Here is a 57,671-nt window from a genome sequence, read left to right as displayed (position 1 = left end):
GAGCGACTATTCAGTGAGCCTGCCGATATCTTTCTCGTACAGCACTGGCGCGAGATAATGCCTAGCGTTCTCCGAATGATGAAGGTCTTCGCCGTCGACAAGGCAGCCAGCACCGCAAAGCCCGTCTATTACGGATTAATTGACGGTCACGACTCAAATCGCCTGAGACTCGCATATCCATCAAAATTCAAAGCTCGAAAACGACGGCGAAAGTAGGGCCACTTCGCTGTCCGTGGCCGCGAGGTTCGTCCGGCTCGCGGCGTGCGGGCGGCGCGACATAGACAATAGCGGGGTTTGCCACTTTGCGCCGTCCCAATTCACCTATTCCGACCGACCTCTTACCGCAAGTACGTCGCTGATTTCTTTTTTGGTTTGCGCGCCGTATGCGAAAGCCAATCACTTCATCTTTTCCAGCAGCGCCCGAGCCTCCCCCAACAACGCCTGAATCACCCTTCGCTCGGCGATTGCATCGCTGGTGAACAGGCCGTGCTTGCGCGCGTTCTGGTTTGCCGTTGGCGCGCCGGATCCCTGTGCACCGCCGTGCATGCGGCAGCGCTTTTTGCCGCGCACCGCCGGCGAGCGGCACGCGCCACTGGCGCGGGTTTTGGCACAACACCGCGGGCTCGCCAGCATCGGGCCGGTGTTTCTGATGTGATCGCTTGGCATCAGCCGGATTCGCGCCCTCGCCTGGAGCCCGAGGCCTTCGGCGCATTGCGCGCCACGGATGCCGGGCTTTTGTCCGATACGATCACGCGCGCATGCTGCGTGACGTTGCCGACAATGGCCTTGCCGCCATCTCCGACCGACACGTTCTGCACGGTGATGGCGGGCTCACCATGGCTGCGGTAGCGGTTGAGCGCCTCGATCTGGGCGGGGAACGTGCGGGCGAGCCGGCCCAACGCGCGCGCGGCGCTGTCGTGCTGAGCGAGATCGTCCGCATTCGCAAGGTGATGGGCGCACCGCATCGCCATCACATGAACCGAAACCATCTGCGCCACCAGCATGGCCTCGATGGAATCCCGTGGGCGAATGCTCTTCACCATCGAGATCATGAAAGAGAGGTTGACCTCGTCAGGGCTCTCGCCGCTCACGCTGGCCTTTACCAGTTGCCGGAGGATGCCATGCATCGCTTCGCGATCGGCAACCCCGAGCGCATTCACCATCAGCTGTTCGCCGATTTCAGGGTCTGGATGGTCAATGGAGAATCCGTGCGACAGAAGCTTTATTCGCGGGATTGCGGCAGCTTGGGTCTGGTCAGTTGCGGCGATCGCCGTTGTCATAGACAAGTCGGAAGCGGTGTTCATGTCGAGTTTCCCTGGCACGCGCGCGGCAAGCGCGCGCGGTTCGGCCACGCGCTGGCGATCGTTCGCCGCGGTGATCCCTGCAATTTCAATTGTGGGTGAGGATTTGAGCCGCAATCGCACCGACGGGCCCGCTATTGCGGGCGACGGGGATTTACAAGATTGCGGGATGATGAGGAAATGCTGCTGATTTGCCCGACGTGTCAAGTTGCTATTTCGGATGCCGACAGCCACCAGCTACTTTGCATGGGGTTGTTTTGATGAATCAGCATCCGCGCAGGTGGTTGTCGATCCAAAAATCTGTCTCTATTGGATTCGAGGCGGCCCTTCGGCCGGTTGACGTGGCTTGCGGAACTGCCGGCGGCCTTGCCTGCCTTGCGTTCTTGCGTGTGGAGTAACGACATGAGCGGCTTGGTGATCAGTGGCGGCCGGGTGGTGGATCCGGCGAGCGGGATGGACGCCATTGGCGATGTGGCGGTGCTTGATGGCCAGATCTCCGCTGTCGGCACCGGGCTCGGCAGCGCCGAACGGGTGATCGATGCGACCGGGCTGGTGGTGGCTCCCGGCTTCATCGATCTGCATGCTCACGGCCAGTCGATCCCGGCCGACCGCATGCAGGCGTTTGATGGGGTGACGACGACGCTCGACCTCGAGGCGGGAGTGTTGCCGGTCGCATCCTGGTATCGGCGCCAGGCCGCTCTGGGACGCGTGCTGAATTACGGCGCCGCCGTTAACTGGGCCTTCGCGCGCATCGGCGCGATGACCGGCTCCAACGCGGAGAGCTCGCTGGAGGCGTTCGGCAACGCCATGCGCGATCGTCGCTGGATCGATAACGTGGCGAGCGACGCGGAGGTGGCCGGAATCCTCGACCATCTTGCAAACGGACTGAACGAGGGCGGCATCGGCATCGGCATCCTCAACGCTTATGCTCCGGGAGCCGGCGTGCAGGAGCTGACCGCGGTGTGCCAACTGGCGGCGGCGCATGATGTGGCGACCTTCACCCACGTCGCCTACATGTCCCGCATCGACCCGGAAAGCGCCGCCGAGGCCTATATCCGCCTGATCGGCTACGCCGGCGCCACCGGCGCGCACATGCACATCTGCCACTTCAACTCTTCCAGCAAGACGGACGTGGAGCGTTGCGCCGTGCTGGTGGCCAAGGCGCAGGCGCAGGGCCTTCCGATCACGGTAGAGGCCTATCCGTACGGCACCGGTTCGACGGTGCTGGCGGCGGCCTTCTTCAGCGACCCCGAATTCGAGGCGCGCAATGGCACCGGCTACGACTCGGTGCAGCGGGTGACCGACGGACGGCGCTTCCGCGACCGCGGGGAATTGCTGGCGGCACAGGCAGAGGAGCCCTCCACGCTGGTGCTGTGGCATATCCTGGATACGGAGAACAATCCACACCATCGCGACCTCCTGGACATATCGGTGCTGTATCCCGGCGGCGCGATCGCGTCCGACGCGATGCCCTGGACGCTCTCGGACGGCAGCGTTTACGCCGGCGACGCCTGGCCGCTGCCTGATGACGCCACCTCGCATCCGCGTTCGGCGGGGTGCTTCACCCGATTCATCCGCGAGTGGGTGCGTGAGCGCAAGGCGGTGTCGCTCCTGGAAGGCATCCGCAAATGCGCCCTGATCCCTGCGGAGATCCTTTCCCGCAGCACCCCGGCCATGCGCGCCAAGGGAAAGCTGCAGCCGGGCGCGGATGCCGATATCGTCGTGTTCGATTTCGACACGCTGACCGACCGGGCGACTTTCTCGGCGATGAACCGCCCATCAGAGGGCGTACGGCATCTGGTGGTCAGCGGCCAGCCGCTGATCACAGACGGCGTGCTGGATGTGGCGGCGAGGCCCGGCCGGCCGGTGCGCCGGCCGGTTGCCGAAGCTTGACGTACGGAGGCAGATTGTGCCGGTCCCAATTCTGCTGGTCACCGGCTTCCTCGGGGCGGGCAAGACCACGGTCGTGAACCACCTGCTGGCGCATGCCGCGGGGCGGCGGATCGCCGCCGTGGTCAACGACTTCGGCGCGATCAACATCGATGCGGAGCTGATCGCAGGCGCCAGCGATGGGGTGGTCAGCCTGAGCAACGGCTGTATCTGTTGCTCGCTGGAAGGCGATCTGTTGCGCACGCTCGCGATCCTGCTGCGGCGTGATCCGCGGCCGGACTTCATCGTGATCGAAACCAGCGGAGTTGCCGATCCCTCGGATATCGTGCGCAACCTGATGGACCCGGTGATCTGGCGGGACGCGCCGCTGGAGACGGTGCTGTGCGTTGTGGACGCGACGACATCGCCGGAGACATTGAACGACGCGTTGCTGCGGTCCCAGCTACGGACGGCCGACGTGGTGGCGCTGAGCAAGGTGGACCTGGTGGACGCGGTAGGTCGCGCACAGTTGCTCGATGCCGTCCGGACGCTGCGTCCGGCAGCGGTGATAGTCGATGCTCTGCATGGCGAAGTCCCCGCAGCGCTGCTGTTTCCCGCGGACGTGCAGCGCGTGCCGGCGCCGCGCGAGCCGGGGCCGCGACGGCCGGCGTCTGACCGGTTCGAGACGCTGAGCTGGACATCGGAGCGGCCGGTATCGCTCCCCCGGCTGCAGCAAGCCATCGGTCGGCTGGCGCCGAAGCTCGCTCGGGCGAAGGGGTTGTTCGAGACGGTGCAGCAGCCCGGGCGGTTGATGGTGTTTCAATTCGCAGGCGGGCGCGCGACATTGGCTGCGGGCGGCGAGCCAGCCGCGGGAGTGCCGCGGGCTCGAATCGTATTCGTTGCCGAGATCGGGGTTCTGTCGATCGCCGAGATCGACAGAATCATGGAAGAGTGCATCGAAGCTGGATAAAGCGAGCGGAGCGGCGTCTTGCTCGATGGCTGATTGATCACGGCTGGTCGCATCATCTGAACTTGCTACGTTTCTCCGGACCGGCTCACTGTTGCAGCTTCTATTCCTGCAACGACGACACACTCGCCGCAATATTGTCTGCTAAGCCCTTCACCAACGGCACGTAGCGCCCGATCACATCGGCGCGGTCGAGCGCCGAGGTGAAATAGGTCATGCCGACGGTGGCGAGCACGCGCCCATTGACCATGATGGGCAGCGCGATGGTGTTCGATGAGCGCGGTTCGACCATCGGGTCACGCTCGGCGAAGCCTTGCTTGCGGATCGTGGCCAGCAAAGCCAATGCCCGCCTTCGTTCGGTGGCGAGTTTGTCTTCGGCCTGCTGCGACCGGGCCAGCATGTCGAGCAGCATCGATCGCTCGCTCATCGGACAGAACGCCAGATAGGCGCGCCCCAGCGCCCGGCCGAGCAGGCTCAAGTGCATGTTGAGGGTGCCGTGGAACGGCGAGACCGGGCTGTCAGGAATGGTGCTGAAGCGGACCACGACCGAACTCCGATCAAGGACGGCGATGGCGATCGGCCAATGATATTGTCTGGTGAAGGCGAGCGCCCAGGGGCGCGCGGCCTCCACCACCAGCGGATCGCCGTGAAAGCCGTTGCTCAGCGATTTGACCCGCGAGGCGACCGCGTAGCCGCCCTGCCGCCGGTCGTTGGCGGCATAGCCCATCGTGCATAGCGACTTCATCAATCGCACCACGGTCGATTTCGGCAGCCCCGTCGTCTTGTGCAAGCGATCGATCGAGGTGACGCGGTGGCGGTTGAGCTCCTCCAGCAAGAGGAGCGTGCGCGAAGCGGCTTCGACGGTGTCGGACTTGAGCGGCATCCAAAAATTCCACCTAGTGGAACACGGCGGAATAGCTATGGCCGACCGGCGCCCTGCCTGCAATGGTTTTCGCCAAGCCACGTCGGAGCCCGTCTTCTGAAGACAGCCCGTGCAGATGGCCGTGGAGGAACAGCCGTGTCCGGAGACGTCGTCAGGCCGCATTTTTCGTCGTTCCGCCGCCGCTTCTCCGCGCGGCAGGTGGTCGTCGGCTCGTTCGTCAAGACGCCGACGACGCACGCGACCGAGATATTCGGCGCGCTCGGCTACGATTTCGTCGTGATCGACGAGGAGCACGCGCCGATCGATCGCGCGATGACCGACGTCATGCTGCTGGCCGCGCGCGCCAGCAATGTCGCGGGCATCGTGCGGGTGTCGTCGGACGACCCGGCCAAGATGCTGTCCTGCCTCGACTGCGGCGCGTCCGGTGTGCTGGTGCCCCATGTCGCAACGGTTGAGAAGGCCCGCGCGATCGCGGCCGCCGCACGCTACCGCGGCGGACGGCGCGGCTATTCCGGTTCGGCCCGCGCCGGCGCCTATGGCGGCACGCCGATGTGGACTCTCGTCGATGAGCAGGATGCGTCGGTTTGCGCGATTGCGATGATCGAGGACCCGGAAGCGCTAGATCATATCGACGCCATCGCCGCGGTCGACGGAATCCACGGCTTCTTCATCGGCCGCGGCGATCTCACCGTCGCACTTGGCGCCAAATCATCGGCCGACGCGTCCGTGAAGAACGCAGTTATCAGGATCATTGCGGCGGCGAAGACAGTCGCCAAGCCGGTCTGCGTGATGGTCGCGAGTTCTGCTGAAGCCAAGGATTTCGCCGAGCTCGGCGCCAGCGCCTTCATCATCTCGTCGGATCAGGGCCAGATGCGCCGGGCTGCGGCGCTAACGCTCACCGAATTCAAGACCCTCGTTACCACGGATGGTTCGCATGTACCACAGCACTGATCCGCGCGCTGCGCTCGCCGCCACGCCCGTCGGCACAAAACCCGCCGCCACCCACTTTGCAGGCGCCGAGTATGCGAAATTCCACGAAACGCCGCCGGCTGAAAATCAGAACGGCGCGCGTACCTGGTATGCCCGCGGCCAGAACTTCATCATCGCCTATAGCGAGGCCGACAAGGGCGCGGTGCTGAGCCGGACCAACCAGCCCGACGAATATGTCGTGCTGCTTCCCGATCCCGGTGCCGGCGCCGAGATCGTCTGGGGCAATGATCGCAAGGTCGTCAATGGTCACTCCATCAGCTTCGTGCCGGCGGGCGCAAGCTCCATCATGCTGCTCGGCGCTGCCAAGGTGGTACGCATGGTGACGACACGATCGGAAGATCTCGCAAAACTGTGCTCCAACGCCGCGTCCTATGCGACGCCACATCCCAATCTGCCGCCGTTCGAGCCGTGGCCGGAGGCGACCGGTGGCCCAAAGGTCCGGACCTACAGTCTCGACGTCGCGGCCACGCCGGGGCGGTTCGGCCGCATCTTCCGCTGCTCGACCTTCATGGTGAATTTCCTCGAGCCTCGAAACGGCCCGCGCGATCCGAGCAAGATGTCGCCGCACCATCATGATGATTTTGAGCAATGCTCGCTGGCGCTGGCCGGCACCTTTGTTCACCACCTGCGCTGGCCATGGACGACCGATATGGCTCAGTGGCGCGAGGACGATCACGAGAGCTGCGGGTCGCCCTCGATCGCGGTGATTCCGCCGCCGGCCATCCACACCTCGCAGGCAGTCGATCCCAAGCTCAATGTTCTCGTCGATATTTTCTGCCCGCCGCGCCTGGATTTCTCGGCCAAGCCGGGCTGGGTGCTGAACGAGGACGATTATCCGATGCCCGCGCAAGCCCCCGCCGGAAAGTCCGCCGTCTGACGTAATCGAAAGGGCCCTGACCATGGCCGACAAGCAAGTGTCCTATCCCGCTACGGTGCCGCTACCGCCGCTATCGCGGGCAGCGGAAGTCGCCGAGCTCCTGGTCGGCGCGATCGATCTGCACTGCCATAGCGGCCCGGCGGCCATGCCGCGCATCCTCGATCATCACGAGGAACTGCTTGATGCGGCGGCCGCGAAATTCCGCGCCGTGCTCTACAAGGATCACTTCTATGCCGGCATGGCGCACGCGATCTTGCTGGAGAAGTTGTTCCCCGAAACCAATGTGAAGCTGTTCTCCGGCATCGTGCTGAACAATGCCTCGGGTGGCATCAACCCGCATGCCGTCGACCACGCCATCAAGCTCGGCGGCAAGATCGTCTGGATGCCGACGCTGTCGGCCGCGAACCACATCAAGGCGATGGCGGCCGGAAATTCGACGTTTCCGAAGACCTCGCAAAGAATGCTCGATCCGATTCCACTCTCCGCGCTCGACCCCAACGGTAAGCTCACGGACGACACCAAAAAGGTGATCGATCTCATTGCCGAGGCGGACATCATCCTGGCCGGCGGTCACCTGCCGGCCAGCGAATTGCACATCCTGTTCGACGAGGCGGCGCGGCGCGGTGTCAAGAAGATGATGGTCAACCATCCGACCTACATCGTCGGTTGCAACGACACCGATATCCGCCAACTCGTCGCGCGCGGGGTCAAGATGGAGCATTCGATCTGCATGTTCATCGAAGGCAAATCCTTGAAGTATAGCCCGGATGATCTGGCGCACCTGATCGAAGTGGCCGGCGTCGACAACACGATTCTGTCGTCCGACCTCGGCCTGCAGGGGTCGCAGCGCCCGGTCGACGGCTTCCGCAGCATCACCCAGATCCTGCTTGATCTGCAGATGTCGCGCACCGCGATCAGGAAGCTCATCAGCGACAACGCGGCGCGATTTCTGAATCTTCCGGCGATGCAGTCGACCGCGCAGGACGCGGCCTAGCAAGGCAAGCGCAAAGACCGCGAAAAGCGGCGCGCACGATTTTGGGGAGGAGGCAGACCATGAACTGCGGTAAAAGCCTTTTGAAGGGCTGCAAGCTGTTGCAGCCGTTTGCCGCGGCATTGTTGTTTACCGGACTTGGCAGCACCGCCTTCGCTGAAGAGGGGCGCAAGCCACCGAGGCCGCCGATCATCCTGGAATCGACGGGCGCGTATGAAGTGGGCGGCAAGGTCATTACCAAGCCCGGCGATCCCGGCCAGACGCTCTCCTGCGACCACGGTTACATCGAATACTTCATCCCCGCGAAAAGGCGCAGCGTCGGCCTGATCATGTGGCACAGTTCCAGCACCAAGGTGTGGGAGAATCGCTGGGACGGCGGTGAGGGTTACAAGAGCATTTTCCTACGCAAGGGTTATCCCGTTTACCTCTGGGACGGACCCCGCGTCGGTCGCGCGAACTGGAGCTGCGAGCCGATCACCTACACGCCCGATTATTTCGATCAGCGCAATTTTGCCGCCTGGCGCTTCGGCCTGACCTATCTCAACTGGCATCCGGGCCTGCAGTTTCCGACGGCGGACAAGGAAGCCTGGAATCAGGCAACGCGCGCCCGTTACGACGAGTTCGATACGCTCGAGAATGCATTGTTGCAGGCGGAGGCCGGCGGCCAGGCGATCGACAAGGTCGGTCCCGTCGTAGCCATCACCAATTCCGCGGGCGGCTGGCGCGCGTTGTTGTCGGCATTGAAGGCGAAAAGCGACAACATGAAGGGCATCGTCGCCTACGAAACCCCGGGCGTTGTCTTCCCGGAGGGCGAGGGACCCGAGCCCAAGCCGAGCGCGCCGTACGGTCCCAATTCCGTGCCGCTCGCCGAGTTCAAGAAGCTGACCAAATTTCCGATCCAGATGGTGTTCGGCGACTACACCGAGACGCGTCCCATCTGGGCCGCCTCGGTCAAGGTGGCACGGACCTTTTGCGATATCGTCAACCGTCACGGCGGAGATTGCGAGGTACTGCTGCTCCCCGATGCGGGTCTGCGCGGCAACACGCACATCGCCTTTGCCGATCTGAACAATGAAGCCGTTGCGGACGAGCTATCCAAATGGCTTGGCCGCAAGGGGCTGGACAAGTTTTCCGCAGAATAAGCGCTGGTGCCCACGCAGGATCTGCGCACAACTCGGAGGAAACATGCGCCTGCTCTCTCTCGGCCTCATAGGCCTTCTTGCCATTGCGCCATGTCACCGCGCCGCAGCCCAAGAGTGGCCGAGTCGACCGGTCACCATGGTCGTTCCGTTCCCGGCCGGCGCCGCCGTTGACACGCTGGCGCGCGCCGTGGCGCACGCGCTGAGCGAGGAGTTCGGCAAGCAGTTTATCGTCGAAAACCGTGCGGGGGCGGGCGGTAATCTCGGTGGCACGGCGGTCGCCAAAGCGGCTGCCGACGGCCATACATGGCTGTTCGGGACGCCGGCGCCGATCGCGCTCAACAAGCTCATGTACAACGGCCTGGCTTACGACTCCGATCGAGACTTCACGCCGGTCGTGCTCGTCGCCAAGTCTCCAATGATCATTACTGCGACCTTGGATTTTCCAGCGAAGACGCTTCCCGACCTGATCGCCTATGCCAAACAGAACCCAGGCAAGGTCAATGTCGGCCATCCCGGCAACGGCACGCTCGGACACATTACCTCGGCGCTGATCCAGCAGTTTGCCGGCGCAGAGATGACGAACGTGCCCTATCGCGGCTCGGCGCCGCTGATCACGGACCTCTTGGGCGGACAAGTCAACGTCGCCATGGATTTCATGCCGACCTATCTGCCGCTGGTAGCCGACCGCAAGATCCGCGCGCTGGCGGTGACCACGAGCCAGCGCGTGGCGCAACTGCCCGATGTGCCGACGGTGCAGGAAGCGGGATTCAAGGGCTTCGAGGCGACCGCGTGGTACGCGATCGTGGCTCCGACCGGTACGCCGTCCGACATCGTGATGAAGGTCAACAAGGCGGTGAATGCCTTCCTGAAGAGCGACAAGGGCAAGACCATCCTCGAGCAAAACTCGCTGCAAGGCGTCGGAGGCGCGCCGGAAGATCTCAAGGCGTTCATCGACGGCGAACGCGACAAATGGCGGCCCGTGATCGAGACGGCAAAGATCGCGATGCAGTAAAGCGAGATCGCCATAGATGACTGGCATTGAAATTCCTGCGCTGTTGATCCCGAAGGTTGCGCTCGTCACGGGCGGCAGCAGCGGCATCGAAGGCCGCGGCCACGCCTGACGATGTCGCAAGGGCGGTGGTTGCCTGAATCGTCAACCTGACAGGCTCGACGGGAATGGTGACGCCGGTGGATGAGGGCAGGCACCTGTAGGCGGATAAGGGTCATGGATGGGGAACGATGGAAAATCTGAAATTCTACATCGACGGCGCTTGGGTCGATCCAGCCGCGCCGTCAACGTTAGGAATCGTCAACCCAGCAACCGAGGAGATCTTCGCGCACATCAGCCTGGGCTCCCGGAACGATGTAGATCGGGCCGCCAAGGCTGCTCGTCGCGCGTTCGCGACTTATTCCGAAACCAGCGTCGAAGAACGTCTGTCTTGGCTACAGAAGATCATCGAGCGTTTTAGAGCGCGCCTGCCGGAACTGGCGCGAATGATGACGCTCGAAATGGGCGCGCCCATTACGTTCGCGACCGAGCGTCAGGCAACCGTCGCGCTGTTTCATTTCGAGGAAGCGGCGCGGGTGCTGGCGCAATACAAGTTTGAGGAGGGGATGGGGAACGGGATCATTCGCCGCGAGCCAATCGGCGTCTGCGGACTGATCACACCGTGGAACTGGCCGCTGAACCAGGTGGCCTCCAAGGTCGCCCCGGCGCTCGCAACCGGCTGCACGGTTGTCCTGAAACCGAGCGAGATCGCACCGCTCAGCGCGATGTTGCTTGCAGAGATCGTCCACGGGGCCGGTGTTCCGGCGGGTGTCTTCAATTTGGTCAACGGCGACGGTCCCACCGTGGGGGAGGCGATTGCCGCCCATCCCGAAATCGACATGGTGTCTTTCACCGGATCGACGGCGGCCGGCGTCAGAGTGGCCAGGCTTGCGGCGGATACGATCAAGCGCGTCGCGCAGGAACTGGGCGGCAAGTCCGCCAACATCATCCTTGCCGATGCCGATCTGAAAGCGGCTGTGATCCAGGGCGTTCACGCCTGTTACACAAACGCCGGCCAGAACTGCCAGTCTCCCACGCGCATGTTGATCCCGCGCGCGCAGCGTGACGCGGCATTCGAGGCGGCGCGCGAGGCGGTCGACAGCATCCGGCTGGGAGACCCGCTCGATCCCGCATCCACCATGGGGCCGCTGGTGAGCCAAGCGCAGTTTCAGAAAGTCCAGGAGCTTATTCGGTCGGGCATCGACGAGGGGGCGACGCTGGTGGCTGGCGGAACGGGTCGGCCCGCCGAAATCAACCGTGGATATTATGTCCGCCCGACTGTCTTCGGCGATGTGATGCCGCAGATGAAGATTGCGCGTGAGGAGATCTTCGGTCCGGTGCTGTCGATCATGAGCTATGATAGCGAGGATGAGGCGATCGAAATCGCAAACGACACGCCGTTCGGCTTGGCGGGTTTCGTGCAGTCCAGGGACCCTGGCCGCGCTCGCGCTGTCGCCAACCGCATCCGCGCAGGGCGCGTCTATCTCAACGGTGCTCCTTTTGACCGCAGCCTGCCCTTTGGCGGCTACAAGCAGTCCGGCAATGGGCGCGAGTTCGGAGTCTTCGGGTTTGAAGAATATCTCGAGGTGAAGGCTATATTGGGCTGAGACTGGCGACGTTGTCGGGAGACGCTCAAGCGACGGGACGGAAATGTCCGGGCGGATGTTTCGTATCGCGCCGGATCAGCCGGCGAAGCGTGGAGGGCTCCGCATATCCTACCTGGCGTGCGATCTGGTCGACCGGCAGGCGCGTGGTCTCAAGCAGAAAGCGCGCGGTTTCTAGCCTGATCCGCTGCACGAACTGAATCGGTGAAATGCCGCAGGTCGCCGCAATTCGTCGGGCAAATGTTCGCGGCGCCAGCGCGACGGCTGCGGCGAGCTCCTCGATCGCAAAGTCACGCGCGATGTTGTCGCGCACCCATTTTTCGGCCTTGGCAATCCTGGGGTCCTGGCCTGCCAGGTAGGTAATCGCCATGAATGGTGCCTGGGAGCGCCGCTCATCCAGCAGGAGATAGTTGGCGCAGGCTCTCGCCAAGCCTGGTCCGGCGAACCGGCCGACGACCGCAAGCATCAGGTCCATCTGCGCCATGGCCGCGCCAGCGGTTGCGATCGGCCAATCGGCGACGACCATCTGCTCCGTCATGAGTTCGACGTCGGGATAACGCTGCCGGAACAGCGGCGCGAGCCACCATGTCGTGGTCGCGCGCCGGCCGTCGAGCAAGCCCGCCTCCGCCAGCAGAAATGTGCTGGCGCAGGATGCGGCGAGCATGGCGCCGCGCCCGAACGCCCGGGTAAGCGCATCGCCCGCGCGCCGGCATGCCGGGCTCATTAACTTCTTGTCCAGTTCGTCCGCCGATGCAGTACCGAGACCGGGGACGACGATGAGTTCTATCCCGCGCAAATCGACGTCGCCGCGGCGGTATCCGCAACGCACCCTGGTCACCTTGAACGGCAGAACACGTTTCGCAGCGCTGATCCGGTTCGCGGTCGCCAATACGTCGTGGGTGATAGCCGCGCTCGAAGCCATGCACCCCTCGATCTCAACGACCGCGACTTTGGTCATGTCAAAAAATCCACTATAAATGTCATTTTTGACACTAGACCGACGAGCACAAAATCGCAACGATATGCACAGAATTGCGTTTGTAGGAATCCCCGGCCGCTGCGCCGCGGCTCCTGCCGAGTATCCATCAATCGACAAGGAATTGTGGCGATGCCGAAACGGTCCATGAAGCAGGACGATCCGCTCGAGGATTTCACGCGCCGCGAGATTGCACTCGATAACGTCACCAAGGTCGTCTACGTGGCCGGTACGGGGCCTGTTGTCATCGTGATGACGGAAATGCCGGGCATCAGCCCGCATGTCGCGCGGTTTGCGCGCTGGGTCCGCGATGCAGGCTTCACCGTCTACGTGCCATCGCTGTTCGGCCGTGACGGCGCCGTTCCAGGCGCGGAGGAGGGCGCTGCGATCTTTCAGCGCGCCTGTGTGAGCGCCGAGTTTCGCGCTTTGGCCTCACACCAATCAAGTCCCGTGACAAAGTGGCTGCGGTCGCTGGCGCGATTCGCACATGGCGAGTGCGGCGGCCCCGGCGTCGGCGCGATCGGAATGTGCTTCACGGGAAATTTTGCGCTGACCATGATGCTTGAACCATCGATGCTGGCGCCGGTGCTCTCGCAGCCGTCGCTGCCGCTGAACGATCCGGCCGGCATTGAAATCGCACCCGACGAAGTGAGGGCCGTCCGCGAACGGCTCGAGAGGGAAGATCTGATGGTGCTGGCCTATCGCTTCGCAGGCGACAAGTTCTGCACGGCACAACGCTTCGCGGCCTATGCGGAAGCGCTCGGTGACCGATTCATCGGGCGTGTGCTGCCGGACAGCGCGGCGAACGCCGATCTTGCGCCGTTCTTCGCGCGTCACGTGACGACCCCGCATAGCGTCGTCACCGCGCACCTAATCGACGAGGCCGGCCAGCCGACGATCGCGGCCCGCGACGAGATCCTGGCATTCTTCAAGCATCGGCTTGCGTCGCCGCGAAGCAGCTAGGGCTCATAGCGCTTCAAACTCGTCGCGCGACGGCGTGATCGGCAGCCAGTTCGGGATGCGACGCTTGGCGAACCAATAGGGCCGCCAAAGCGATAGCCAGCCGAGTGATCAGGTGGCGCCGTGCTGGACCATATCAATCTGCGACAGATAACGCATCTGCAGCCTTTGGCGCGCCACCCCATTGCCTCAGACAGGGCGCAAAGGGAAGTGGGCCAAGCGATGCCTCGTCAAAGGTGACCGATTTCCACCATCATGTCTGATCGGTCGGTGGAAAGCAGGTAATCAAGCCCCGCATTGTCCTGTCGGCCTGTCCCGAAGGAGTCCCCAATGCGCGTATTGGCTTGCACGATTCTAATGGGAACGATGTTGCCCGCCGCGCCGGCGCGCGCCCAGACCTATGATCCAAACTACCCGGTCTGCCTGCAAACATACGCCATTGGTGGCGGCTACATCGACTGCAGCTTTGCTTCGCTGGGGCAGTGCGCCGCGTCCGCATCGGGTCGCGCGGCCCAATGCTTAAACAATCCGTATTTCGCACAAGATGCCAGGAAACCGCCCCGGCAGCGCGGCGTTTACTAGAGGCGGCATCGGCTTGCGAAGACGTGGGCTCGATTTTGCCGAGACCGTCGCTTGCACCTATAATCCGGCGAAACCACCATTCCGTGAGGTCATGTGACTGCCACCAATCCCGCTGCCGGCAAACCGGTTGATCCCGCCACCCTCGTCAACGTACCGCAACTGGTAACGACCTACTTCGCGTCCAAACCGGATCCGTCCGATCCTACCCAGCGTGTTGCGTTCGGCACCTCGGGACATCGCGGGACATCGCTGAAGAACTCGTTCAATGAAAATCATATCCTGGCGACGACGCAAGCGATCTGCGATTACCGCCGCGAGACGGGACTGACCGGTCCGCTGTTTATCGGCATCGATACCCATGCGCTGGCCGAGCCGGCGCTGGCGAGCGCGGTAGAAGTGTTTGCCGCCAACGGGGTCGACATCATGATTGACGAGCGCGGCGGCTACACGCCGACGCCGGTCATCTCGCATGCGATCCTGAGTTACAATAAGGATCGAACGAGCGGACTTGCCGATGGGGTCGTCATCACGCCCTCGCACAATCCGCCCGAAGATGGCGGGTACAAATATAACCCGCCGCATGGCGGCCCGGCCGATACCGACGTGACGGCCAAGGTTGAGAAGGGTGCTAACACCTACATCGAAGCTGACATGAAGGGCGTTGCGCGGATACCGTATGAGCGCGCCCGCAAGGCGCCATCGACGCATCGGCACGATTACATCCGTCCCTATGTCGCCGATCTCGGCAATGCCGTGGACATGGCGCTGATCAAATCATCCGGCGTGAGAATCGGTATTGATCCGCTGGGCGGCGCCGCCGTTCACTACTGGCAGCCGCTGATCGAGCATTACGGGATCAACGCAACTGTCGTGAACGATGCCGTCGACCCGACGTTTCGTTTCATGACGGCGGACTGGGATGGAAAAATCCGGATGGATTGTTCCTCGCCATTCGCGATGGCAAGCCTGATCCAGATGCGCGACAGGTTCGATGTCGCCTTTGCCAATGATACCGACGCCGATCGCCACGGCATCGTGACGCGCACCGGCGGGTTGATGAATCCGAACCATTTTCTCGCGGCTGCGATCGCCTACCTGTTTGCGCATCGGCCGCAATGGGGCAGCGAGGCCGCGATCGGCAAAACCATCGTCTCCAGTTCGATCATCGATCGTGTCGCTAAAAAGCTGAACCGCAAGCTGGTCGAGACCCCGGTCGGTTTCAAATGGTTCGTCGAAGGCCTCGGCACCGGCGCATTCGGATTCGCGGGCGAGGAAAGCGCCGGTGCATCGTTCCTCAAGCGCGACGGCTCCGTCTGGACGACCGACAAGGATGGCATGGTGATGGGGCTGCTCGCCGCCGAAATCCTCGGTCGCACCGGCCGCGATCCGAGCCAGCTGTTTGCCGCTCTGACCGCCGAACTCGGCGTGCCGTTCTACGAGCGGATCGATGTGCCGGCGACGCCCAAACAGAAGAGCGCGCTCAAGGCACTCGGGCCGGAGCAGCTCAATATGCACCGGCTTGCTGGTGAACCGGTCAGCGCGATTCGGACCCGTGCGCCGGGTAATGATCAATCGTTCGGCGGCATCAAGGTCGAGTCCGAGGCGGGATGGTTCGCCGCGCGGCCATCGGGCACCGAAGACGTCTACAAGATCTACGCCGAAAGTTTCCGCGACCAGAATCACCTGAGGACGATTCAGCAGGATGCCCAGCGGGCCATCGCGAAGGCTTTCTAACTGCCGTACCGTGAGGTGGTTGGGAGGTTTGTAGCGGCAAAATCCCGAACCGCTACGGGAGGGTGGAATGAATATTGCGTCCGCCGCGCAGACTGAACCAGCTCGGCACTGCCTGGAACTTCGGAACGGAATCACGGTTGCGCTTGCGATCACGCTGAAATCACGAGAGCCCCCGCAGTGTTAGGCTCGGGAGTTAGCTGCCAGAAAGCCGTCCAGAGCGGGGGGCCTGTGAGCTATCGCGAGGTACCGGGGGATGAAATGAGTGCGGAATCGGTCGTCTACTACCTGAATCGCGTGCCGGAGAGCGATCCGGATGACCAAACCGAATGGCTTGTAACGGCCTTGGGGCAGTATACCGGCGCGGAACTGCGCGAACTGCTCTATGTAGCGGAAGAGCCTGGATTCTTTGAATTAATGCGCGGGCTGTTTGCACTCTCGGACGAGAGCCGCGCCGCTCTGCAGCATTTCCTCGAAACCGGTCACCCGCCGGCCATGAAGGCCGCGATCGATCCGAAGGGCCGGTTGACGATCGAACCCGCTAACGCCGGGCAGCGGGCCAATGTGATCCCTATCGCAAATTAGTTCCTGTAGCGCCCTTAGGTTGTGTTAAGATCTCTCCCAACTTGAAGAGTTGGGAGCCTGCCGATGGCGACGAGGAAGTCTGGCCCGCTTGATGCGATGGTGGGTGCCAGAATTCGTATGTTTCGGATCAACCGCGGCACCAGCCAAACCATCGCCGAACGCTTTGGCGTCACCATTCAACAGGTACAGAAATACGAGCGGGGCGCCAACCGGGTTGGTGCCATCCGGTTGTCGCAAATCGCTACCGTGCTGGATGTTTCGGCCGGCGAGTTGTTCGAATCTTCCCGACCCGGATCTTCCGGCTTGAATTCACCGGTTCATTTGCTGGCCGGGCGGGCGCCTTGCGCGTTCTCATGGCCTATGCGCGAATAACGAGCCCGCGCGTGCGGCTTTGCGTCGCCAAACTGGTTGAAAGCATCGCCGGTCGAACACGGGGATCGAAGGCTACTACGGTTGCACGGCTGAATATTGTCGATCGCGGTGAGCGGCGGAGATTTCCCTCGCGGTGATAGTCTTCCGTAAGAAGACGTACGGAATCACGTGCGGTCCCGTTTCTGTCGGTAGTCCGATCGCGGCTTCAGCCGGTCGCGCGAATCGCAAGCCGCTCCGGCGGCCTGCTGCCGGGAATAAACTCGCCGATCCAGTCACGGCGCGTCGCTTCGATATGCCATGACATTGCTTCGGCCGAATACGGTGCCGGATCGGGAATGTCTTTGCGGATCTCCTTGCCGTCGAGCCAGCCGCAGCTATGGGAGTAGCGCGTCTTGCAGACGAGATGGACATCGCCCTGGTTCTGCAGCAGCACGTATCCGTCGGCCGGAAAAAACGTGCCGGCAAGCTCGATCGCAGCAGGCAACTGGCGCACCAGCAGGAATGTGCTGGTGGCTTGCGTCTCCGATTCGGAGACCAGTACGCCGACGAGGCTGTGAATTGGCGCAATCGCCTGCGGTGCAACCAGTGCGAGAGGCTCCGTGATCGGGCCGGCTGTCGCAATCGAAAGATACTCGCCATCCGGTCCCCAACGGCAGGCGATCAGCCACTCGCGGCTGCGGCTACGAATCAAGGTCGGCTTGGCATAGTCCGATCGGGCAAAATCTGCTGCCATGGCTATGACGAAGGCTTTCGCGAGCATAAGTTCCTCCAGGGCGAGGGCGGACTGGCCTCACGTCCGGAATCTGCGCGTCAAGTCGTGAGGTCACCGTGAGCGGTACCGAAAATTCGATGCAAGAATTGTTTGCGCGCGCTGCATCGTTGCTTCTTGGCAACGATGTGGACGCGGCCGGCGATCACGATGCCAGACTCATCCTTCAGGCGCTGGAATATGCCGGCGAATCCAGCAATGGAATTGATTCGCAGCTCGCGAATCGCGCTCATTTGCTGATCGCTGCTTCCCGATTTGCGCGCGTGTTCGAACTGGCCTCGCCCGATGCGCCCGGCCTGATCAGCTTTGGTGCGCAATTCGATCCAGCGCTTGCCGATCCCTTGCATGACGGAAGCCCGATGGTCGGCGTTTCCGGCGTTGGTCTGACGTTGCGGGAAGCATTTCAGGGCTGTATCGGCGAGGGTATCGAGTACCTCTCCCAATTGCAGACTGGAACCGATCTGTTGCTCGAACCGGGCGTTGACGATTGGGCCGGAAAACTCGGTCCGAAGGCGCTGGAGCTGGTAGCGGCCCTTTCGGAACGTCGCATGCAACCAGAGCGAGCGCTCTCCTGGTGTCGCGTAACAAAGCTGACCGACGGAGGCGAGGTGTGGCTTCCGGCGGACATCTGCCTGCGGCGACCGCCAGCGCAACGCGAGTTTGCCCCGCCATTCCCGCTGAGCATCGGATCGGCCGCCGGTCCGTCACGGGACGCCGCAGCGCTGCATGGCCTGCTGGAATTGATCGAGCGCGATGCAGCCAGCCTGTGGTGGCGAGGCGGTCAGTTGCCGCGATCGCTTCCGCCGCAGCCTGAAGCCGGCATCGTGGCGGCAAACTTGTTGCAGAAGCTTCGGCACGGCGTCTCGACGCCGCGCCGGACTTGGCTGCTCGACATTACGACGGATATCGGCGTGCCCTGCATCGCGGCCGTCTCCTGCCGGGCGGACGGTTCCGGTTTTGCTTTCGGCCTCGCCGCACGGCCGACGCTCGAGGCTGCGGTCCGCTCGGCGATTGTGGAAATGTGCCAGCTCGAATTGGCCGACAACGTCGTTGCAACCAAACGCAGCGAACGCGGCGATGAAGCGCTCAACCGACAGGATCGCATCCACCTGCAGCGGGCAGCGATCGACGCCGACCAGTGCAGATTGCTGCAGCCGGTCGAAGAGTGCGCCGCCCATCTGCCCCTTCACGCAACTGATGCGAGCGCTATATTTGGATTGATCGTACAGCGTTTGGAAAAGCTAGGATACGATACATTCTGCATCGATCTCACGCGCCAGCGCTTCGCCGTTCCGGTGGTTCGCGTGATCGCCCCAGGCCTGCAACTCGAGCCATCCGAAATTGTCACGGGCAGGCTGCAGGACGCGATTGTACGAACTGGAGGCGGCGCAACCTATACCGGGGGCATCCCTTTGATATAGAGTGGCGGGAATTAACCAACCGGTTCCGGAAACCGTTGCATGCCGGCCAGCGCAAACGCCATGACAGCAGACGATGCCGCGGCGGCGCCTGAAAGCGCTCCGCGTCTGTCGCTATCGCTGGTGGGGCGGCTCGGCCTGCGGTTCAACGGCCGGCCGATCGAACTGCGAACCCGCAAGGCGGGGGCGGTCCTTAGCTATCTCGCGCTGTCGGAGACCAAGCAGGAGAGCCGGGAGCGGCTGGTCGGCCTGCTGTGGAGCCGTTCGGACGAGGAAAGGGCGCGTGCCTCGTTGCGTCAGGTCGTCCGCGAACTGCGATCCTTGCTCGAGGAGGCCGGGTATGACGGCTTCATCGCGGAGCGGCTCCTGATCGGGCTCAACATTGGACGAATCCAAGTCGATATCGAAAGCGTGATCCAACTCGCCGAGAGCGGACGCGTTCACCCGCTATTGCTCGATACCCCGCAGCTCGACGGGCGGCTGCTCGAAGGAATGGACGATCTCGACCCGTCGTTCCGGGTCTGGGTGTTGGCCAAGCGGCAGACCATCCATGAACGGCTGATGCGCAATCTCGACGCAGGCTTGACCTCCGCAAGCGTGCCCGCTGAATCCAAAAAAAAGGTCGCGGTCGCGATCGTCAATCTCGATCCCACGCATGAATACGCCTGCCGCTATCTGATGCGGGCGCATGCGGAAGAAGGCGATGTTGCCGGCGCGCTGCGGATCTACAAGGCGCTGTGGGATCTCTTGGATCGCGACTACGCGATGGAGCCGTCGTCGGCTACCGAAGAACTCGTCGCAAACATCAAGCTCGGTATTCTGGAGCGCGCGCCGGCCGATCGGGCTGCCTCGGCCGCGAATGACGAATTCGCCGTCAGAATGATCAGAGGGACCGCTCCTCAGCCGGTGATCCCGATCTCGGCTTCGGTCAATGCACCTGCCAAGACGCGCCTGGTGTTGCGGCCCTTTGCTATGCACGGCGTCGATGAGGATCACAGCCATCTGGTGCAGGGGTTCTCTCAGCACCTCGCCGCCTGTCTCGTACGATTCCGCGAATGGAGTGTCGTTGACCGTCCGCCGGCCGCGGTCGTGCTTCCCGCGCCGGACTCGGCGCCGCAATATTGCATCGAGACCACCGCTTATCAGGCCGGCGCCGAAATCAATATCGTGATGGTGCTCCGGGACGACACGACGGGAATCTATATCTGGAGCGAAAGCTTCCGCCTCGGCCTCGGCAACTGGTTCGAAACGCAGCAGCGCATCATCCGCCGGATCGCAACTTCGCTGAACGTGCAGCTGTCGACCGAACGGCTGATGCGGCTCGCCGGCGAGCCTGACGTGTCGCTCGACCTGCATGACCGCTGGCTCCGTGGACAGAACCTCATGTCGAAGTTCGATCCCGAAAGCTGGCGGCGAGCGGTCGCCATCTTTCGCGATGCGATCCGCGATAATCCGGGCTTCTCGCCCTGCTACAGCAGCCTCGTGCAGATGAACAACATCGAGCATCTGGTGCATCCCGGGATCTTTCGCGATCTCGAAAAGGCCAAGGCCACACTCGAATTGGCAAAGACCGCCGTTCAACTGGATCCGGTCGATTCCAGGGCGCATCTGTGCTGCGGCTGGTCCTATGTGATGGCGCTTCGAGAAACCGAAGCTGCGCCGCATATGGCGCTTGCCTGCGAGCTCAATGACAACGACCCGTGGACGTTGCTGTCGAGCGCTCACTATGAGGTCTTTTGCGGATCAATCGAGCAGGCCCGGCTCAGGGCCGATCAAGCGCTGACGCTCTCACCTGCGCCTTCCTATCTTGAATGGGCTTATCATTGCACCATTCGGTTTCTGTGCGGCGACTACGCAGGCGCCCTCGAGGCCTGCGACCGCGCCAATGGCGTCGGGCGGACATTGCCCGCATGGCGGACGGCCGCGCTGTTCTATCTTGGGGAGTTGGGGAAGGCGCGCGAAGAAGCGCAGCGCTTCGTGAACGGATTACGTTCGTTTTGGGTCGGTACATCGACCCCGACCGACGAGGCTGTCGTGCGGTGGGTTATGCAGGCTCACCCGATTAGCGTCGGCGAGCGACAGGAAACCCTTCGTCGAGGTTTGCTCGGCGCAGGGCTTCCTGTCGGGGATATCGTCCAGCTCTGACTAGGCGCAGAAGCTGATCGTGTAATCGCCGATACGCTCGGCATGCACCTTGAACTTGTCGGCTTCCGGAATCACCGGATCCATCCCGTTGAACAGCCGCTTGTAGAACGGCGGAAGCGGATAGGTTGCGCCTGGCTTGCTGAGTTTCTCTTCGGAATCGGCGATCGCCACGGCGGGCGGCAAGCGTACCACGATCGTGTCCATTTGCTGCTCGACGAACTTCACCTTCGTGTAGCGATCCGGCACCGTCATGAACACCTGCGCCTTGGCGAGTTGCTCCTTGAATTCCTCGACGGTGGTCGGGATCGGATATTCGTTGTCGTCGTCAAGATAGTTCTTGCCCGTCGACCAGGTCTTTACGAGGTTGCCCCAGCGCTCATGGTTGGTCACTTGCATTCTTTCGAGGGCCATAGTTTCTACTCCTCCGGGTTGCGCGAGACGGACAATTCCGCTCACAGAAATGCAGGCACGGCCTGCTGCAGCTCGGCAATTTCGGTGGTCAACTCCACCAACTGCGCCATGTTTGAGATCTCTGGAATGTCTTGAAGTACATTCGTCAGGTAAAATTCGCGGGAAATGAGATCCAGCTGATCGGCGACCGAGCCGCCGCCGGCCGATTGCGGGTCACTTGCGAGCGCCCCGAATATCACTTCCGATACGATGATCGAACCGAGCAGCCCGAGTTGCAGGCCTTCCGTCTGCTGCATCGCCTCGAACAGGACGAAGAACGGCAGCGGCGGATCGTTCGACAGGGTTTCGATGTCTTCGTCCGTCAGCGCGCCGTAGGCTCGCGTCGAGACGAGCCATTCGCGAAGCTGATCGACACGGTAGGCGCGGTCGGCAAGCAGGCGCGACATGGCGATGAAATGCGGCCGGCGGTCGCCGATCTCGGCAAGCAATGCATCGACCGACCACATGCCGGCGAGGCCGGCGCCGAGCAGGTCGCGATAGAGCAGGCCGACCCGTTCCGTCTCGTCGAATGCCGGAAAGATCTGGTCATTTCCCAGCCCATCGCTGAGATGTGGTCCGATGCGGCGGCTGAAATTCGGCGTCGACCCGTTGATCTCGAAAAAGCGCGACCATTGCACCATCCAGGTCTCGTCGAGCGGCATGTTTGCCGGGTCGTTTACCGAACTCTTTTCCAGCGTGTTGTTGAGGTCATGCAGCGATAGGTCGTTGATCTGATACTCCGGCCGGACCATGGCATGACCGAAGCGAAAGGCCCCGTGCGAAAACTCGAACGGTATCTCCCAATCTCCGATCGCAAGACCGTTGGCTGATGCGAGGCGGTCGATGAAGTGCGGGGCAGGCCCGCAGTAGCTCGCGTAGATCGCCGGATGAATTACCCGCCGCATCAGGTCGTTTCGGATGATGTTGTGATAGATGGCCGTCAATGCGCCGCGGGCGCACAGGAACCGCTTGTAGGCTGCGCCGAACCGGCCGTTCGGCCCGGCGTCATCTTCCCGGCCGCGAATGATATCGACGAGCCCGTTGTGCAGCAGCGCGAGCAGCGCGGTGAGTTGCGACATCACGGCGTGGTCGTCATTGCGTGGGTCGGCGACCAATGCCTCGGTGAGGGCAACGCGGACACCTGCAATGCTGCGGTCGATCCCCGTCACGTTCTCGGCCGGGGTCCGCGCGATGTCGCGGAACGGACAGCCGGTCGCGGGCTGCTTTTCCTTCCAGCGCATTCGGCCGAGCCGCAGCTTGGTCCGCCGGTCGTCGCTCGGCGCGTCGAGTGCATAGATGTGTGGGGATCCGACAGGGCCGCTGCCGTAAAGCGTCTCCATCTGAAGCGGTGTGCGGCGGGCATTGGTCGTCCCTCGGCCGAGCCCCCCCGCAACCGAAAGCGGAATCGCCGAGTGAACCAGATCATGCGCAATGAATTGCAGCAGATAGGTGTAGCCGGAGGGAATGAAGGGATTTTCCCAGTGTTCCGCCGATCGAGCCTGGTGTGGCGGCCATTTTATGACGGCATCCATTCGCCGTGACAGGCGATGCATCAATCCGCGAAGCTCTGCATAGTGTGATGGCGATTCTAGCGGATCGATGCCGAAGGCGCGGAAGCGTTGCGCAGGAGCAGGCGTGCCGAGGAAGTGGCGAAAGCCGGCAGTTATTGCTGTGGGAGCAGAGGCGCGCGCATAGAGCTCGGAAGTTCGGATAGAGGATGCGTCAGCGAAGTTCTGCACAGCCATCAAACCTGTTCCTGCGCTTGGTCAAGGCGAGCAGACTGCGGAGAAAGTCGTGAAATTATCGTGAGTTAAATCGTTAGAACCTGTGAACATCTGTGGACATCTTTTGGTCAGCGAAGCCGCTTCGGATGCGCGTGCGACGCGGCGTCTGCCGAAAGTTTCGCGGCAAGCGATGCAGCTGTATGATCCGGAACCTCGTAGTGCCGCCTGGGCATAGGAGCACCTGTGAAGCTTACCGACACAGCACCCTTGGCGCGATATCTTGTCGCAATGCTCGCGGTGATGATTGTTGTTTCGGGCGCTGCGCGAGCCGGGTCGGTTTTCTCGTTCGACGCCACGCCGGGCAGGCTGCCGAAGACGGTCGTTCCGATCAGCTATTCAATCGAGCTGAGACCTGACGCCGAGGGTGTCGCACTACCCGGCGTCGAGGTAATCGACGTCGACGTGCGCGAACCGACGGCACGACTGACGCTTAACGCGGTCAACACGACGTTTGCTTCGGTCACGGTGGACGACGGCGCAGAGCGCGCCGACGTCGCGCTTGACGCTGTTAGCGAGACGGCGACATTCACGTTCACGCAGCCGCTCGCCGCGGGCGCGCATCGTCTGCGCATCGAGTTTACGGCGCGGATCAACAAGTTCGACCGCGGCTTCTTCTTCGTCGACTATCCGGCCGGCAACAGCATCAAACGGTTGCTGACGAGCAAACTTGAGCCTGCGGACGCGCGGCGGATATTTCCTTGTTGGGACGAGCCCGCCTTCAAGGCGAGCTTTGCGTTGACGGTGATCGTGCCGCGTCGCTTCCTCGCGGTCGCTAACATGCCCATTACGCGCGAGGAAATGCTTGAGCCGAACCTGAAGCGAGTCGCTTTCGCGCCCACGCCGAAAATGTCGACCTATCTGTTCGTGCTGACGGTCGGCGAATTGGAGCGGATTACGACGGAAGCGGATGGCGTGACGATCGGCGTCGTCGCGACCACCGGCAAGGCTGCGAAAGGGCAGTTCGCGCTCGACACCGCGGTGAAGCTCCTTGCCTGGTTCAACGACTATTTTGGTGTCAAATACCCGTTACCCAAGCTCGACCTGATCGCGGTGCCAGGCGGCTTTGGCGGCGCGATGGAGAACTGGGGTGGCATCACCTTTTTCGAAAGCCGCCTGTTGTTCGATCCCGCGAGCAATCCAGACAGCGCTCGGCGCGGCATCTTCGGCATCATTGCGCATGAAATGGCGCATCAATGGTTCGGCGATCTCGTCACCATGGCGTGGTGGGACAATCTCTGGCTTAACGAGGGCTTTGCGACCTGGATGGCGACGAAGGCTGCGGAGCAGTTTTATCCGCAATGGCAGAGCTGGTTGAACGGCTACGGCCAGAAGCAGTTCGCCATGACGCTCGACGCCCGGCGCACCGCGCACCCGATCCAGCAACCGGTCGCCAATGAAAGCGAGGCGATGGTCGCGTTCGACGCCATTACCTACAACAAGGGGCAGGCGCTGATCCGCATGCTGGAAAATTACCTCGGCGAAGCGGCGTTCCGCGACGGCATCCGCGCCTACATGGCCGCGCACGCCTATGGCAACACCACCACGGCCGATCTCTGGCGGGCGCTGGAGCGTGCAGGCCACAAGCCGGTGACGGAGATCGCCGCGTCTTTTACCGAACAGGACGGCGTGCCGCTAATATCCGCCGAAACCGTCTGCAACGGGGGCGCGCAGCGGCTGACGTTGCGGCAGGGCCGTTTCGTGATTGCGCCGGCGCGAACCGCGGCGTTGCCGTCACGCGACTGGCAGGTGCCGGTTGCGATCGGACCGGTGGGTGCAGCGCCATCGCCCGATATTGTCTTGCTTCGCGGCCATGCGGAAATGCCGGCCGGATCCTGCGGTGAGGCCATCAAGGTCAATCTCGGCGATATCGGTTATTACCGGGTCGAGTATGGGCCGGCGAGCAGGGCGGCATTGACGAAGTCGCTGCCGCAGATGTCAACCGCAGACCGCGTCAATTTCCTCGCCGATAGCTGGGCGATGGTGCAGGCCGGGCGCGCCGAGCCGCCATCCTATCTCGCGTTGGTCGAGGCGATCAGCGTGGATGACCGCCGGCCCGTATGGGATCAGGTCATCACGGTATTCTCCGCGCTCAACCGCCTGTCGCGCGACCGGGCCGAGCGGGCGGCGCTGCAACGCCATGCTCGCGCAAAATTGCGCCCGGTGCTTGATCGGCTCGGCTGGGATGGCAGCGGCTCCGGCGATGACGATGATACGCTGCTGCGCAGCAGCCTGATCTGGACGCTCGGCGAACTTGGCGACGAAGACGTCGTTGCCGAAGCGAAGCGTCGGTTCGCCCGCTTCCTTGGCGATCCGCAGTCCTTGCCCGGTGCTTTGCGCGATTCCGTCACCCACGTCGTCGGCGTCGCGGCGGATCGCGCCATCCACGACACGCTGCTGGTGCTGGCGCGCAAGAGCACTGTGACCAATGAGCGCCTGCGATATTACCATGCCGCTGCCAGCGCACGCGATGCGGCGCTGGCGGGCGCCACGCTGGCGCTGACGTTGACCGACGAAATGCCGGGGACGATCGTGATCGGCATGATCAATTCGGTCGCCTATTCCGGGGAGCAGCCTGATCTGGCGTGGGATTTCCTGCAGAAAAATTACGACGCTCTGTTCGCCAAGCTGGGCCCGCAGTTCCGCGATCAGTTCATCGCGAACTTCATGACAAATTTCAGCGACGAGGGCCATGCCGCCGAACTCGCTGGCTTTGCACCCGTTCAGGCGACCTCGGGCGGACGCGTAATGACAGGCCGGGCCCAGGAGACGATCGCGATCTCCGCCGATCTCAAGGCGCGCGCGTTGCCGGCGATCGACGCCTGGATCAGGGCACGCAACTAATGAAGTCCCTCGCGCGCTGTTCGCGAAAGCGTTGTCTTGCAAGTGTATTCCGGATAGCCATGGCGGTCCGGACTCTCCTGCCAGAGGTATATTCCTTTCATGGCTGATTTTCACGGCGTCTTTCCCTACCTGGTCTCACCGATCGATCCATCAGGCCAAATTCGCACCGAAGTGCTGGGTCGTCTCTGTGTCGACCTCATCAAGGCAGGCGTGCATGGGCTGACGCCGCTGGGATCGACCGGCGAGTTCGCCTATCTCAACCAGGCGCAGCGCGCGAGTGTCGTGCAGGCCACGATCGAAGCCGCGAACCGTCGCGTGCCGGTGATCGCCGGCGTCGCCTCGACATCGACGGCGGACGCGGTGGCGCAGGCGAAGGCGTATCAGAAGCTCGGCGCTGATGGCATCCTCGCGATCCTGGAGGCTTACTTCCCGGTCGCCGACGCGCAGGTCGAATCCTATTTCCGCGCGATTGCCGACGCTGTCGATATCCCCGTGGTGATCTACACCAATCCGCAATTTCAGCGGTCCGATCTGACGCTCGACGTGATCGCGCGGCTCGCGACCCATCCGCGCATCGGCTACATCAAGGATGCCTCCACCAATACGGGCCGGCTGCTCTCGATCATGAACCGTTGCGGTGACAGCATCAAAGTCTTCTCGGCCTCCGCCCATATTCCGGCGGCGGTAATGCTGATCGGCGGCGTGGGATGGATGGCCGGGCCTGCCTGCATCATTCCGCGGCAGAGTGTCGAGCTCTACGAACTCTGCAGGGCGGCGCGCTGGAATGAGGCGATGGCGCTGCAGCGCAAGCTCTGGCGCATCAACGAGGCCTTTGCGCGTTTCAATCTGGCCGCCTGCATCAAGGCCGGGCTCGAAATCCAGGGTTACGCGGTCGGGGATCCAATCCCGCCGCAGGCGGCGCTGACGGCCGAGCAGCGCAACGTTGTCGAGGCGGCGCTGCGCGACCTCGGATAAGGCTAGATCGCCCGCAGCGCTTCCTTCGGCGTTTCGCGTATCAGCGCTTCGAGATCGCTCTGCTCCAGGGTCTCCTTCTCCAAGAGTTTTTTCGCCGCGCGGTCCAGGATCGCACGGCGCGCCTTCAGGATGCCCTGCGCGCGTTCGAACACCCGATCGACGATCGCGCGAACCTCCTCGTCGACTGCTGCAGCGGTTTCGTCGGCATAATCGCGCTCGCGTGTGGGGAAGGGCCGATCGGCGCCGGCCAGGAAATTGCCGGGATCGCGCTCGTAGGCGACGCTGCCGAGTTTTTCGGACATGCCGTAGCGTGTCACCATGCTGCGGGCGATGTCGGTGACGCGGCGAAGATCGTCGGCGGCGCCGGTGGACAGGTGGCTGAACACGATCAACTCCGCCGCCCGGCCGCCGAGCAGCACCGCCATCTTATTCTCCAGTTCCTCCTTGGTCATCAGGAAGCGGTCCTCGATCGGGCGCTGGATGGTGTAGCCGAGTGCGCCGACGCCGCGCGGGATGATCGACACCTTGTGCACGGGATCCACGCCGGGCAGCGACAGCGCGATCAGTGCGTGACCCATCTCGTGATAGGCAACGATCTCGCGCTCCTTCGGATTGAGCAACCGGTTTCGCTTCTCCAGCCCTGCGACCATGCGCTCGACCGCGTTGTTGAAGTCGGTCATGGCAACTGCGCTGGCGCCGCGGCGTGTTGCAAGCAGGGCGGCTTCATTGACCAGGTTGGCGAGGTCGGCTCCCGTGAAGCCCGGCGTGAGCGCCGCAACTGCCACGGGGTCGACGCTGGAATCAAGCTGCACCTTTTTCATATGCACCTTGAGAATTTCGGTGCGGCCCTTTTTATCGGGGCGGTCGACCAGCACCTGGCGGTCGAAGCGACCGGCGCGCAAAAGCGCCGGATCAAGGATTTCCGGCCGGTTGGTGGCGGCAAGGATGACGAGGCCGGAGCGCGAGTCGAAGCCGTCGAGTTCGACCAGCAATTGATTGAGCGTCTGCTCTTTCTCGTCATGCCCGCCCGCAAACGGCCCGATGCCGCGGGCGCGGCCGAGCGCATCGAGTTCGTCGATGAAGATGATGGCAGGCGCTTTTTGATGCGCCTGCTGAAACAGATCGCGCACCCGCGCCGCGCCGACGCCGACGAACATCTCGACGAATTCCGAACCTGAGATCGAGAAGAACGGCACCTTGGCCTCGCCGGCCACCGCCTTGGCCAGCAGCGTCTTGCCGGTGCCGGGCGGGCCGACCAGCAGCACGCCTTTGGGCATCCGTCCGCCGAGTCGGCCATAGTCGGTCGGATTTTTCAGGAAGTCGACGACTTCGCGCAACTCGTCTTTGGCTTCGTCCACGCCAGCAACGTCGGCAAAGGTCACGCCGGTATTGGACTCGACATAGATCTTGGCCTTGCTCTTGCCGATCGCCATCAGCCCGCCGCCAAGACCTCCACCTTCCGCGGCGCGCTTGCCGATGTACCACCACAGGCCGAAGAACAGCAGCACCGGCATGACCCACGACAGGAGATCGCGCAGGAAAGTGCTTTCGATCTGGCCGGTGAAGCGGACGTTGTATTTTTCGAGCTCCTGCGCGGTCTCCTGATCGACCCGCGTGGTGACGAACTGCTTCTGCCCGCCGGACAGCGGCTCCTTCAACGTGCCTTGCAGTGTGCGGTCGGAGATGCCGACGGTGGCGACCTTCCCCTGCTTCAACAATTGCTGATATTCGCTGTACGGGATGACGGCGATCTGGCTCGCCGTGGATACGAAATATTGAATTACGAAGACAGCAAAGATCGCGGCGATCGCATATCCGATATTGAAACGCGCCTTGTTGTTCATCTCGCAACTCCGGACGCCTTGTCGCAGGAAGCCGCATCGGGACGTCTTGCCTGATGACCATGCCAGGCGCCCGACCAGGACCGGCGGCGCAATGACGGACTGCGGCTTCAGAACAATTAGAAAGGCGGGATTTGGTTTCAAGCGCAGGCTGCGCTGCTTGCGCGACAAGCCTTCATGCATAAATCACGTTAAACGGCCGATCTTGCCGCATGATTAAGTCTCTGAAAGTTCAGAAACTTTAGGCCGGCCAGGAGGTTTTGGTGGTGATGATGCCCTGGCCGGTTTATCTTCCGCATCGCGCCTTGCGCGAAATCAAGTGAGTGATCGATGAATCGTCGCTTCGCGCTTTCCTTAGCCGCCATCGCAGCCGTACTGGTGGCGTTGACCCTCTCCAATATCCGCTACAGCCCGTGGACCAATACCACCGCCCGAACCGTCGATCAGCGGGGTCCGCTGTCCGATGCCGAGCGCGCCAATATCGAGCTGTTCGAGCGGGTGTCGCCGTCAGTCGTACAGGTTGCCGCGCGCACTGGCGCCGCCAATCCCCTGGCCGAGGACGAAGGCGGCGAAGCCGGAGCGGGCGCGGCCGCCTCGGGCACCGGCTTTGTCTGGGATAATGACGGCCATGTGGTCACCAACAACCACGTTGTGCAAAATGGCAGCGAGGTCGCGGTTCGCTTCGCCTCTGGCGAAGTGGCCCGGGCCGAGGTCATCGGCGTTGCGCCCAACTATGATGTCGCAGTGTTGCGGATCAGGAGCGCACGTAAGTTGCCGCCGCCGGTGGCGCTGGGCAGCTCAAGCGAGCTCAAGGTCGGCCAATTCGCTTTTGCGATCGGCAATCCCTTCGGGCTCGATCAATCGCTGACCAGCGGCATCATTAGCGCGCTCAAGCGCCGGCTGCCGACCAGCAGCGGCCGTGAGATCGCCAATGTGATCCAGACCGATACCGCGATCAATCCCGGCAATTCGGGCGGGCCGCTCCTGGATTCGGCGGGACGGTTGATCGGCGTCAATACGGCGATCATCTCCCCTTCGGGCTCCAGCGCCGGCATTGGATTTGCGATCCCCGTCGACATTGTCAATCGCGTGGTCCCCGAGCTCATCAAGAACGGTCGCGTGCCGACACCCGGGATCGGGATTGTCGCCGCCAGCGAGGCCGTCGCAACCAGACTAGGCGTCGAGGGGGTCATCGTGGTGCGCACCGCGCCCGGAAGCCCGGCCGAGCGCGCTGGCATCCGCGGCGTCGATTTCTCCTCCGGCGCGCTCGGCGACGTCATTGTCCAGGCCGACGGCAAGCCGGTGCATCGGCTTTCCGACCTGACCGACCAGATCGAGCAGGTCGGCGCCGGCAAGAGCATCCGCATCAGCCTGAGACGCGGCTCGCAGACGCGCGATATCAACATTGATATCGTGGACATCGGCCGCAGCTAATCCTTCTTTGACTGAAAATCATACCCGGTCGCGGCTAACCGCGCCCGGCGCGCTGGCGCATTTGTTGCAACGAGCTGAATGAGTTGTGTCGCGGCGAAAAGCCGCTAAAACCCCGCCCAATCCTGTCAAGAAGCTCGAAGGACGAACTGATGAACATTCTTCCCGGCAATATGCGTTTCGGTGCGGGCCAGCCGGTCAAGCGTTTGGAAGACCAGAGACTGCTCACCGGGAAGGGACAGTTCATCGACGACAAGCCCGAAGACGGCGCGCTCTGGCTCTACGTGCTGCGCTCACCCCATGCTCATGCCAAAATCGTTTCGATCGATACGACCGAGGCCGCCGGGATGCCGGGCGTCGAAACGGTCTACACCGGCGCGGACCTGATCAAGGACGACATCGGTACGATCCCGACCCTTGCGATCTTCAAGCGGCCCGACGGCTCGCCGATGACAGTGCCGCCGCGGCGTCTGCTCGCCTATGAAATCGTGCGCTATGCCGGCGAGGCGGTGGCCGCCGTGGTGGCGACATCGCGCGTGCTGGCGCAGACCGCGGCCGAAGCCATTTCGGTCGATTACGAGGTGCTGCCCTCCGTGGTCGACCCGCTCGAAGCGATCAAGCCGGGCGCACCGGTGGTGTGGCCGGAAGCGCCAGACAATGTCGTGGCCGCCATGAGCTACGGCGATGCGGGCAAGGTCGAAGAAGCCTTCGCCAATGCCGCCCACACGGTCTCGCTCGACCTGGTCAGCCAGCGGTTGGTCCCCTCCGCCATGGAACCTCGTTCGACGATTGCCGAGATCGAGAAGAAGACCGGCCGATTGATCCTGCACGTGCAATCGCAAACCCCCGGCTCGACCCGGGACCTGCTCGCCGAATCCATTCTGAAGCGGCCGAAGGACAGCGTGCGCGTGCTGGTCGGCGATATCGGCGGCGGCTTCGGCCAGAAGACCAGCCTCTATCCCGAAGACGGCATCGTGGCATACGCCGCGACCAGGCTGAACCGGAAGATCCGCTGGCGCGGCGATCGCACTGACGAGTTCGTCGGCGGCACCCATGGCCGCGATCTGACCTCGACCGGCGAATTCGCGCTCGACGCCAAGGGTCGCGTGCTCGCCTATCGCGTGCGCTCGATCGGCTGCACCGGGGCGTACTCGTCGGGGACAGCGAATATCATTCCGCTGGTGCTTGGGCCTTTCGTGCAGACCGGCGTCTACCATCTGCCGCTGGTGCATTTTGAGGTGAAATCGGTGATGACCCACACCGCGCCGGTCGGCGCCTATCGCGGGGCGGGGCGGCCGGAAGCGGTGTTCATCGTCGAGCGGCTGATGGACGCCGCGGCGCGACAGATCGGACTGGACCCGCGCACCATCCGCAAAGTGAACTATATCAAGCCGGCGCAACTGCCCTACACCAACGCCGTCGGACAGGTGTACGATTCCGGTGCCTTCGCGCACATGCTGTCGCGCGCCTCGGAACTTGCGGATTGGGACGGATTTGCCGCGCGCAAGAAGGCGGCGAAGAAGAGGGGCCTGCTCTACGGCCGCGGCCTGACCAGCTATATCGAATGGACCGGCGGGCGCGCGCATACCGAAAAGGTCAGCCTGCACGCGACCGCGGAAGGGCGCATCATCCTGCATTCCGGCACCATGGCGATGGGGCAGGGCCTGCAGACCACTTACACCCAGATGGTGTCGGATACCCTTGGCATTCCCATGGACAAGATCGACGTCGTGCAGGGCGATACCGATCTCGCCACCGGCTTCGGCAGCGTCGGTTCGCGTTCACTGTTCGTCGGCGGCACGGCGGTCGCGGTTTCGAGCAACGACATGATCAGCAAGGCGCGCGAGAAGGCCTCTAACGTGCTGGAAACGTCCATCGAGGATATCGAGTATCGCGACGGCTGGTTGACGGTGGTCGGCACCGACAAGCGCATCAGCCTGTTCGAGATCGCGAAGAAGGAAGAGGACGCGCGGCTCTCCGTCGACAGCGAAGGCGAGGTCGACGGGCCGAGCTGGCCGAACGGCACGCATATCTGCGAGGTCGAGATCGATCCCGAAACTGGCGTCAGCAAGGTGGTGCGCTACACCACGGTCGACGACGTCGGCATCGCTGTCAATCCGATGCTGGTGACCGGCCAGGTCCACGGTGGCGTTGCCCAAGGCATCGGGCAGGCGCTCTATGAGAGCGTCGCCTACAGCGAGGAAGGCCAGCTATTGACCGCGAGCTATCAGGATTACTGCGTGCCGCGCGCCGACGACATCCCGCCGATCGCGGTGACGCTGGATGACTCCGCGCCTTGCCGCACCAATCCGCTCGGCGCCAAGGGCTGCGGCGAATCCGGCGCTATCGGCGGCCCGCCCTGCGTCGCCAATGGCGTGATGGACGCCTTGAGCGAACTCGGCATCAGGCAGCTCAACACCCCGCTGACGCCCGCCAAGGTCTGGCAGGCGATAAGGGATGCGAGGGCGGCGGGGATATGAGGCGCGCTCTTTCAGTTCGTCATTCCGGGGCGCGTGTTAGCACGAACTATGGTGCGCAATTGCGCACCTGAGGTTCGATGCTTCGCATCGCCCCGGAACGACGGCAATCACAGCCCCAGCACCATCTTCGCGACGATGTCCCGTTGGATCTCCGACGAGCCGCCGAAGATCGTATACGCCCTGCCGTTGAGATACTCCGGCACCACCGGCAGCAATTCCTCGGGGATTCCCGGCGCCTCGTTGAGCCGATACAGCGGCCGCATCGGCTCGACATAGAGCCCGTCATTGCCGATCACGTCGACGCCGAGCCGCGTCACTGCCTGGCGGATTTCGCTGACGCGCAGTTTTAAGAGCGATGAGACTGCGCCGGGATTTTGTCCGGTCTGCAGCGCAGAGAGCACGCGCAGTTCCGTCATCTCGAGCGCGTCAATATCGACCTCGATCTCCGACATCCGTACCGCGATATCGGGATCGTCGATGGCGCGGCCGGTGGCTTCGGATTCGGCGAGATCGGAAATCGTCTTCAGCGCGTCGCGCAGCTTGGCCGAGGCGATGCCGGAGCCGCGCTCGAATTCGAGCAGATATTTGCCGTAGGTCCAGCCCTTGCCTTCCTCGCCGACCCGGTTGGCGACGGGGACGCGCACGTCGTCAAAGAACACCTGGTTGACCTCATGGTCGCCGCCGATGGTCAGGATCGGCCTTGTGGTGATACCCGGCGTCTTCATGTCGATCAGGATGAAGGAGATGCCGTCCTGCTGCCGCTCGGTCTCGTTGGTGCGCACCAGCGCGAACATCCGGTTGGCGTGATGGGCGTGCGTGGTCCAGATCTTGGTGCCGTTGATGACGTAGTCGTCGCCGTCGCGCACGGCGCGGGTTTTCAGCGAGGCAAGGTCGGAGCCGGAGCCCGGTTCGGAATAGCCCTGGCACCAGTAGTCCTCACCGGAGAGAATCCGCGGCAGATAAAAATTCTTCTGTTCGGGCGAGCCGAAGCCGATGATGACCGGGCCGACCATCTTGACGCCCATGACGTTCACATTCGGCACGCCGGCGCGCGCACATTCGGTCTCAAAAATCCAGCGCTGCGCCGGGGTCCAGTCCGGTCCGCCATGGTCCACCGGCCAACCCGGCGCCCCCCAGCCTTTCCTGTGCAACGCGCGCTGCCAGGCCATGCCGATGTCGGGTTCGGAGAACACCGAGGGCGTCAGCGCGGTGGCGCGCTTCATTTCCGGCGTGAGGTTTGTCGCGATGAAGTTGCGAACCTCCCTCTCGAAGGCGCGTTCTTCGGCATTGAAGGTGAGATCCATGGGTATGTTCCCTTTCAAGCCTGAACGGCACGGCCGCCCAAGGCGGCGTGGCGGCGGTAGTGATAGGCGCTGCCGCCGAACAGCGTGTCGAAGGCGAGCAAGCGCTTGAAGTAAGAGCCGATGTCTAGCTCTTCAGTGACGCCCATGGCGCCATGAAGCTGCACCGATTGCTCGGCGACGAAGCGCGCGCATTTTCCGATCTTGGCTTTCGCGCCCGAAGCGGCGCGACTGCGCGCCACCGGCTCGGCGTCGGCCATCAGCGCGGCGCGCAACGCCATCGAACGCGCTTCGTCGCACTGCATCGCCATGTCGGCCAGGCGATGGCGGATCACCTGATTGGCCGACAGTGGCCGGCCGAACTGCTTTCGAATTTTGGTGTATTCCAGTGTCTGGTCGAGCAGGGTCTGCATGATGCCGACGGCCTCGGCACCGAGCGCAGCCATGGCGCGGTCGACCACGGTTTCGATTGCGGGCAGCACATCGCTGCTGTCGCCGAGCAGGGCATCGGCGGGAAGCTGCACGCCGTTGAGATCAAGGTTGCAGGCCCGGCCCCCGCCGAGCCGCGGGTAATCGCGTGAGTCAATGCCGGGAGCGTCCCGCGGCACCATGAAAAGACCGAGCTTGCCGCCATCGAGGCGCGCCGAGACGATGATCTGTCCGGCGGCGCTGCCGTCGAGCACGGCGGTCTTTTGTCCGTCGAGGCGCCAACCGTCGGGCGTCTTTTTCGCCATGGTTCGAACGTCGGCGAGATCGAAGCGCGCCTGACGCTCCGAATGCGCGAACGCCAGATACAGCGAACCGTCGGCAATTTTCGGCAGCAATAACTGCCTCTGCGCTTCCGTGCCGCATTCCGCTATCAGCGATGCGCCGATTACGACTGTGGACACGTAAGGCTCAGAAACGAGCCCGCGTCCGAATGCCTCCATCAGGATTCCGATCTCGATCGCGCCGCCGCCTAGTCCGCCATGCGCCTCGGGGATCGGCAACGCGAGCCAGCCGAGATCGGCGAACTGTTTCCAGATTTCGGCGCTGAAGCCGAGCGGATCGTTGGCGATTTTTCGGCGGTGATCGGCGGTGTAGGTCTCATTGACGAAGCGGTCGGCACTTTCGCGCAGCAATCGCTGCTCGTCGCTCAGGGTGAGGTCCATCGGATTTGCTTTTGCCTTTTTCTTAGCTGGTCTATGCCGGTTTCCGGACGGAGGGATGGAGCCCCGCGGGATCCACGATCATTCCGAATTCCTGCAGATTATGCGCGTGGCAGAGCTGATGCAGCGCGAATGCCTGTTCGATAGCTGCAGGCTGTCCCATCACGTCGACCGAACGATTAACGGCTTCCTTGGTCAGTTTCAGCGCGAAGGAGGGTTTTGCTGCGATCCTTTCAGCAAGCTTCATCACGAATGAGGAAAGCTCGTCCCGTGGCACCACGTGATTGACCATGCCGAGCCGGTGCGCTTCCTCCGCGCTCCAGACATCGGCCGTGAACAGCAATTCCTTGGCCTTGCGCGGGCCGAGCTCCCAGGGATGCACGAACCATTCGACACCGCAGACGCCCATGGTCACGACGGGATCGCAGAACTCGGCATCACTGCTTGCGACAATGAGATCGCAGGCCCAGGCCAGCATCAGGCCACCGGCGATGCACTTGCCGTGCACTTCCGCAATCGTCGGTTTGGCGAGATTGCGCCAGCGCCGCGTGATCTGCAGATAGATTTCCTGCTCGCGTGCAAAGCGGCCATGGGCGTTGGGTTCGGCGAACCCGCCCCAATTTCCGACCGGCGGAAAATCTACACCGGCAGTGTTCTTAGGCCCGGGCCGCAAATCATGCCCGGACGAAAAATGCGGACCGTTGCCGGCAAGAACGATGACCTTGACCGCGTCGTCCTGCACCGCCTGATCGAAGGCGGCGTTGAGGTCATAGGTCATCTGCAGGTTCTGCGCGTTGCGCGCCTCGGGCCGGTTCATCACGATGCGCGCGATGCGCGGCTCCGGCCGCTCCACGACGATGGTCTCGAACTCCATGGCGCCCTCGCGTTTCCTTATTCTTGTTCGGCCATGTTGTTATTTCGGAAAATGATACGCAAGTGCCATTGGCTGCGAAATGGAACGAGACCCGGCTTTGGATGCTTACCTGATGTCACCATTCTGATACCGTGAGCCGGAATAATAACGGGAGATTTTCGATGCGCAGATTTTGGGCCGTGCTGGCGGCGCTGTCGTGCCTGAGCCTGACCAATTGCGGCTACAACGCGATCCAGACCAATGACGAGCAGGTCAAATCGGGCTGGTCGGAAGTGGTCAACCAGTATCAGCGCCGGGCCGATCTGGTGCCCAACCTCGTCAATTCGGTAAAAGGCTTTGCGCAGCAGGAAAAGGACGTGCTGCTCGGCGTCACCAACGCTCGCGCCAAGGTCGGCAGCGTCCAGGCGACGCCGGAAGTGTTGAACGATCCCACGGCCTTCCAGAAATTCCAGCAGGCCCAGGGCGAACTCACGAGCGCGCTGTCGCGGCTGTTGGTCGTGACCGAAAACTACCCGCAGCTCAAATCCGATGCGCTGTTTCGCGACCTGATGGCGCAGCTCGAAGGCACCGAAAACCGCATCACGGTGGCGCGCAACCGCTACATCAAGGCGGTGCAGGACTATAACGTCGGCATCCGCACCTTCCCGAACAATCTGACGGCGATGGCGTTCGGCTACAAGGAGAAGCCGAATTTCACGGTCGAGAACGAGAAGGCGATCTCGACGGCGCCGAAGGTGGACTTCAACCCGACGCCGGCGCCCGCCAAGTAGCGGCTGAAATGGCCCCTGCGATGAACGCTGCAAGAGTCACCGTTCTTGCGCTGCTGCTGTGCTGGGCTGCTTCAGCCGTTGCGCTCGTCGCGGTGCCGCCCTTGAGCGGGCGCGTCGTCGATCAGACTGGCACGCTCGCTGCCGGCGACGTCGCGTCACTGACGCAGCGGCTGAAGGATCTCGAGACGCGAAAGGGCAGCCAGATCGCGGTGCTGATCGTACCGACGACGGACGGCGAGGCCATCGAGCCATTCGCGCTGCGCGTTGCCGAGGCGTGGAAAATCGGCCGCAAGAAGGTCGACGACGGAGCGCTGCTCGTGATCGCCAAGAACGATCGCCGCTTGCGGATCGAGGTCGGCTACGGCCTTGAGGGCGCGCTGACCGACGCCACCACCAAGCGCATCATCGACGAGGACATCACGCCGAAATTCAAGAGCGGCGATTTCGCCGGCGGCGTTTCGGCCGGCGTTGTCAGGATGATCGGCGTCGTCAATGGCGAGAAGCTGCCGGAGCCGGAGCCGCCGCACTGGCAAGATACTGGCCTGCTCGGCAATATCGATCCCTTCAATCCGCTCATCCTCGGTTTCGTGTTCATTGTCGGCGGCGCGCTGCGGGCTGCGCTCGGCCGTCTCGTCGGCTCGGCCGCAGCCGGCGGCTTCGTCGGATTTCTCGCCTGGCTCTTCGTCGGCGACATCGGGGCGGCTTTGGCCGTCGGCGTGCTCGCCTTCCTGATCGCGGCATTCATCGATCTGATGCCGTCCGGCGGCCGACGCGGCACGGGAGGAAGCTGGTCAAGCGGCGGCAGCAGCTGGGGCGGTGGCAGCAGCAGTTCGAGCGACAGCGGCAGTTTCAGCGGCGGCGGTGGCAGCTTTGGCGGCGGCGGCGCATCGGGGAGCTGGTAGCATGAGCATCAGGCGCATCGGCAGGCACCTTCTCGAACACCGCTGGCGGCTCCGGCGCATCTTTCCGCCGGCGACGCTGGCGCGGATCGAACAGGCGATCAAGGCTGGCGAGGCCACCCATTCCGGACAGGTCCGCTTCGTCGTCGAAGGCGCGCTCGACGGCGCACCCCTGTTCCGCAACCAGCCGGCGCGGGAGCGGGCATTGGACGTCTTCTCCCGGCTCCGCATCTGGGACACGGCGCACAACAATGGCGTGCTGATCTATCTCCTGCTCGCAGATCGCGACGTCGAGATCGTCGCCGACCGCGGCATCAACGCCAAGGTCGGCGCGGCTGGCTGGGAGAAGATCTGCGGCGACATGGAAACTGATTTCAGGGCAGGGGATTTCGAACGCGGCGTGATCAAGGGCGTCGAGGCAGTGTCGCGCCAACTCGCGACGCATTTTCCCAAGGGTACCGGCGGGTCGAATGAGCTGCCGGATGCGCCGGTGGTGCTGTAACTTGCACCACCACCCTAAACCAATGGATAGTCGGCTCAATCCGTTTCCATAGTGTGAACCTACCTCGGGACGGTTTGGCCATACCTGCATGCAATGGCATCAGCCGGCACTGGGTGTTACAGAGCAAGGTAGACGTAGCAAGCGGGAATGCAAAGCAACGGAACCGGACCCGCGAGCCGGCAGTTGCAAGACAAGGTCGGCGGCGTAACGCCCGCCGGCCTTTTTCTTGCCTAGCTGTCGTCGAGCTTGTTGAGGTCGCGCACCGATTGCATGATCGGCTCGAAATTCGCCCGCGCATCCAGCGCGTCGAACAATTGCGCGGTGTCCGACAACAATCCGTGCGAGCGCTGGATCGCAATCCGCACGTCCTCTTGCGGCGTGTCGGACAGCCGCCCATGGCCCGACAGCAGGATCTTTGAGTTCAGGCCCTTCAGCCGCTCCAGCGACTGAATATAGTCGGCAATGCTGCCGGAGCCGAACACGCCGCCCATGACGCCGCCGGGCATTAGCGTATCGGAGGCGAATAACAGTCCCTTGTCCGGGTCGAACAGCGTGATGCAGGCCGAGGTGTGACCGGGCGTGTACATCACGGTGAGGCGGAAATTGCCGAGATCGATCAGATTGCCTTCTTCGAGCCAGAGATCGATATTGATCGGCACGTTCGGCTCGTTAAACATCTTGCGCAGCATCGAGAAGTCGTCGCGCAGCATGATCTTGTTGGCGGCGAGCCTGTGCGCGGCGATGAAGGCGCGGCCATGGAAATGATAGGCCGCGCCGATGTGGTCGAGATGCTCGTGGCTCAGCACCACCATGTCGATATCGTCGGGCTTCACCCCGATATGGTTGAGAGACGTCAGGAGATGCGGGTAGTTCGAGGATAATCCGACATCGATCAGGATGGTGCGCGAGCTGCCGCGCACCAGATAGGCGTTCGCCGCGCGGTTCTTGAATCGTACCTGATAAACATCCTCGGCGGCCTGGATCAGCGTGCAGACGTCGCTGTCGAGCAGCGTTTTGAACGGGCTTGGTCTGCGCTCGCTCATGAACCGCCCGCGGCTCTGAAAGCCACCGTGTTGGACGCCCGTAGGCGCTTGCTGAGCGCATCCATGATCATCAGCGCAAAGGCAGGCTGCTGGCTCACCAGGTACACGAATCGGGCGTGATTGATCCGCATCACGCGGGTGTTAGGGGCGGCCGCAATGGCCGTTGCCGAACGGGACGAGCCGTCGATGACCGCCATCTCGCCGAAGAACTCGCCCTTGCCGAGCGTGACGATCACCGTCTTGCTGGCGCCGTTCATCTTGGCGATCTCGACCTTGCCGTCGAGCACGACAAACAGTTCCCGCCCGGTCGAGCCTTCCTCAAAAATGACGTCATCTACATCAAACTCGTTGATGCATTTCTCGATGGTCATGGTGGCCCCTGCCTTTCTGGCTGGTCGGTTTGTCCATGTTAGTCGGGAAACAGACCGGCGCAAACGGGCCCCGCAACGATGCCGCAGGGCAGCTTTAGGGGACCCGGAACCGGGAATGGCCGCGTACCGGCCAAGACCGGTCCGGATGAGTTCCTAAAATTTCGGTAAGGTCTGGGCCGGTAACGATTTGGCAAGCTATAAAAGTTACCAAATGGTCAATCAATTCTGGAGAATCCAACGTGAGCGATCAGCAACCCCAGCCCACCAGCGATGAAACTGGATCCCTTGGTGCCGGGCCAGCCGCGCCGGACAAGGCGGCGCCCAGCGAGCCGGTAACCGCCGCGGCTGAGGTCGAGCCCGTGAGACTGGCGCCCGAGCAGGAAGAGACCACCCCCAAGCCAGACGCGCCGAAGGTGGACGCCGTCAGGATGGAAGAGCCAAAGGTTGCGGCGAAGGACGAAGCTCCCAAGATCGACGAAGTAAAACCGGAGGCGCCGCGCCTCCCCGGCAACGTGACGATCATGTCGCCCGGCGACCGCGTTGGGGCCGATGCAAAGGCTGCGCCGGCGGAAGGATCGTCCGGCAAGCGAAGGATCGGCGCCATGGCTGCCGTCGTGGCGCTGGCAACGGTGGCAGGGGCGCTCGGTGGCGCGCTGGCGACCACAGGCGTTGGAAAGCTGATGGCCGGAGATTCGGCACAGGCTTCGGCAAAGGATAGCGCGCTCGAAGCCTCGGTGGCGCGACTCGATGCCGAGATCGTCGCGCTGAAAGCCAGCCTGGAGCATACTTCCAAGACGACAACAGGCCAACTCAACAAAGCCAGCGACCGCCTCGACAAGGTCGAGAAGGCGCAGGCCGAGCCGGTCGCCAAACTCGCCAAGCTCAGCGACACCGTCGAGAAGCTCCGCGCCGCCCAGGCGTCTGCGACGACCGCTGCGGCCGCGCCGGCTCCTGCAAAGGAAGTGACGGGCACGGTACCGCAGCAGGCTGCAGCAGCACCCACTCCTGCGCCTCCGCCGAAACCCGAACTCGCCCGGCTGCCCACTGTTGAAGGCTGGGTGTTGCGCGACGTCGCCAATGGCAGCGCATTGATCGAGAGCCGTCGCGGCATGTATGAGGTCTATGCCGGCGATCCCGTGCCCGGCCTCGGCCGGGTGGACGCCATTCGCAAGCAGGATGGCCGCTGGGTGGTTGTGACCAGCAAGGGCCTGATCGTCGCGCGCTGACTGGACGACAAACGAAAAGCAAGGCGCTTCACGGCCATGTGAAGCGCCTTTTTTCTTGAATAGACTTCGTTGCGCGGTGTTAGCTGGGACATGAGCCGCGCGCCACGATTTCTCGCCATCTTGTTTGCTCTGTTGTGTGGTGCTTTGCCGGCGTGTGCGGCACAAGATGCGGCGCTCGAGCGCGGTACCGCCATCACCGATCCCGCGACGCTGCGCGAACTCGGTGGCGGGAAATTTCGCCTCGACCGCATGCTGGTGCCGGAAAGGTCGGCGGAGATCCCGCTTGCGAACAGCGAATTGTTCGCCTTGCCGTCGATGGCGCCGGTGCGGCAGGCGATCGATGGCGAGTTCGATCGCTACGTGGCGCGGCATCATGCGAGCCTGCCAAAGGAGACGATCGGCGTCGGCGAGGGCTTTGATTTCCAACTGTTCGATCGCGCGCTGCTTTATTCGGCGGAGACGCGGTTCGTGCTGGCCGGTGTCGTCAACCGCATGGACCGCACTTACGCCGCGGAAGCAAGCTGCGGCGAGATCCGCCTGATCTACCGCCTGACGCGGATGAACAAAGCGGCTGGCGACAATGCTTCGCCGCCGCGGCTGCCGATGACGCTGAATCTCGTGCTGAAGGCGAGAGCCGAGGGTTCGGCGATTGCGTGTTCCGAAATTGCCAGGCGCTGGCTCGGCGCGTCGGCGAGCGATGGCCCGCTTGACCTGATCGACTATCAGAATGTCGACCGCATCGAGACCAATCTCCAGATCGCGCACGCGCCGAAATCGTCGGTTCGCGACTTCCGTACGGACTATCTGTTGAAGGTGTTTCGTTACGATCGCGAGGCGCGCGTGTTCACGGAAGCACCGATGGAAAACCAGATCGACCGCATGCGCCTTCTGGCGGATGACGGCTTCAAGCGCGAATTTAGGTCATGGCTGCTCGATCCCGTCAATCTCGTCGCGTTCGATCGCGGCACCGTGCTGATCCCGGAAAAATTCCTGGCCTCCGGCGCGATTGCGCCAACGCCGGTCGGGTTCGATCCATCGGACTTGGAGCCGGAGTTCGGATTGCTGCAAGGTGAGGGTGCCGTGTTCACCGAGGCTGACGTGGTGGCGGCGCTGAGGAAGGCCGCGGAAGGCGGCGCGAAGCTGCAGAATATCCGTTCGCTTGCCGGGTTCGAACGGAGGCTCAACGACGTCACCTGTTCCGGCTGCCACCAGACGCGCGGCATCGGCGGCTTTCACTTCCCGGGCGTCGATTGGATGGCGGACAGCCCGTCGAACTCGACCGTCGTGCCGGCGTCGCCGCATTTCTTCGGTGATCAGGTCCGCCGCCGCGATATTCTCGCAAGCCTGCGCGACGGCAAGCCGCCGGATTACTCGCGCGGATTTGCCGGCCGCCCGCAGTTGCGCGGCAGCACCGAACTTGCCGGCACCAACTATTACGACGGCTGGGGCGCGCATTGCTACGTGCAGGGCAAGCCAGCCGCCAACAATGACGGAAGTTTTCGCGACTGGACCTGCGCCGAGGGCCTGACCTGTCAGGCCACTGGCAAGACGTCGCGCTTCGGCATGTGCTTCGTCAAAAGCCGGTAGCGATACGCAAGGTCACTTGACGCGCTATTACTTGGCGTAGTGCGTCAGGCGCTTGCCGGGCAGAAGGTCATAGGCCGATTTCCAGCCCGGCAATTGCGCCATCCGCCCGATCCAGGCGTTGATTGCGGGATGGCTCGTCGCGAGATCATACCCCGTCTCGTCTGCGGGATAATGCAAATATGCCATCATGGAAATGTCCGCCACCGTCGGCCGCTCGCCGATCGCGAATGCATTCTTCTGCATGTGCTGTTCGAGGATCGACAGGAAATCGTCGAGGCGCCTGCGAAAATGCTTTAGCACATGCTCGTCCGGAGATGGCGTGAAGGTGCGGTAATAGCGGTAGGTCGCCATGTAGCCGGTGAGCTTGTGGTTGTCCCAGAACAACCAGCGCAGCAGTTCGAACTGTTCCTGCTCGGTCTCGCCGCCGAACCGGCCAAATTGCCTTGTGAGCTTGAGCAGGATCGGCGCGGTCTGCGTAAGGCGTTCGCCGTCGACCTCGAGCACGGGAATTTCGCCCATCTCGTTGAAGTCGCGCCGCCATTCCGGCGTGCGCGTGATACCGCCGCCGAAATCGGTCCAGACTGGCTCGAAGCTCTGCCCGCACAGAGTGAGCATCAGCGCGAGCTTATAGCTGTTTCCCGACTCCGGGAAATAATGCAGTCGATAGCTGGGCATCCGGGACTCCTTGTTGGGTTTAGGTTCGCTAGTCCGGTCGTCGCCGAGTGGCGCTATCGTCCGGCGACGAGATCGCGGCAGTTGAGATCGTCGAGCGCCAGAAAAATTCGCTCGAGGTTGGGCCACCAGACCCGTGGCGGGATGTTGAATGCGGCTTGGCCGACGGGCCGCAAGATCAGCCACAGCACCGAAAGCCGATAATCGTCGTCCAGTGCCTGGCGATCGTATCCGCGCACGCCCTGCGCGATAAGCGTAGCATGATAGAGGTCGAGTAGTGGCCGCTCCAATTGACGCCGAAGGTCGGGATACCACAGCATTGCCATCATATAGACGATGTCGGTCGTAGCCGTGTTGATGCTCCAGCCTTCCCAATCGATCAGTCGGACATCGCCACCGCCATCGCGCGGCAGGAAGCAGTTCCACCAGTGCGCATCGCCGTGAACGAGCGTGAGATTGCGGCGGGCATGAAGGCGCGTGAGTAGTCGGGGTCCCTGGTCGAGCAACCGTTCGTAGAGCGCTCGCCGTTCGGGAGACATGACCTGCTCATACCGATTGTTGAAACCCGCGAACTCGCGCACAAAAGTGTGCAGATACTGCTCCCAATCCGCGGCGGGCCAACTCCCGACAACGGCACCGAGATGCGGATCGTCCCACCACGCGGCGTGGAATTTCGCCCACGCCACCATGATGCTCTCGCATTGCCGCCTGGAAGGCGGCAACGGATGCTCGGTGCCGAAGAAATGCGAATCCGAAAGGTCTTCGAGCAGCAGGTGCCAAGCGGTGGTGTCAGTGCTCTCGACGACCTCAAGGCAGCGTGGCACGACGCCAACCGGCAGTGATGGCGCAATGTCACGATAGAACGCAACCTCGCGCTGATTCGTATAAGCTGAACGGCCGGCGCTATCGAGATGTCCCATCTTGAGGATCAGGAACTCCGGAGCGTTGCCGGCGTCACCTTCATAGCTCAGCCGTAGCCGGCGCGTGTGAGAACGCTGTTTGACGAATGCGTTCGCCACCGTGACGCCGCCAACGCGCGCCGGGCCGAGCAGGCCGCAATGACGGAGCACCTTGGTGAGATGCCTGGCTTCGGCCGCTGTCGGGAGGGATTCCGTTGTCATTCACCCGCTGATTTAAATTCGCTATCCGGTCATCACGCCACCGCGCCGGCCGCGCGCAGCTTGCCGATTGCGGCTTCGTCATAGCCGGCATCGCGCAGGATTTCGTCGCTGTGCTCGCCGATGCCGGGCGGCTTGCGCGGCTGGACTTTGCGGCTGCCATCCACCCAGATCGGACTATTGACCGTCAGCATCGTGTCGTTCTCGAATGGCACCAGCACCTCGTTCTCGATCATCTGCTTGTCGTTCGGAATATCGTCAAGGATGCCGACCACGCCGAACACCAGGCCGTTACCGTCGAGGATCTTGCGCCACTCGGCGAGCTCCTTGGTCGCAAAGGTTTCGTCGAAAATCTTGATCAGCTCCAGCGAGCGTGCGTGACGGTCCTTCTTGGTCGCGAAACGGGAATCGGTGACGAGATCCTCGCGGCCAAGGCAGCGCGCCAGCGTCGGCCATTGCCGGTCCTCGTTGAGCAGGGAGAGGATCAGCCAGCGGCCGTCTTTGCACTGGTAGTGGTTGGTCACCGCGTTCAGCGCGCGCTCGCGCGGGCGGCGCTCGCCAAATTTCGCGCCGACCAGTTTTGCTTGCGCCAGCACCGAAGCGGCCCACACGCCGTTGGCCATCAGGTTGGAACTGACATGCGAACCCTTGCCGGTGCGCTCGCGCTTGTACAGCGCTGTGACGATCGCGCCGTAGAACGCCATCGCGCAGGGGTGGTCGCCCATGCCGGCGATCGAGCGCGCCGGCGTCGTATGTTCGTCCGCCCGCACCAGGTCCATCAGGCCGGAGCGCGCCCAATAGGCGTTGCTATCGAAGCCGGGCTTGTTGGCTTCCTCGCCTTTTTCGCCATAGCCGGTGAACGAAGCGTAGATCAGGCGCTCGTTGTGGGGCGCCAGATGCTCATGGGTGATGCCGAGCCGCTGGCGCACCTGCGGCGGATAGTTGGTAATGAAGACGTCGGCCTGGGCGGCGAGGCGATGCAGCACCGCCTGTCCCTCGGGCTTTGAGAGATCGAGCGCGAGGCTCCGCTTGTTGCGCGCCTCCAGCATCCATGCGAAATTGTACTCGCTATGCGGGTAGCCCGGCAGGTTCGGCAGGTTGCGATAGGGATCGCCGGTGCCGGGAGGCTCGATCTTGATCACGTCGGCGCCGAAGTCCGACAGCACGGTGGCGGCCGCGGGCGCAGCGATGAAGCTCGCGCAATCCAGAACCTTGAGGCCGTCGAAGATACCTTTTTCCATAGTGCCGCCGCTCCGTGTGGCTTGTTGATTTTTTTTCGTGGGTCGGAATTTCCGCCAGCGAAAGCTGGAATTCGGATGCCATTTGACCCATGTCGGGCGGGTGATGCAACTACTCGCCGCCAGACATCAGTGCTGCATTTCCGCCGGCGGCAGCCGTATTGATGGTCACCGTCTGCTCGGTGGCAAAACGCGCCAGATAGTGTGGCCCGCCGGCCTTGGGCCCGGTGCCGGATAGCCCGTGGCCGCCGAACGGCTGCACGCCGACGATGGCGCCGATCATGTTACGGTTGACATAGATGTTGCCGACCTGCAGGCGCTCGATCGCCTCTTCCACCGTATCGTCAATCCGGGAATGGATGCCGAGCGTGAGCCCGTAGCCCGAGCGCTCGATAGATTGCAGCACCTGATCGAAGCGGTCGGCGCGGTAGCGCACCACATGCAGCACCGGGCCGAACACCTCTTCCGTGAGCTGACCGGCATCGGACAATTCGAAAATATGCGGGGCGACGTAATTGCCTTGTGGGGTCTGACCTGCAAAATGCACCCGGGCTTCCTGCTCCATGCGTTCGATATGCGCGTCCAGCCGCTGCTTGGCCTCGGCGTCGATCACCGGGCCGATATGCGTGGCGGGATCGCAGGGGTCGCCGATGACGAGTTCGCGCGCCGCACCCGCAATCATTTCGATCATGCGGTCGGCGACGTCGTCCTGCAGGAACAACAGCCGCAGCGCCGAGCAGCGCTGGCCGGCCGAGCGGAACGCCGAGGTCACGACATCGTCGGCAACCTGCTCGGGCAGGGCGGTCGCATCGACGATCATGGCATTGATGCCGCCGGTCTCGGCGATCAGCGGAACGATCGGCCCGTCCTTGGCGGCGAGCGCGCGGTTGATCGTTCGCGCGACCTCGGTCGAACCGGTGAATACGACGCCGGCGATATCGGGATGCATCACCAAGACGCCGCCGACCCGGCCGGCGCCCGCCACCAGATGCAGGGTGGAAACAGGCACTCCGGCTTCATGCAACAGCCGTACCGCCGCATCTGCAATCAGCGGTGTTTGTTCGGCCGGTTTCGCAACGACCGCGTTGCCCGCCATCAATGCCGCCGTGACCTGACCGAGAAAAATCGCCAGCGGGAAATTCCACGGCGAGATCGCGACGAAGACGCCACGGCCGCGCAGGCAGAGCATATTGCTTTCGCCGGTCGGCCCGGGCAGGGCCCTGTCTTCGCCGAACAGCTCGCGCCCCTGGGCCGCATAGTAGCGGCAGAAGTCCACGGCCTCGCGGACTTCCGAAACCGAATCGTCCAGCGTCTTGCGGCCCTCTCGTTGCAGCAGTGCGATGAAATGCGCAGCGCGCGCTTCCAGGAGATCAGCAGCCTTTTCCAATGCGGCTGCGCGTATGCTGGCTGGCGTTCTGCTCCAATCCCTGAAGCCGTCGAGCGCCGCCGCTACCGCTGCATTTGCTTCCGCGTCGCTCGCCTCAGCGATGCTTCCGGCCGGAGCTAGTTGTTCGGCAGCAATGGCCGAGACAAGCTTGGTCAACGCGGCGCGCTCGCCGAATTCAATGCCGCGCGAATTTCTTCGTTTGGGTCCGTAGAGGTCGCGCGGCAATGGAATGTGCGGATGATTTGCATTGTCAGCTCTGCCGATAATGTCGGCCGGGCGGCGCCGCAAGTGCGACGCCGGCACTGCCTCGTCGGCGGCGAGCGCAACGAAGGACGAATTGGCGCCGTTCTCCAAGAGTCGCCGCACCAGATAGGCGAGGAGGTCGCGGTGGCTGCCGACGGGCGCGTAGGTGCGGTGGGCGATATCGGAGCGATCTTCGCCAAGCTTCGCGTAGAGTGCTTCACCCATGCCGTGCAGGCGCTGGAATTCGAATCCGCTTTGGTCGGTTGCCAGTTCGAGGATGGTCGCGACTGTGAGCGCATTGTGCGTGGCGAACTGCGGAAATATCCGCGGCCGCAGCGCCAGCAATTGTTTTGCGCAGGCGAGGTAGTTCAGATCCGTCATCGCCTTGCGGGCAAATACGGGATAGCCATCGAGCCCGCGCTCCTGCGCGCGCTTGATCTCGGTATCCCAATAGGCGCCCTTGACCAGCCGCACCATCATTTTGCGGTCGAGGCTGCGTGCGAGACGATCGACGTAATCGATCACGTCAGCGGCGCGCTTCTGATAGGCCTGGATCGCGAGGCCAAATCCGTCCCAGCCCGCAAGCAAGGGATCAGCGACGGCTGTGGAGATTACGTCGAGCGACAATTCCAGCCGGTCCGCTTCCTCGGCGTCGACAGTGAAATTGAGGTCATAGGACTTGGCTTGCCTGGCCAGATCGATCAGCCGCGGGACAAGTTCCCTCATCACCCGTGCGCGGCTCACGGCCTCGAAGCGCGGATGCAATGCCGAGAGCTTGACGGAAATGCCGGGCCGGTCGGGCAGGGGACGGTCGTCGGCCGTACGGCCGATCGCCTCGATTGCGCTGGCGTAGGAAGTGAAATAGCGCGCGGCGTCGTCGGCGGTGCGGGCGCCTTCGCCGAGCATGTCGAAGGAGTAGCGTTGATGGCGCGACGAATGCGGCTGCGCCCGCGAGAGCGCCGCCTCGATGGTCTCGCCGAGCACGAAATGGTTGCCCATCAGCCGCATCGCCTGCCGCGTCGCCGCCCGCACCGCGGGCGCGCCCAGCCGCTTGGTCAGCCGTCCGATGGTCCCTTGCGGCGTTTCGCCGGGCTGGATCACACGGGCCGACATGCCGAGCGCCCACGCCGAGGCGTTGACCAGGAAGGCGCTTGATCTGGTCTCGTGATGGACGAAATCGCCCTGCCCGAGCTTGTCCTCGATGAATTGGTCGGCGGTGCGGGCGTCCGGGACCCGCAACAGCGCTTCCGCCAGCACCATCAGCGCCAGCCCCTCCTTGGTCGACAGCGCGAACTCGCGCAGCATGTCCTCGACGCCGCCCAGCGGATCGTCATTGGCCCTGATGGCTTCGATCAGCGCCGTCGCCGTGCGATCGATGCGCCCCTCCCGCGCCGCATCCAGCCGCGCGGCCTGGAGCAGGCGGGTAGCCATCATGCGGTCATCGGGCGCGTAGGGTGCGCTGAAGGGCGGGAGAGGCGAGGGAGGAATCAGCATCGGATTTCTCTTGGCTTCGGCCAGTCTAACGGGGGCGGGATGGTCGGAACAGGCCCGCAAGTCCCCTCAATTCCGCCAAGGACGGCGGCACGGATGCCGGCGGGGCGGGCGGAACCAACTGGCGCATGGAAAACACAGCGGCCGGAATTTGCGCGGCGTGGTCCACAGATCGCGGGCTTGCTTGTTGGCAGCGCAAGGGAGCCGCGCTAATCGTCAGGCACGCCGTCGCTTGGGAACAACAGGGATCATGAGAGACGCCGCTCCGCCGATACAGCAAAGCCGAACGCGGAATAGCTTCGCGGCCGTGCTTGGCGTGCTCCTCGCCGCGCTGTTTGGAGCGCCGCCGGCGAGAGCGATCGAGATGAGTGCCGAGGTCGCCAACCTCTATAGCTCGGTTTCGATCTATCCGCCTTCAGCCAAATCCATGACCGTGTGCTACGGCTTCGTCTGTCGGCGCCGCGAGATCCTCGAATTCACCGCCGGCGACCGCAGCGCATTGACGCAGATCATGGCGGCGGGCCGCGCTTCGGCCGCGGCCGAACGCGCCGCCGTGCAGAAGGCGGTGGTGTGGTTCGACCGCCGCCTGGGGCCGGTCATCGGCACCAACAAACGCGTGGCGAAAGCTGATTTCCGCTACTTCGACGACAAGCACAATTACGATTGCTGGGACACGACGCGCAATACCACCAGCCTACTGCTGGTGCTGCAGGAGTGGGGCCTGTTGAAGCATCACACGATCGGCGATCCGCGCTATCGCGGCAATACGCTGGTGTTGCAGACGCCGCACAACACCGCGGTGCTGGTCGATCGCGCCACCAAGATCGAATGGGTCGTCGATCTCTGGCCGCGCGGCTACCTGCAGCCACCGGACGTGATGACGGTTCAGAAGTGGGTCACGGAAGATTGAGCGGCCGGTTTCGCGCAACGATCTAGCCATCGTGCGTGCAGAAGCGGTGCCCGCTCCGCCGAACGCTCACAGTTTTTGAATTTTTTAAGCCCTACTCTCGGATTTAAGTCCGAGAGTGCGCCGTTGCCGATTGCGCGGTCGCGCTAAACCTTGAGGTTCTCGGCCGAAGTCTTGCCGCGGTTGGCGATCTCTTCGTACTCGACGGTCTGCCCTTCATTGAGCGTCGAAAGCCCAGCTTTCTCAACTGCCGAAATATGAACGAACACGTCCTTGCCGCCGCTCGAGGGCTGGATGAATCCGTATCCTTTGGTCGGATTGAACCACTTCACGGTACCTTTAGCCATTCACGTCGTCTCCGCGGAATCAAAAAAATAAACGAGCCGTCGGTCCCCGCACTAACCGGCATGCCCGTACCATCAGGATACGCGGGTTGGGGCAGGCTGGGTAGCGTAAACGGACCAGCCGTTTTGGCAAAAAAGCGCCCATTCCCAGCCGATTTTCGCCGTTTTGCCGGTTTCGCGCTTATTTGACGCGGCCGGCGGCCGGCAATTCCAATTTTTGGTGCGCGGATCGATCCGCTGCGTTGACGCCGTTCTTCCGCCTGGAGGAGGCGGCGGCAGGCCCTCGGCATGGCGCTGCACATCACGAACGCAAAACCCCGGCCGCGTGAGCGCCCGGGGTTCTGCACCGAATGAAGGTTGCACCTGTATCAGTAGCAGACGTTCACCGTGCGCCAGCGGAAGCCGTACGGCGTCAGCACGCGGCGGGTCACGTAGCAGCCTTCGTAGCCATAGCCACCAGCGAAGCCGGCGCCGAAGCCGGGGTGCCAGTGATGGTGATGATGCGGGAATTTCGGCCAGATCACCGGACCGGCCGACGCGGACGTGGAGGCCAGCGAAATGGCGGTAAGCGAAGCAGCGGCGGCAAGCGCGAGAGTCACTTTGCGAAAAATGGTCTCTCCTTGAACTGTGCGCGTTCGAGGTTTCGTCTTGGCGCGGGTTTAGGTTTCAGTCCTAACCATCGCCAATCCGTCGTGTGCCCAAGAGAGCGGGTTCGAGGAATCTGCGCCACGTTCGCCGACAATTTTCTGAACGATTATTCAGGTGTGAAAACATCACACATGCTCCGAACCGCTATCACTGAAGCGGTTTCACGCTGCCGCGCTTTGCTGTTCGTTAACCAACGCCGACAGGGTTCGTGCATCCGTTACCGCTCGTACGATCATCGGCTCGTTGCGTCCGCGAATCTCGACGTCATGCTGCGGCAATGCATCGGCGGCGAGGCCAGCGGTAGCGCGAACTTCATCCGAGATGATGAGTTCGCATGCAAGGCTCTTGGTCATGTCCTGCAGCCGCGCCGCGACATTGACGGGATCGCCGAGCGCGGTGAACACCATGTGATCGCGGTAGCCGATATCGCCGACGATCACTTCGCCGCCGTTGATGCCGATGCCGAAGCGGATCGGCTCGCGCAAATCATGTTCGAGAAATTTATTCAATTCGTCGACATTGGCGGCGATCATCGCTGCCGCGCGCAACGCCTGGCGGCAGGCGTTCTGCCGGCTGGTCGAAAGCCCGAACAGCGCCAGCATGCCGTCGCCGACGAACTGGTTCGGCATGCCGCCGCTCTCGATCACCGCCTGCGACACCGCGCCGAGGAACCGGTTGACGATGAAGACGGTGTCGAACGGCAGGCGCTTTTCCGCAAGTTTGGTCGAGCCGCGCATGTCGACGAACATGTTGACGAGATAACGCTCCTGTCCGATCCGGGTCGGGTTCGAGGCGTGACCGCCGGCGGACATCGTGTGCGGCAGAAAAAGCTGAAAGAACGACAGATCGGCTGCGGGGCGCAATTGGCAGGCCAGCCGAATGGATGGATCCGACGTGCCGACCCGGCCGAGCACGAAAGCCTCGCGCTGCGAGGGCTCCGGCAACGCGCTGCAATCCCCGATGATGCGAATGCGGCAGGTCGAACAGCGGGCGCGTCCGCCGCAGACGCTGGCGTGCGGCACGTTATTGCGCAGGCTGGCCTCCAGCACGCTGAGCCCCTTCGGCACACGGACGGTGCGCCCGTTGCCGTAGGAGAGGCTGATCATGCCGCGGCGGCGCTCATTGATGGCGCGGACGCCTTTCGCCACCAACGCGATGCCGATCAGGCCGAAATAGCCGAACAGGAAATAGTCGGTGATGCGTTCGAGCGCTTGCGCCTCGGCCCGCGTGCCGATCTGGCGCTGAGACTGGGTTTCCGCTCGCCATTCGACGCCGTCATTGTCAATGACCATGCGCCCGCTCTGATAGAAGCCGAGCATGGCGAGCGTCGGAATCAGCACCGCCGCGGCGAGCAGGAATGGCGCCGCGCGCTTGTAGAACGCCCGCATCCGGAGCCAGAGATAGAGCCCGATGCAGCCATGAACCCAGGCGATGGTCATCACCGCGAGCATCAGCCAGATCCGATACGGTGCCCAAATCCAATACAGGAACAGCACCTGTGGATAGAGTTTTTCGTGTCCATAAAGCGTCTGGCCGAGCCGGACGCCGATGATATGGGCGATCACCAACATCGGCACGCTGAGGCCGAGCGCAAGCTGCAGCGGCTCGATCGCCTTCCAGCGGAATTGCCGGCGTTCATAGAGCGCCCAGATGCCGAGCGCGGTGTGCACCAGACAGGCGGCGTAGAACAGGATCGTGACGGGCAGGAACTGCCAGAACGAGGTGTGGACATAGACGCCGGTCGCCAACGCCTCCAGCGAGATGTTGCCGAGCGCGTGGTTGAGGAAATGGCTGACCAGATAGGCGAACAGGATCACGCCGGTGGCAAGGCGGACCTGCCGGAGGCTGATGCCGCGGAGGAAGGTCGTCAGTTGTTCTCGGGAGAGGGCGGCCATGCGATCCATAGGGTCAATATCGGGCGATGGTAGCGATTACTTCATGCGGTGAATACCATCTCCCGTCGTCCCTCCGAAAGCAGGGACCCATGCTCTGCGGCCTATCCATGATGCCGTGGCTCATGTTGTTCTCCTTACCGCGATCGCTGGTCATGAGTCCCTACGCCCGTGCGCAATGCGCACTAGGCAGGGACGACGGAGGGAGCATTTTTTCGGCGGCACGTTGACACCCCCGGGGCAGTCAGAGAGAAAGCGCCGTGACCATAGCCCCGGCCAATAACTGCCAAGCCAAACCTGATCGTTCCGCCACGCCGCCCTGGCTCGTCGTGGCGCTGCTGATCGCCGCGTTGACGGCGATGCGGCTGGTCTATGCGGGCGTGCTCGATCTGCGCACCGACGAGGCCTATTACTGGACCTGGTCGAAGGAGAGCGCGCTCGCTTTTCTCGATCATCCGCCCGGCGTCGCCTGGTCGATCCGGTTCGGCACCGCGATCTTCGGCGACACCACTCTCGGCGTGCGGTTCGGCGGCATCGTCGCGATGCTGGTCACACAGCTCCTGCTCGCCGACATCGTCCGGCGCGTGACGCATGATGCTCGCGCCGTCATTTTCGCCATGCTGTTGCCGGAAGCTGCGCTGTATTACGGGCTGTTGATGGCGAAGGTCGCGCCCGATACGGTGATGATCCCCAGCGCGGTCGCGATGCTGTGGGCGTTGGTGCGCCTCAACGAGAGCGGCAACCCGCGCTGGTGGCTTGCCGCAGGGCTGTTCGCGGGTCTCGCGCTGCTGTCGAAATTTACCGCGATCATGCTGTTGCCGGCGGTGATCGCATTTGTGCTGGTGCCGGACTGGCGCCATCGCTGGCTGCTCAGCCCATATCCGTGGCTGGCGGCGGTGATTGCGGCGATCGTGTTTTCGCCGGTCTTGGTCTGGAACGCGGAGCACGACTGGGCCTCGTTCCGGTTCCAGTTCGTGCGCGCGGTCGCCACCCATCAATTGTCGTTTCGCACCGTCGGCGAATTTATCGGCCTGCAGTTTGGGCTCGTCGGCTTCGTGCTGCTGCCGGTGGTGCTGTCCGGTGTGGCGCTGACGGCCTGGCGCGGCTATCGTGCCCGCGAGCCGGTCGCGATCCTGCTGTCGACCGCCGTGCTGGTGCCGTTCCTCTATTTCCTCTGGAAATCGCTGACGCTGCGCGTCGGCGACACCTGGCCGATGTTCCTGTGGCCCGCCGGCTTTGCCGCAACCGCCATCAACCTCGTCATGCTGCCGCGCCAGGGGTTTCCGGAATGGATGGTTCAATCGACGTTTCGGTGGGCGAGGGTGGCCGTTATCTCCGGCATCGCCTTTGTGGTTGCCGTGTTCTTCTACTACGTCGCGGCGCCCTGGAATTTCATCGGCCGGACCGATCCCATCGGCGGCGAGGCCGGCTATGAGCGGGTCGCGGCGCGCGCGCGGGAGCAGTTGCAGAAGACCGGTGCGACCTGGATCGCGGCGTCGGACTATCGCACCTATGCAATGCTGCGCTGGCATTTCAACGGGCAGGTGCCGGTGATTCAGATCAACGAGCGCGGCAGGTTTCAGGGCTTTCGCGATCCCGGCATGAACCTGATCAAGGATCATCCCGGCCTCTACGTCGCCCGCGAGCCGGACCATCGCCTGCCGCTGTGGGATCTCACGACCGCGAAGCGGCAGCCGCTGGAGCGGGTCGAGCGCGTCTGGCGCGGGGTGGTGATGGATACCTATGCGCTGGAAAAACTCACCGGCTGGACGCCCGAACTTTCGCCGCCGCCGGATTCGCCGCTGTTCCGCTGGCGCGTGCTGGCAGGGGATTTGGGGCGCGACGCGGTCGCTTCGTAGCCTCTGCGTTCTCGGTGACGTGACCTCGTAGGATGGGTGCAGCGAAAGCGATACCCATCAACTTTAGGCATTGTGTGATTGATGGGTTTCACTTCCCGCTCTACCCATCCTACGAGACGCACATTCGTGATCTCGCGACGCATTGCGCCCGAGGTTTGCTCTCAACTTCCCGCCCTCTTGTTCAGAGGGCGCAGGGAAGACCGGGTGCACGCCGCACCCGCGGTCTCGTGTGCAATTGCGCATAAAGAAAACTCACACGAGCATACAGGTTCGGCGGAGGCATCCGGCCTTCCCTGCGCAATGGCTTTACGGCTTACTTCGTGCTCTTCCCGGTGAACGGCTTTCTTGCCACCGTCGCCTCCGAGAAGCTTCGCTTCTCTCGGACTTAACGCCAGCACCGCGGCGCCAGAACCACACGACTTCACCGTACGCTTTCGGCGCGTACGTCTTTCGCGTCATCAGCGTCCATCGCATCTCACCGCACGTTCGTGACGATCGCGAAGCGCCCTCATCTGCCGTGAGACGGGCGGAGTTATGCGGCTGATTTGGCCATCATGTTAAGCGGAATATTTTTTGATTCTTTTTGATTCCTGGGCTTGACACGATTTCGGAAAATCAGAAGTGATTTGCCCGTCGTGTTGATTTGCCGCATATTGAAAATGCGCTTGTGCGCGCGAAGTAAATCAGTTCGCAGAACCGCGGGGTGCGCAAAGCGCAAGCGTGCCCACCACCGCGAGCGGCGAAATCCGTTCCGGGTCAGAAGCAGAGTCATGACTCGCCCGGCTCTACGTCAGTTCTGCCCTCGAAAGCGGACGTTCGCGGCGTTACATACCAATACAGCTTTGGGCCAAAATCTTATGTGTTGACGGCGGCTCCGAGGCGGCTTTGGAGCCGCCTCGTTTCTCGTATGCTCACTGGCAGGCGTACATCTGTCCCTCGTCAAGCTCGGTCATGGTACCGGGCTCGCACCGGATGGTGTTGCGCGCCTGGGAGTCATCCCACCCGCTTTAGCCGTACCAGGGGCCGCCCGCGTAGCAGGCCCTTACTGCGTAGTGAGGGGTGCTACTAATTGGACAACGAGACCTCACGCTATTGCGTCTTGATGGTCCCGTTCGCGTTGAAGTTGTCCTTTGGGTTATACCCTGAGTCATGGAGATTTTTGATATATTGGGCGCGGTCGCTGCTGCTCACACCGCCCCACGCCGCGGATGGACCACCGTAGTAGGTCGCCCTGGCGCCCCGAACATTCCCACCGTAGTAAGGACCACCTGCGTAGTAACCTGTGCCTGTTTGGTAGGGGTTGCCTCCCCATCCCCAGTTAGGTGAGGTGGCCGCGACCGCGCCAGCCGTGCCGATCGCGGCAGCCGTGCCGACCGCTGCGGCGCCTGCGCTGACACCGGCGCCGTAAACAGCCCGCCGGTTGTGCCGGCGCGCAACACCGGCAGCGCTCACCGGGGTCAGCGGGCGACCTACCCGCGCCTGGGCGCTCTCGATTGACAGCGAGATGCCGCCTTGCTCAGACCAACCGAGGGACAACAATGCCGCACACGTAAAGGCAGAAGCTGCAAGGGCAGTCTTTCGTGCATGTTTCATGGGCTTTCTCCGTTGTGCAAAGAACATCAATGTTGCACGCGTGCCTACGTCACCGTGCCAGATCGAGTTCCGACTTTTTAGCGGAAATGTTGATAACGTTCATGTTACTGCCGATGCTCGCGATAGCGCTCCCGCGTTCCCCACTTCTGCAAAGGGTCACAAGCGGCGGTCGAGGCAAGCGCGGCCCGTCGTCCGGTTTACCCTTAACAGTCGACGTGACAATGACTTGAGCGCTGTTCGGTTAAGGGCCATGTGTGGACGGCTCCTGGTTGGCAAGGAGAATTTTCACTTTGCGCCGTTGGTCGGAGCGGCCATGTGTTCGGCCTGTTTGCGCGGTTCACATAACCGCTGGCCATAATGCCCTCCGCGGATCAGGTCCCGATCAAAAGCACGCATTCGAAGATGCCATGGCCCATGTGGGTTGTCCTGATCGCCGGATCGACCGGCGCTGCATTAAGTGCTGTTCGCCCTTCGAACCGTTACGTCACACCGGTGTGTCCGGCTGTGATCTCGTTTACGCCGTGAGAGCGGCGGGTTCCTTGTAGCGTTCGTTCCTGGCCATCATCGCCCAGGCCATCCTGGCGAGCTTGTTGGCGAGCGCGATGGCGGCGACCTTGGTGGGTCGCCGCGCCAGCAGTCCCGTAAGCCAGGGCCGATGCCCGGTGCCATGGATCTTGGCATAGCGGATCACGGCGAGTGCGCCTGCCGTGAACAGGCTGCGCAAATAGCGATCGCCCTGCTTGCTGATACTGCCAAGCTTGTCCTTGCCTCCGCTCGAGTGCTGCTTCGGCACGAGCCCAACCCAGGCCGAGAAATCCCGACCCGATCGGAAGACCTTGGCATCGGCAACGCTCGCGACCAGCACTGTTGCCAGCGCCGGCCCGACGCCAGGGATCGCGTCTAGCCGCTTGCTCGTCACGCTCGATCGATGCCAAGCGATGATGCGTCGGTCGAACTCCAGGATTTGGGCCTTCAGTGCCCGCAATTGGCTGCCGAGAGCCGCAAGACACGCGCGGGCCACCTCCGGGAGCCGGCGGTCGGCTGTATCGGCGACGACTTCCAGCAGTTGCTCGACACCCCGGCGCCCGACCGGGGCGACAATCCCGAACTCGGCCAGATAGGCGCGGATTGAGTTGATGACAGCCGTCTGCTGGCGGATGAAGAGATGGCGCGCTCGATGAAGCATCAGACAGCTCTGTTGCTCGACCGTCTTGGTCGGCACGAACCGCATGTTTGGTCTCGTGACCGCTCGCAAATCGCCTCCGCGTCCGTGCTGTCGTTCTTCTGCCGTTTGACGTAGGGCTTCACATAGGCCGGAGGCATCAACCGCACCCTATGTCCAAACGCCTGCAGTTCGCGGGACCAATAATGGGATGACGCGCAAGCCTCGATCCCCACCAGGCACGGCGGCAACTTCTCAAAGAAGGACAGCACCAAACGGCGCTTGAGCTGGCGGCGGATCACCACCTGACCGGCTGCATCGACGCCATGCACTTGAAAGACCGACTTCGCGATATCCAGACCAATCGTCGAAATTGACTGCATA

47 protein-coding genes and 2 pseudogenes (1 of these 49 running past the window's edge) are annotated in these 57,671 nt (G+C 62.9%); 27 read left to right on the top strand and 22 right to left on the bottom strand.

The annotated features are described in order from the left end of the window. Nucleotides 1-216, top strand: the final stretch of a protein-coding gene (locus HCN58_RS33985; RefSeq protein ID WP_171583702.1) for a hypothetical protein. 546 nt of this gene lie to the left of the window's left edge; only the last 216 of its 762 coding nucleotides appear in the window; its start codon lies beyond the left edge, outside the window; the stop codon is at nucleotides 214-216. Between the two features lie 180 nt (nucleotides 217-396). Here the strand turns inward: HCN58_RS33985 and HCN58_RS33980 are convergent, their stop codons facing one another. Both HCN58_RS33980 and HCN58_RS33975 read right to left on the bottom strand, forming a co-directional pair. Further along, nucleotides 397-666 (bottom strand): HGGxSTG domain-containing protein, encoded by a 270-nt coding sequence (locus HCN58_RS33980; protein WP_171583701.1) that lies wholly within the window; start codon nucleotides 664-666, stop codon nucleotides 397-399. Beyond that, nucleotides 666-1,535: a hypothetical protein gene (locus HCN58_RS33975; RefSeq protein WP_311966936.1), complete on the bottom strand. Its 870-nt coding sequence runs from the start codon at nucleotides 1,533-1,535 to the stop codon at nucleotides 666-668. The genes HCN58_RS33980 and HCN58_RS33975 overlap by 1 nt, the downstream gene beginning before the upstream one ends. Nucleotides 1,536-1,703: 168 nt before the next feature. Between HCN58_RS33975 and HCN58_RS33970 the strand changes: the two genes are divergently transcribed. After that, on the top strand, nucleotides 1,704-3,194 hold the full coding sequence (locus tag HCN58_RS33970; protein ID WP_210266288.1) for an amidohydrolase family protein: 1,491 nt from the start codon (nucleotides 1,704-1,706) through the stop codon (nucleotides 3,192-3,194). A 16-nt stretch (nucleotides 3,195-3,210) separates the two neighbouring features. Then, a complete protein-coding gene (locus tag HCN58_RS33965; protein ID WP_171583721.1) occupies nucleotides 3,211-4,140 on the top strand; it encodes a CobW family GTP-binding protein in 930 nt (309 codons plus the stop codon). A 100-nt stretch (nucleotides 4,141-4,240) separates the two neighbouring features. On the opposite strand, the gene HCN58_RS33960 is transcribed toward HCN58_RS33965, so the two are convergent. Further along, a complete protein-coding gene (locus tag HCN58_RS33960; RefSeq protein WP_171583700.1) occupies nucleotides 4,241-5,020 on the bottom strand; it encodes a DNA-binding transcriptional regulator in 780 nt (259 codons plus the stop codon). A 135-nt stretch (nucleotides 5,021-5,155) separates the two neighbouring features. Here HCN58_RS33960 and HCN58_RS33955 point away from each other — a divergent pair, with 135 nt between their 5' ends. The 6 genes from HCN58_RS33955 to HCN58_RS33930 all read left to right on the top strand — a co-directional run bounded on the left by HCN58_RS33955 (nucleotide 5,156) and on the right by HCN58_RS33930 (nucleotide 11,675). Continuing rightward, nucleotides 5,156-5,971, top strand: a complete 816-nt coding sequence (locus HCN58_RS33955; protein WP_171583699.1) for an HpcH/HpaI aldolase family protein — start codon at nucleotides 5,156-5,158, stop codon at nucleotides 5,969-5,971. Then, complete coding sequence (locus HCN58_RS33950) at nucleotides 5,955-6,887, top strand: cupin domain-containing protein (RefSeq protein ID WP_171583698.1); 933 nt, start codon at nucleotides 5,955-5,957, stop codon at nucleotides 6,885-6,887. The genes HCN58_RS33955 and HCN58_RS33950 overlap by 17 nt, the downstream gene beginning before the upstream one ends. 22 nt (nucleotides 6,888-6,909) lie before the next feature. Then, nucleotides 6,910-7,881, top strand: coding sequence for a DUF6282 family protein (locus tag HCN58_RS33945; protein ID WP_171583697.1), 972 nt, complete (start codon nucleotides 6,910-6,912; stop codon nucleotides 7,879-7,881). Nucleotides 7,882-7,940: 59 nt separating this feature from the next. Then, nucleotides 7,941-9,020: an alpha/beta hydrolase gene (locus tag HCN58_RS33940; RefSeq protein ID WP_171583696.1), complete on the top strand. Its 1,080-nt coding sequence runs from the start codon at nucleotides 7,941-7,943 to the stop codon at nucleotides 9,018-9,020. A gap of 43 nt (nucleotides 9,021-9,063) precedes the next feature. Beyond that, complete coding sequence (locus HCN58_RS33935) at nucleotides 9,064-10,032, top strand: Bug family tripartite tricarboxylate transporter substrate binding protein (protein ID WP_171583695.1); 969 nt, start codon at nucleotides 9,064-9,066, stop codon at nucleotides 10,030-10,032. A gap of 227 nt (nucleotides 10,033-10,259) precedes the next feature. After that, nucleotides 10,260-11,675, top strand: a complete 1,416-nt coding sequence (locus tag HCN58_RS33930) for an aldehyde dehydrogenase family protein (protein ID WP_171583694.1) — start codon at nucleotides 10,260-10,262, stop codon at nucleotides 11,673-11,675. 25 nt (nucleotides 11,676-11,700) lie between these two features. On the opposite strand, the gene HCN58_RS33925 is transcribed toward HCN58_RS33930, so the two are convergent. Further along, nucleotides 11,701-12,630, bottom strand: coding sequence for a GlxA family transcriptional regulator (locus HCN58_RS33925; protein ID WP_171583693.1), 930 nt, complete (start codon nucleotides 12,628-12,630; stop codon nucleotides 11,701-11,703). A gap of 150 nt (nucleotides 12,631-12,780) precedes the next feature. Between HCN58_RS33925 and HCN58_RS33920 the strand changes: the two genes are divergently transcribed. The 5 genes from HCN58_RS33920 to HCN58_RS33900 all read left to right on the top strand — a co-directional run bounded on the left by HCN58_RS33920 (nucleotide 12,781) and on the right by HCN58_RS33900 (nucleotide 16,878). Next, nucleotides 12,781-13,611: a dienelactone hydrolase family protein gene (locus HCN58_RS33920; RefSeq protein ID WP_171583692.1), complete on the top strand. Its 831-nt coding sequence runs from the start codon at nucleotides 12,781-12,783 to the stop codon at nucleotides 13,609-13,611. Nucleotides 13,612-13,938: 327 nt separating this feature from the next. Continuing rightward, on the top strand, nucleotides 13,939-14,190 hold the full coding sequence (locus tag HCN58_RS33915) for a DUF3551 domain-containing protein (RefSeq protein ID WP_171583691.1): 252 nt from the start codon (nucleotides 13,939-13,941) through the stop codon (nucleotides 14,188-14,190). Nucleotides 14,191-14,283: 93 nt separating this feature from the next. Further along, nucleotides 14,284-15,924 carry a phosphoglucomutase (alpha-D-glucose-1,6-bisphosphate-dependent) gene (gene pgm, locus HCN58_RS33910; protein WP_171583690.1) on the top strand — a complete coding sequence of 547 codons (1,641 nt, stop codon included), beginning with the start codon at nucleotides 14,284-14,286 and terminating at the stop codon, nucleotides 15,922-15,924. A gap of 228 nt (nucleotides 15,925-16,152) precedes the next feature. Next, nucleotides 16,153-16,506, top strand: a complete 354-nt coding sequence (locus tag HCN58_RS33905) for a hypothetical protein (RefSeq protein ID WP_171583689.1) — start codon at nucleotides 16,153-16,155, stop codon at nucleotides 16,504-16,506. Between the two features lie 63 nt (nucleotides 16,507-16,569). Then, nucleotides 16,570-16,878 (top strand): helix-turn-helix domain-containing protein, encoded by a 309-nt coding sequence (locus HCN58_RS33900; RefSeq protein WP_171583688.1) that lies wholly within the window; start codon nucleotides 16,570-16,572, stop codon nucleotides 16,876-16,878. Between the two features lie 205 nt (nucleotides 16,879-17,083). Here HCN58_RS33900 and HCN58_RS33895 read toward each other — a convergent pair whose 3' ends face one another. Continuing rightward, nucleotides 17,084-17,638, bottom strand: coding sequence for a hypothetical protein (locus HCN58_RS33895; protein WP_171583687.1), 555 nt, complete (start codon nucleotides 17,636-17,638; stop codon nucleotides 17,084-17,086). Between the two features lie 89 nt (nucleotides 17,639-17,727). On the opposite strand from HCN58_RS33895, the gene HCN58_RS37610 reads away from it, so the two are divergent. Beyond that, the gene (locus HCN58_RS37610) at nucleotides 17,728-19,068 is read left to right on the top strand and encodes a YcaO-like family protein (RefSeq protein ID WP_376701251.1); all 1,341 of its coding nucleotides are present in this window, start codon (nucleotides 17,728-17,730) and stop codon (nucleotides 19,066-19,068) included. A gap of 39 nt (nucleotides 19,069-19,107) precedes the next feature. Next, nucleotides 19,108-21,210 (top strand): BTAD domain-containing putative transcriptional regulator, encoded by a 2,103-nt coding sequence (locus HCN58_RS33880; protein ID WP_171583684.1) that lies wholly within the window; start codon nucleotides 19,108-19,110, stop codon nucleotides 21,208-21,210. On the opposite strand, the gene HCN58_RS33875 is transcribed toward HCN58_RS33880, so the two are convergent. Both HCN58_RS33875 and HCN58_RS33870 read right to left on the bottom strand, forming a co-directional pair. Continuing rightward, nucleotides 21,211-21,621 (bottom strand): hypothetical protein, encoded by a 411-nt coding sequence (locus tag HCN58_RS33875; RefSeq protein WP_171583683.1) that lies wholly within the window; start codon nucleotides 21,619-21,621, stop codon nucleotides 21,211-21,213. A 41-nt stretch (nucleotides 21,622-21,662) separates the two neighbouring features. After that, the gene (locus HCN58_RS33870; protein ID WP_171583682.1) at nucleotides 21,663-23,405 is read right to left on the bottom strand and encodes a peroxidase family protein; all 1,743 of its coding nucleotides are present in this window, start codon (nucleotides 23,403-23,405) and stop codon (nucleotides 21,663-21,665) included. 222 nt (nucleotides 23,406-23,627) lie between these two features. On the opposite strand from HCN58_RS33870, the gene HCN58_RS33865 reads away from it, so the two are divergent. Continuing rightward, the gene (locus tag HCN58_RS33865; RefSeq protein WP_311966935.1) at nucleotides 23,628-26,285 is read left to right on the top strand and encodes a M1 family metallopeptidase; all 2,658 of its coding nucleotides are present in this window, start codon (nucleotides 23,628-23,630) and stop codon (nucleotides 26,283-26,285) included. Nucleotides 26,286-26,384: 99 nt separating this feature from the next. Next, complete coding sequence (locus HCN58_RS33860) at nucleotides 26,385-27,260, top strand: dihydrodipicolinate synthase family protein (protein ID WP_171583681.1); 876 nt, start codon at nucleotides 26,385-26,387, stop codon at nucleotides 27,258-27,260. A 2-nt stretch (nucleotides 27,261-27,262) separates the two neighbouring features. Here HCN58_RS33860 and ftsH read toward each other — a convergent pair whose 3' ends face one another. Beyond that, complete coding sequence (gene ftsH, locus HCN58_RS33855; RefSeq protein WP_171583680.1) at nucleotides 27,263-29,104, bottom strand: ATP-dependent zinc metalloprotease FtsH; 1,842 nt, start codon at nucleotides 29,102-29,104, stop codon at nucleotides 27,263-27,265. Between the two features lie 327 nt (nucleotides 29,105-29,431). Between ftsH and HCN58_RS33850 the strand changes: the two genes are divergently transcribed. Beyond that, a complete protein-coding gene (locus HCN58_RS33850; protein WP_171583679.1) occupies nucleotides 29,432-30,535 on the top strand; it encodes a S1C family serine protease in 1,104 nt (367 codons plus the stop codon). Nucleotides 30,536-30,684: 149 nt separating this feature from the next. Further along, nucleotides 30,685-33,012, top strand: a complete 2,328-nt coding sequence (locus tag HCN58_RS33845) for a xanthine dehydrogenase family protein molybdopterin-binding subunit (protein WP_171583678.1) — start codon at nucleotides 30,685-30,687, stop codon at nucleotides 33,010-33,012. Between the two features lie 107 nt (nucleotides 33,013-33,119). Here HCN58_RS33845 and HCN58_RS33840 read toward each other — a convergent pair whose 3' ends face one another. Genes HCN58_RS33840 through HCN58_RS33830 form a run of 3 tightly spaced genes read right to left on the bottom strand, consistent with a single transcriptional unit; the run spans nucleotide 33,120 to nucleotide 36,335 of the window. Further along, on the bottom strand, nucleotides 33,120-34,316 hold the full coding sequence (locus tag HCN58_RS33840) for an acyl-CoA dehydrogenase family protein (RefSeq protein ID WP_171583677.1): 1,197 nt from the start codon (nucleotides 34,314-34,316) through the stop codon (nucleotides 33,120-33,122). 14 nt (nucleotides 34,317-34,330) lie between these two features. Then, nucleotides 34,331-35,464: an acyl-CoA dehydrogenase family protein gene (locus tag HCN58_RS33835; RefSeq protein WP_171583676.1), complete on the bottom strand. Its 1,134-nt coding sequence runs from the start codon at nucleotides 35,462-35,464 to the stop codon at nucleotides 34,331-34,333. A 31-nt stretch (nucleotides 35,465-35,495) separates the two neighbouring features. Further along, nucleotides 35,496-36,335: an enoyl-CoA hydratase gene (locus HCN58_RS33830; RefSeq protein ID WP_171583675.1), complete on the bottom strand. Its 840-nt coding sequence runs from the start codon at nucleotides 36,333-36,335 to the stop codon at nucleotides 35,496-35,498. A 161-nt stretch (nucleotides 36,336-36,496) separates the two neighbouring features. Here HCN58_RS33830 and HCN58_RS33825 point away from each other — a divergent pair, with 161 nt between their 5' ends. From HCN58_RS33825 to HCN58_RS33815, 3 genes are read left to right on the top strand one after another with little or no spacing between them, the layout of a single operon-like run. After that, complete coding sequence (locus tag HCN58_RS33825) at nucleotides 36,497-37,105, top strand: LemA family protein (protein ID WP_171583674.1); 609 nt, start codon at nucleotides 36,497-36,499, stop codon at nucleotides 37,103-37,105. Nucleotides 37,106-37,125: 20 nt separating this feature from the next. After that, nucleotides 37,126-38,007, top strand: a complete 882-nt coding sequence (locus tag HCN58_RS33820) for a TPM domain-containing protein (protein ID WP_171583673.1) — start codon at nucleotides 37,126-37,128, stop codon at nucleotides 38,005-38,007. 1 nt (nucleotide 38,008) lies between these two features. Then, entirely contained in the window at nucleotides 38,009-38,506 is a 498-nt protein-coding gene (locus HCN58_RS33815; protein WP_171583672.1) for a TPM domain-containing protein, read from the top strand. A gap of 230 nt (nucleotides 38,507-38,736) precedes the next feature. On the opposite strand, the gene HCN58_RS33810 is transcribed toward HCN58_RS33815, so the two are convergent. After that, on the bottom strand, nucleotides 38,737-39,549 hold the full coding sequence (locus tag HCN58_RS33810) for an MBL fold metallo-hydrolase (protein ID WP_171583671.1): 813 nt from the start codon (nucleotides 39,547-39,549) through the stop codon (nucleotides 38,737-38,739). Next, nucleotides 39,546-39,920 (bottom strand): Crp/Fnr family transcriptional regulator, encoded by a 375-nt coding sequence (locus HCN58_RS33805; RefSeq protein ID WP_171583670.1) that lies wholly within the window; start codon nucleotides 39,918-39,920, stop codon nucleotides 39,546-39,548. Before HCN58_RS33805 ends, HCN58_RS33810 begins: the two co-directional genes overlap by 4 nt. Nucleotides 39,921-40,159: 239 nt before the next feature. Here HCN58_RS33805 and HCN58_RS33800 point away from each other — a divergent pair, with 239 nt between their 5' ends. After that, nucleotides 40,160-41,146 carry a hypothetical protein gene (locus HCN58_RS33800; RefSeq protein ID WP_171583669.1) on the top strand — a complete coding sequence of 329 codons (987 nt, stop codon included), beginning with the start codon at nucleotides 40,160-40,162 and terminating at the stop codon, nucleotides 41,144-41,146. A 90-nt stretch (nucleotides 41,147-41,236) separates the two neighbouring features. Then, nucleotides 41,237-42,733 carry a hypothetical protein gene (locus HCN58_RS33795; protein ID WP_171583668.1) on the top strand — a complete coding sequence of 499 codons (1,497 nt, stop codon included), beginning with the start codon at nucleotides 41,237-41,239 and terminating at the stop codon, nucleotides 42,731-42,733. A gap of 27 nt (nucleotides 42,734-42,760) precedes the next feature. Here HCN58_RS33795 and HCN58_RS33790 read toward each other — a convergent pair whose 3' ends face one another. From HCN58_RS33790 to putA, 4 genes are all read right to left on the bottom strand, one after another. Next, nucleotides 42,761-43,408, bottom strand: a complete 648-nt coding sequence (locus tag HCN58_RS33790) for a glutathione S-transferase family protein (RefSeq protein ID WP_171583667.1) — start codon at nucleotides 43,406-43,408, stop codon at nucleotides 42,761-42,763. Nucleotides 43,409-43,461: 53 nt separating this feature from the next. Next, entirely contained in the window at nucleotides 43,462-44,526 is a 1,065-nt protein-coding gene (locus HCN58_RS33785; RefSeq protein ID WP_171583666.1) for a protein kinase family protein, read from the bottom strand. 32 nt (nucleotides 44,527-44,558) lie between these two features. Continuing rightward, nucleotides 44,559-45,764, bottom strand: coding sequence for a CaiB/BaiF CoA transferase family protein (locus HCN58_RS33780; protein WP_171583665.1), 1,206 nt, complete (start codon nucleotides 45,762-45,764; stop codon nucleotides 44,559-44,561). 109 nt (nucleotides 45,765-45,873) lie between these two features. Then, the gene (putA, locus tag HCN58_RS33775) at nucleotides 45,874-48,885 is read right to left on the bottom strand and encodes a bifunctional proline dehydrogenase/L-glutamate gamma-semialdehyde dehydrogenase PutA (RefSeq protein WP_171583664.1); all 3,012 of its coding nucleotides are present in this window, start codon (nucleotides 48,883-48,885) and stop codon (nucleotides 45,874-45,876) included. A gap of 247 nt (nucleotides 48,886-49,132) precedes the next feature. On the opposite strand from putA, the gene HCN58_RS33770 reads away from it, so the two are divergent. Beyond that, nucleotides 49,133-49,792, top strand: coding sequence for a hypothetical protein (locus HCN58_RS33770; protein WP_210266286.1), 660 nt, complete (start codon nucleotides 49,133-49,135; stop codon nucleotides 49,790-49,792). 143 nt (nucleotides 49,793-49,935) lie between these two features. On the opposite strand, the gene HCN58_RS33765 is transcribed toward HCN58_RS33770, so the two are convergent. From HCN58_RS33765 to HCN58_RS33755, 3 genes are all read right to left on the bottom strand, one after another. After that, nucleotides 49,936-50,136 (bottom strand): cold-shock protein, encoded by a 201-nt coding sequence (locus tag HCN58_RS33765; RefSeq protein WP_028351035.1) that lies wholly within the window; start codon nucleotides 50,134-50,136, stop codon nucleotides 49,936-49,938. A 365-nt stretch (nucleotides 50,137-50,501) separates the two neighbouring features. Then, on the bottom strand, nucleotides 50,502-50,732 hold the full coding sequence (locus HCN58_RS33760) for a hypothetical protein (RefSeq protein ID WP_376701250.1): 231 nt from the start codon (nucleotides 50,730-50,732) through the stop codon (nucleotides 50,502-50,504). Nucleotides 50,733-50,942: 210 nt separating this feature from the next. Next, nucleotides 50,943-52,676 (bottom strand): adenylate/guanylate cyclase domain-containing protein, encoded by a 1,734-nt coding sequence (locus HCN58_RS33755; protein ID WP_171583663.1) that lies wholly within the window; start codon nucleotides 52,674-52,676, stop codon nucleotides 50,943-50,945. 356 nt (nucleotides 52,677-53,032) lie between these two features. Here HCN58_RS33755 and HCN58_RS33750 point away from each other — a divergent pair, with 356 nt between their 5' ends. Further along, a complete protein-coding gene (locus HCN58_RS33750) occupies nucleotides 53,033-54,532 on the top strand; it encodes a glycosyltransferase family 39 protein (RefSeq protein WP_171583716.1) in 1,500 nt (499 codons plus the stop codon). 1,412 nt (nucleotides 54,533-55,944) lie between these two features. Here HCN58_RS33750 and HCN58_RS37605 read toward each other — a convergent pair. Together HCN58_RS37605 and HCN58_RS33740 are read right to left on the bottom strand one after the other, a co-directional pair. Beyond that, nucleotides 55,945-56,125, bottom strand: a pseudogene (locus HCN58_RS37605) (hypothetical protein); the annotation flags it as partial. A 514-nt stretch (nucleotides 56,126-56,639) separates the two neighbouring features. Then, nucleotides 56,640-57,670 (bottom strand): annotated as a pseudogene (locus tag HCN58_RS33740) (IS110 family RNA-guided transposase). Between the last annotated feature and the right edge of the window lies 1 nt (nucleotide 57,671).

Source organism: Bradyrhizobium australiense (genome assembly GCF_013114825.1).
Lineage (GTDB): Bacteria > Pseudomonadota > Alphaproteobacteria > Rhizobiales > Xanthobacteraceae > Bradyrhizobium > Bradyrhizobium australiense.
Note: the sequence above shows the minus strand (reverse complement) of the source record. Positions and strands in the feature narration are given on the sequence as shown.

Excerpts from the sequence above, each read along its gene's own strand:
- HCN58_RS33750 (WP_171583716.1), top strand. The coding sequence starts at position 53,033 with ATGCGGCTGGTCTATGCGGGCGTGCTCGATCTGCGCACCGACGAGGCC.
- HCN58_RS33925 (WP_171583693.1), bottom strand. The coding sequence starts at position 12,630 with ATGACCAAAGTCGCGGTCGTTGAGATCGAGGGGTGCATGGCTTCGAGC.
- HCN58_RS33880 (WP_171583684.1), top strand. The coding sequence starts at position 19,108 with ATGCCGGCCAGCGCAAACGCCATGACAGCAGACGATGCCGCGGCGGCG.
- HCN58_RS33870 (WP_171583682.1), bottom strand. The coding sequence starts at position 23,405 with ATGGCTGTGCAGAACTTCGCTGACGCATCCTCTATCCGAACTTCCGAG.
- HCN58_RS33860 (WP_171583681.1), top strand. The coding sequence starts at position 26,385 with ATGGCTGATTTTCACGGCGTCTTTCCCTACCTGGTCTCACCGATCGAT.
- HCN58_RS33970 (WP_210266288.1), top strand. The coding sequence starts at position 1,704 with ATGAGCGGCTTGGTGATCAGTGGCGGCCGGGTGGTGGATCCGGCGAGC.
- HCN58_RS33820 (WP_171583673.1), top strand. The coding sequence starts at position 37,126 with ATGAACGCTGCAAGAGTCACCGTTCTTGCGCTGCTGCTGTGCTGGGCT.
- HCN58_RS33835 (WP_171583676.1), bottom strand. The coding sequence starts at position 35,464 with ATGGACCTCACCCTGAGCGACGAGCAGCGATTGCTGCGCGAAAGTGCC.
- HCN58_RS33915 (WP_171583691.1), top strand. The coding sequence starts at position 13,939 with ATGCGCGTATTGGCTTGCACGATTCTAATGGGAACGATGTTGCCCGCC.
- HCN58_RS33810 (WP_171583671.1), bottom strand. The coding sequence starts at position 39,549 with ATGAGCGAGCGCAGACCAAGCCCGTTCAAAACGCTGCTCGACAGCGAC.
- ftsH (WP_171583680.1), bottom strand. The coding sequence starts at position 29,104 with ATGAACAACAAGGCGCGTTTCAATATCGGATATGCGATCGCCGCGATC.
- HCN58_RS33980 (WP_171583701.1), bottom strand. The coding sequence starts at position 666 with ATGCCAAGCGATCACATCAGAAACACCGGCCCGATGCTGGCGAGCCCG.
- HCN58_RS33805 (WP_171583670.1), bottom strand. The coding sequence starts at position 39,920 with ATGACCATCGAGAAATGCATCAACGAGTTTGATGTAGATGACGTCATT.
- HCN58_RS33765 (WP_028351035.1), bottom strand. The coding sequence starts at position 50,136 with ATGGCTAAAGGTACCGTGAAGTGGTTCAATCCGACCAAAGGATACGGA.
- HCN58_RS33930 (WP_171583694.1), top strand. The coding sequence starts at position 10,260 with ATGGAAAATCTGAAATTCTACATCGACGGCGCTTGGGTCGATCCAGCC.
- HCN58_RS33960 (WP_171583700.1), bottom strand. The coding sequence starts at position 5,020 with ATGCCGCTCAAGTCCGACACCGTCGAAGCCGCTTCGCGCACGCTCCTC.
- HCN58_RS33920 (WP_171583692.1), top strand. The coding sequence starts at position 12,781 with ATGCCGAAACGGTCCATGAAGCAGGACGATCCGCTCGAGGATTTCACG.
- HCN58_RS33895 (WP_171583687.1), bottom strand. The coding sequence starts at position 17,638 with ATGCTCGCGAAAGCCTTCGTCATAGCCATGGCAGCAGATTTTGCCCGA.
- HCN58_RS33840 (WP_171583677.1), bottom strand. The coding sequence starts at position 34,316 with ATGGATCTCACCTTCAATGCCGAAGAACGCGCCTTCGAGAGGGAGGTT.
- HCN58_RS33830 (WP_171583675.1), bottom strand. The coding sequence starts at position 36,335 with ATGGAGTTCGAGACCATCGTCGTGGAGCGGCCGGAGCCGCGCATCGCG.
- HCN58_RS37610 (WP_376701251.1), top strand. The coding sequence starts at position 17,728 with ATGCAAGAATTGTTTGCGCGCGCTGCATCGTTGCTTCTTGGCAACGAT.
- putA (WP_171583664.1), bottom strand. The coding sequence starts at position 48,885 with ATGCTGATTCCTCCCTCGCCTCTCCCGCCCTTCAGCGCACCCTACGCG.
- HCN58_RS33945 (WP_171583697.1), top strand. The coding sequence starts at position 6,910 with ATGGCCGACAAGCAAGTGTCCTATCCCGCTACGGTGCCGCTACCGCCG.
- HCN58_RS33950 (WP_171583698.1), top strand. The coding sequence starts at position 5,955 with ATGTACCACAGCACTGATCCGCGCGCTGCGCTCGCCGCCACGCCCGTC.
- HCN58_RS33815 (WP_171583672.1), top strand. The coding sequence starts at position 38,009 with ATGAGCATCAGGCGCATCGGCAGGCACCTTCTCGAACACCGCTGGCGG.
- HCN58_RS33780 (WP_171583665.1), bottom strand. The coding sequence starts at position 45,764 with ATGGAAAAAGGTATCTTCGACGGCCTCAAGGTTCTGGATTGCGCGAGC.
- HCN58_RS33790 (WP_171583667.1), bottom strand. The coding sequence starts at position 43,408 with ATGCCCAGCTATCGACTGCATTATTTCCCGGAGTCGGGAAACAGCTAT.
- HCN58_RS33900 (WP_171583688.1), top strand. The coding sequence starts at position 16,570 with ATGGCGACGAGGAAGTCTGGCCCGCTTGATGCGATGGTGGGTGCCAGA.
- HCN58_RS33825 (WP_171583674.1), top strand. The coding sequence starts at position 36,497 with ATGCGCAGATTTTGGGCCGTGCTGGCGGCGCTGTCGTGCCTGAGCCTG.
- HCN58_RS33850 (WP_171583679.1), top strand. The coding sequence starts at position 29,432 with ATGAATCGTCGCTTCGCGCTTTCCTTAGCCGCCATCGCAGCCGTACTG.
- HCN58_RS33785 (WP_171583666.1), bottom strand. The coding sequence starts at position 44,526 with ATGACAACGGAATCCCTCCCGACAGCGGCCGAAGCCAGGCATCTCACC.
- HCN58_RS33845 (WP_171583678.1), top strand. The coding sequence starts at position 30,685 with ATGAACATTCTTCCCGGCAATATGCGTTTCGGTGCGGGCCAGCCGGTC.
- HCN58_RS33755 (WP_171583663.1), bottom strand. The coding sequence starts at position 52,676 with ATGGCCGCCCTCTCCCGAGAACAACTGACGACCTTCCTCCGCGGCATC.
- HCN58_RS33935 (WP_171583695.1), top strand. The coding sequence starts at position 9,064 with ATGCGCCTGCTCTCTCTCGGCCTCATAGGCCTTCTTGCCATTGCGCCA.
- HCN58_RS33795 (WP_171583668.1), top strand. The coding sequence starts at position 41,237 with ATGAGCCGCGCGCCACGATTTCTCGCCATCTTGTTTGCTCTGTTGTGT.
- HCN58_RS33940 (WP_171583696.1), top strand. The coding sequence starts at position 7,941 with ATGAACTGCGGTAAAAGCCTTTTGAAGGGCTGCAAGCTGTTGCAGCCG.
- HCN58_RS33770 (WP_210266286.1), top strand. The coding sequence starts at position 49,133 with ATGAGAGACGCCGCTCCGCCGATACAGCAAAGCCGAACGCGGAATAGC.
- HCN58_RS33875 (WP_171583683.1), bottom strand. The coding sequence starts at position 21,621 with ATGGCCCTCGAAAGAATGCAAGTGACCAACCATGAGCGCTGGGGCAAC.